The sequence below is a fragment of the Winslowiella iniecta genome (genome assembly GCF_001267535.1).
GTDB classification, from domain to species: Bacteria; Pseudomonadota; Gammaproteobacteria; order Enterobacterales; family Enterobacteriaceae; genus Erwinia; species Erwinia iniecta.
Map to the genome: position 1 here is coordinate 154,696 of NZ_JRXE01000003.1, position 57,671 is coordinate 212,366.

The following is a 57,671-nucleotide window of genomic DNA, read 5'->3' on the forward strand; positions in this document are numbered from 1 at the left end:
ATTCTGACAATCCCCAATCCTGACGGCCTGCCAGCCACACACACACGCACCTATTGCGCTGGCTGTATTGTCCTGGATTGTTGGTGATCGCCTCGCTAAGGTGCTTAGATGAAGCCTGACGGCCTATAATGATGACTTATGATGAAGGTGTCTGGACTGATCACCGTCATTGGCTGCACCCTGCGTTGATGGACGCACCCGGAAACGGCGAACCACAAACCAAACCGGACATATCAACAAATTGATCACCGAAATGACCAGCAGCCGAACCGCGAACCGCAGATCACTGAGTCGATGACACCATGCTCCACGCTGCCGGAAGGTAAAGTGATAGAAATGTGCTATCAGTAACCCGGAACGAGTCAACGGCCTGAAACTGGAAATTCGAAGCCGTGCGTCGAAAGTCCAACGAAATCCCTGAATAAGATAATTTGCCATCAAAGTGGGCGCTATCAGTTGGATCATGGTGGTAATCGTGCCTTAGTGAGTCGTCACCGGGTGGAACGCTTACACATACAAAACCACACAAACAGTGTGGTTCCGGTAACATCTATTATGTTAAATACCCCCCTAAATAGCCTGATTTAATGGGTGATTGAGTAATTTTTCCTGCTCTTAGGGTCGTCCTGCCAGGGCGCTGTGTTGATGCTCTGCCGATGCTATCAGCGGTCACTAACTGCGGGTGTGCTGCCGTAACGCTCTGCGTCTGATTTGAGCGTTGTTCACCGCTGCCGCGCTAAACTTCGTGGCGACTTAGATCTGGAAAGGAAGTATAAATTTAAGCTACTGATATTTAAGAAAGAAAACCACAAAAGGTTGAAAAAGATTATGCCCTGCCCAGCAGATTTCCACGTGAACTAATGATGCTTGTTAACCCTTCTTTAGATGTATGCCACATATGAATAATACCCATGAGGCAGCTCTAACTAATTATTAAAAAAATACGTATTAATGTAATTTTCCCTTGGCATCCAGATTGCATCCAATACACCCAAAATAGCCACTAATAACCTGAGTAGTATTACGTGAATTATTCTAAATAACGCTATCATTAAAAATAATCATATTACCACAGGAGTTATTAGCAAAAATTTGAATCAGTTGATGAAATGAATGTAATTTAGACACTATTAGGCGGCAACATTTACAATAATAAGCACCCAGTCAAAAAACATTAAGAAGATAATGTTAACGAAGCATACACTTAGCCATAAGTATGCTTCGCTATCTTAAAAAATTAATTATCAACTACTCAGCTTCTTTCTCTTTTATGATTTCAGCACCGTCCATCCGTTCAAAAAGATAAGAAATTAAACTCAAAACGTTTAGACAATCCAGCTCAGAATACCGCTCAGGCACTAATTTATCCAAAGGCATGTGGGCAGCAGGGTTTCTAAAAGACTCAATAACGCCCTGGGAAAGTGAACGTTGTCCACTTTGAATACTCATCCCTGTTTTATTTGAAGTATCACATAACTTTATAACTGGCTCCTTCGGTGAAAAAACCAAATTAACAAGTTCCGTACCATCAAGAGACAAACCAGTTATTTCACGAATAACTTCACAATATATTTTCGTTCCCTGATCCGCAGCCATTCCATATTGTTTATTCGTGTAAAATACTTTTATTCTATCTTTAATCTTATCATTCAAATATCTCCAGTGTAGCAAAGGATACTCTGGTACTAATGTATGCAGCGCTTCAATTACAGGGCTGTACTTCTCCAGCGCATCCTCTTCACCAAGAAAATCTATAATTTTTGATGCTTGTTGCCTAATATCCTCAGGCATAGTACTCATCCATTGATTAGTATCTATACCAGTTGTGACCTCAAGTTCTTTTTCCTTCTTCTCTTTCCGTTTATTTCTCCAATCATTATTAACTTGGTTGATGATTGTTGAGAGATATTCACGAAGAAGAGCCATTTCTTCATTATCCCAATCAATGGACTGCCGGTTGGTTGAGATGACATCATCATCAAGATTATCAATAAAATCTACAGATATCCATCCAGTCAAATATTGAAAGAAATGGCTCGATGTACTATTTGAAAAGAACTCAGGGTTATTAACGAGCTTCCCACGTGAAAACAGCGAAATCCCTCTTAAACCAGAATTGGGTCTAATAGGAGTTCGTGAAGTATACAATGTACCTTTCAATTTATTTTTATAAGGGCTGTCATCTTTTACCAAAGAATCAACATCCCATTCGAACTGCTGCTCAAAACCACTATACCTACGAGCATTATTTACTGATACAACATGACCATGTTGATCTTTAAGATTTATATTAAAGTTATCGTCAACGATAAATATTTTTGAAAGGCTGTTAGCAATCGCTTCAAGATCAAATGGCGACTGTCGTTTAAGTTTGGATAATTTGATCGTCGTCCCATTTGATGCATCTGTAGGTTCGTCAGATAACTCTACTTTTGGATTGTATACACCATCAGCATCAAGTAATTCATTCCAATCAAGTATAAATCTATTTCTTTTTCCATCCTTAACGGTATCAATAGTTATTTCTTTTGCGAGACCGAATAGAGCTAATTTCCCCAAACCTTTTTTGCCTGTAGCATAACGCCCAAACCGTGGTGTAGGTTTATCACCATCATGTCGACGTCTATTTCTACCTATAACTAAAAATCGTTGTTGAATATCTGTGGCACTCATCCCTGTGCCATCGTCTTTAATACTAATAAATTTGTTACTGCCTACTTCCCAAAAATCGAGAGTAACATTCCCGGAATCGGCATCATAGGCATTTGAAATCAATTCAGCAAGAGCTGGAGGAAGCGTAGAATACATTTTCACGCCGAGATGTTCTATCGTATGAGGATCAAACTTCATTTCGTAATCAGACATGTTGTTATTCCCTATTCTGTTTTCCTAATTGATCCAAATGCTCAATGATCTTAGTTGCATGTGCACAAATAAAAGCAGGTGGCAATGCGTTGCCGATCATTAGCGCAGCAAACTCTCTGCCTCTATCCAGCGAGAAAGCATAGTTTTTTGGAAATGTTTGAAGCGCGGCGGCCTCACGCAATGTGATAGATCTATCTTGTTCAGGATGCAAAAAACGTCCCTTTGAAGGATTGGTACACCCACCAGTAATAGTTGGGGAAACTTTATCCCATGACATTCGTCCATAAACATCTTTATATCCATCTGGACTTTTCAAATGGCAAGGCAGCCATAACTGTTTCGGTAAATCTGATCTCGAACCACCATTTTTAGGAATATTTCTTATCATGGCTTTAATTTTATCGGATCTATTCGGGATAAAGTCATGAAGAATATCATTACTTTCACCAGGAACAGGAAAATCAGAGATTGCATCTTTTACTGTCTTCGGGGAAGCTACTTTAATAGGCTCATCGATATAACCAAACTTAGATGCTATAAGGATCATTCTTTTTCTGCGTTGAGGAACGCCATAACAAGCGGTATCTTTAACTTGCAATGTTTTTTCGCCAATCACATATCCACGATCATGTAGTTCGTCAATGACCTTAATAATTCTCTCATCTTTAGCCAGAGCAGGAACATTCTCGATCATAACTGTTTTAGGTTCAAACGCCCTCACAAATCTCATTAAATCAAAAATAAGGTCATTCCTAATATCTTCAACAGAAGTACATTTGTTTCGAGTACGATGAGATGAGAAGCCTTGGCATGGAGGGCAACCGGCTAATAAATCTAACTCTCCAGGTTTGAACTGCAATTCCTCCATAATTTTTAGAGGGTTTAACGAGCGAATATCAGCTTCATAGAGAATATGATCGGCATGGTTAGTTTTGTAGGTTCGTGCAGCAACAGCTTCAAGCTCAACACCTGCGATAACTTTAAAGCCAGCTTCTTTTAAACCGCATGTCAACCCACCCGCACCGCAGAATAGGTCAATTGCTGTGAAATTCATTGATTTGATCCATTTGTTCATCCCTTAGTCCAATTTTGACATAGTATCAATTGATTGAAAAGTAAAGAAGAAACTCTGATTAGTATCAATAGGTTAAAAATCTTTATACATTGATCACTAACTCCATGAATCAGAGAATTAAGCTTCCATTCAGAAAAGCCGCCCCACAACTCCTTTCAGTGCAATTTTACTGGGTGAGGTATGTTTAACGCACAGTAAGTGCGGCTGCACTATCAAAAATTGCAATTTGTTAGCTCGTCCAACTCAAACCGTCTATCACATAGCAAATCGTTGATATGGGAAATATATGCAGATAGCGCTTAGTTATTCCCCCGCTCTTCTCATGACCAACTGTCTGCTGGAGATGATGAATGTTACTGACCCAGCCAGCCATTGCAGCAGAGCAAACAGAATGACGGAAGCTATGCACAAGCCGGCGTTGTCCAAAGTCGTCAAGGTACGAAATCCCAAGTTGATCTCGGACATCAGCTAAAACCTTGCCAATCTTTGGCATATTCTTACCCGCCACTGGTGAGAAGATTTTTTCCTTCCACTGACGATTAACAAAATCAAGGAAGCCCCATTCAATTAACTTGGGATGGATCACAACCTGCCTTGTAGCGTTTTCGGTTTTTCCTTGTCCCCCCTCCGCTATCAACAGATAGTGCCGCTGGCTATCTTCGTCAAATTTGACCTGTGACTTCTCCAGTTTGGCTATCTCACCTCTTCTGGCTCCAGTATATGCAAGCAGCAATGTGATCCACTTCTCCCATCCATCTGGCTGCTTGAGTGCCCAACCCACAAATTTACGCATTTCTGCCGCACTGTAAGCACCGAATCTTTCCTTTGTTGGTGCTGCTACAACTCCATCTGTTGGCGATTTTTTTAGGATGTCTTTACTGTCAGTTAGGAAAGTTTTGAACAAAGATTTGTATATTTTGAGATGTTTATGAATGGCCTCAGTTCCCACCAATTCATCCGGTGGAACATCATCACATTCGATCAACTGTTGAATGGTCATTGAACGATATGGCTGAACAACTCGCTTCGGCAGATTTTCCACAATTTCCATCACTTGCTTTATGTCCTGCTTGGTGATGCTCGCAACATCAGTTTCCCCTCCTAAGACAACAAGCAACACTTCCATAAAACGCTCGTTGGCTTGGGTGATCGCTTTAGTCCAGTTACGTTCCTTCTCACTTCTGTACATGTTCCATGCTCCAGCAAGAGTTAAAACGTCTGTTGGTTCGGCAACTTTATTTTGTTCCGCATCTACCACGGGAGCGACCGCATCTCGGCATTCATGCAGTTCTATTGACTGAGTTTGAGCATGACGGTACTCATCATTGAGAAATTGCAGAGCTACCCATTGATCAGCTTGCTGTTTCAAGCGGTTGGAGAAATTAGTAAGGCGAGCAGAAAAATGATCCGGCTGGATAGCACCGCTTTGCACCATGTGAATTACAGGAGAAGCAAACGACATTATCAAATGAGCTTGGGTGTAGCTGTCTGTTTCAAGTGACTTACGAAAATACGTATTACCCGGCAGACGAAAGCGGACGTAGTAAATGCCGTTGCGTGTGATGGTGTGACGAATAGTTTTGTGTCCCATTTGGTGAGCCTCTTTGAGATACGGCTGAACAAAACGGGACAGGAATTGATAGTAATCATTTGATTTTAATCTGAATAATTGCCATGGCTACGCTGGCATTATCCAGTTCAGGTTCAACGGGTAATTCTCAGCCGGTCTCTGATGAAGAGACGGCACCCCGAGTCATTGATCAATCACTAAATTGTCGCTGGCGCTTGCGCCAGCAGGTGATAAGGATAAAGCGCCAGTCTGCCTTTGTAAACTTATCGTCATCATTACCCGGCAAGGTGGACGCGCTAACCCGCTGTAATCCTTCAACACACATTTACCCTTGCCTGTTGAGTGTGACTGACGAAATGATAGGAAATCGGGCTGATGGAATCGGCTAACTCACTGGAGACTGTATGGCTAAGACAAAGATAATGCTTCTGGCGACACTGCTGGCAACCGCCAGCGCCAGTTTTGCCGCCCCAACCGTGGTGACACCGCCGACGGAAAATAAGTCGTATGAGATAAGCGAATTTACCGCTGATTTTACCCGCTTTACCCTCGGCGACACTGCCCCGGCGCTTTATCGCAGTGATAAATATTCGATTAAAAAATGGCAGGTGCGTAATCTGCCAGCCCCGGAGGCCGGCAGTCACTGGACTTATATGGGAACTAATTACGTGCTGATTAGCGACAGTGACGGCAAAATTCTGAAAGCGTTTGATGGCAATATTTTTTACCAGCGCTGAAATGGCTTCCGTCCTGATGGCATACAGGATGCTACCCCTTGGCACGGGCGGCGAGAACGTCGCCCGTGCCAAGGGGTACCAGAAAGGCTTAAGGCATTAGCCGTTTTCGGCACCCGTGGCATATTCCAGTCACTTTCTTACCGTGCCAGCGCCACCGCTTCACCCAATTGCCACACCGCCATCGCGTAGTGATTACTGTGATTATAACGGGTAATCACATAGAAATTCGGCAAGCCATACCAGTACTGATACGAGGTGCCCATATCAAAACGCAGCAAACTCACCTGTTGGTTATTTTGCAACGGCGCTTGTGGTCGCAGTCCGGCAGCCGCCAGCGTAGCCGGGCTGTAACGGGTTTTAAAGCCGGTTTCCAGCCCTGGTGCCTGACCGCTGGCCGGAATGGCGATTGACTGATTGCTCTGCCAGCCGTGCTGTTTAAAGTAGTTAGCCACACTACCGATGGCATCAACCGGATCCCACAGATTAATATGACCATCACCGTTAAAATCAACCGCATAGTCTTTAAAGGATGACGGCATAAACTGACCGTAGCCCATCGCACCGGCGTAAGAACCGCGCAGATCCAGCGGATCGTCTTGTTCTTTTCGCGCCATCAACAGGAACGTTTCCAGTTCACCGCTGAAGTATTCGGCACGGCGTGGATAGGCAAATGATAAGGTCGCCAGCGCATCAATAATGCGGGTTTTGCCCATGACGCGTCCCCAGCGTGTTTCGACGCCAATTATACCGACGATAATTTCTGGCGGCACGCCGTACACCTGATACGCACGCGTCAGCGCATCCTGATGCTGATGCCAGAATGCCACGCCGTTCTGCACATTATCCGGGGTAATAAATTTATTACGGTAGCGGATCCATGCGCCGTTCGGCCCGGATGGCGGCCCATAGCTCGGAGCCTGGCGATCCATCAGACGCAGCACAAAATCGAGGCGTTTGGTCTGTGCCAGCACATCATGCAGCTGCTGACGGTCAAAACCATGCTTGCTGACCATTTTATCGATAAAACGCTCGGTCGCCGGGTTACCGGCAAAATCACCGCCTAACGGATGAATGGCATGGGAAGGCTCAAGTAAAAATCCGCCGCGGGTATCGCCACGGAAAGGATTACCCGATGCTGGCGTTTCAGGCGGGGTCGGTTTGCTGCTACAGGCAGCCAGTAAGGTGATCAACGGTAATAACGTGACGAGAGAGCGCATCAAAAATCCCAATAGCCGGGCCGGACAGAGTTAAATGGTAAGCATTGTCGTGCGCCGAGTAAAAGAAAATCCAGAAATCAGTGTCGAAAGTTTACTGAAATGCGCGGCGCACGGATTGCAGCGGCAGAAAACAATTCATTTCCCTGAGCTATTATAGTGGTGAGTTTGATAAGTCGCTGCATATTCAGGAGAAAGCCGTGCATATTCGCCCTTTTACCGAAACTGACCGTCCGTTTTTACGTACCCTGTTTTTAGCCGCGCGCAAAGCCAGCTGGCACTGGCTGGACAGCAACGACTGGCGACTGGAAGATTTTGACGCTATTACGCTGGGGGAAACGATTCTGGTCGCGGAACGGGATGGCCATCGCCTCGGTTTTGCTGCACTACTGGATAACGATAATTTCCTGCACAGCTTATTTATTGATCCGCAGGCGCAGCGTCAGGGCATCGGCAGCGCGTTACTGCATGCGGTGCAACAGCGCTTTAGTTCAACCGGCGCATTAAAGTGTCTGACGGCGAATCAGGCGGCGTGCCAGTTTTATCTGCACCATGGCTGGAAGGTAATTTCGCGCGGCGAGAGTCCACAGGGAGAGTATTTGTTAATGCATTTTGTCTTGGCATAATTGCTACGGGTGGAGCATCCTCCACCCGTAGCAAACTGATCACAGCGCCCGGAAAGCAATATCCCCCGGAATCACCTCACCCTGCCAGTAGAGCTGTGCCGCTACAGCGCCCGCCAGCTGGCGATAAAGCGCGGTAAAATCACTCTCCGGTCGACGCACGACGGTCGGCACACCGCTATCCAGATCTTCACGTAAGGTGATATGTAACGGTAACTGGCTCAGCAGGCGGGTGTTATAGCGTTCCACCAGCTGCTGCGCGCCGCCGCTGCCGAATATCGCTTCATGATGGCCGCAGTTGCTGCAAATATGCATACTCATATTTTCCACCACGCCCAGCACCGGGACATGCACTTTTTCAAACATCACAATGCCTTTACGCGCATCGATCAGCGCAATATCCTGCGGTGTGGTGACGACCAGTGCGCCAGTGACCGGCACGTTTTGCGCCAGTGTCAGCTGAATATCGCCGGTACCCGGTGGCATATCCAGAATCAGGTAGTCCAGTTCCGGCCACAGCGTCTCATTCAGTAGCTGCATCAGCGCTTTGCTGGCCATCGGGCCGCGCCACACCATGGCATTATCATCCGTGACCAAATAACCAATCGAGTTGGTAGCCAGGCCGTGCGCCATAATCGGGGCCATATGCGTACCGTCAGGTGAGGTTGGCCGCTGATCTTCCGTGCCCAACATATTCGGTACCGAGGGGCCGTAGATATCCGCATCAAGAATACCGACTCTGGCTCCTTCGGCGATCAGCGCCAGCGCAAGGTTCACTGCGGTACTGGATTTGCCCACCCCGCCCTTGCCGGAGCTGACGGCAATAATATTTTTGACGCCGTTTACCCCGGCATGATTTTTCACCCGCTTCAGCGTGGCGATATCGTGGCTCAGACGCCAGTTAATCGCGCTGGCAGCGGTAATACGCAATAAATCCGCACTGCACTGCTCTTTCAGCACCTCAAAACCGCTCTGCCAGGCGAACGGCATCACCAGTTCGATATGCAGCGTGTTATCCATCAGTGCCACATGATGTAGCGCTTTCAGCCTGGTCAGATTGTGCTGTAGCGTCGGATGTTCAAATGCGGTCAACACGCCCATCACCATGGCACGCAGGGTGTCAGGTGAGTGTGGACCTTGGGATTGTGAATTCATCCCGGCTCCTTGATAGCTTGATGGTTATTGTCAGACAGACCTGTGATTAATCATACCAGATGCAAGAAAATTCAGCTTTACTGCCCGTGCGTCAAACCCCTTGTTTACGCAGGGTCGGCCTTTCGGTTAACATCAGAAGTCCTTTTCAAACCAGAAGAAAGCAAGTTCTCTTATGACTCAAGTCGCGAAAAAAATTTTGGTAACGTGCGCACTGCCGTACGCCAACGGTTCTATCCATCTCGGCCACATGCTCGAGCATATCCAGGCAGATATTTGGGTCCGTTACCAGCGAATGCGCGGCAATCAGGCATATTTCATCTGTGCAGATGACGCGCACGGCACGCCAATCATGCTGAAAGCTCAGCAGCTGGGCATTGCACCGGAACAGATGATCGCCGAAATGAGTCAGGAACATCAGACTGATTTTGCTGGCTTCAACATCAGCTATGACAACTATCACTCGACGCACAGCGACGAAAACCGCGAGCTGTCATCGTTGATCTATGGCCGTTTGAAAGAAAATGGTTTTATTAAAAATCGCACCATTTCACAGCTGTACGATCCGGAAAAAGGCATGTTCCTGCCCGATCGTTTCGTTAAAGGCACCTGCCCGAAATGTAAAGCCGCCGATCAATATGGCGATAACTGTGAAGTGTGCAGTGCGACCTACAGCCCAACCGAACTGATTGATCCGAAGTCGGTGATTTCCGGTGCCACGCCAGTAATGCGTGACTCTGAGCACTTCTTCTTTGATCTGCCAGAATTCAGTGCGATGTTGCAGGCGTGGACCCGCTCCGGTGCGCTGCAGGAGCAGGTGGCGAATAAAATGCAGGAGTGGTTCGAATCCGGCCTGCAACAGTGGGATATCTCCCGTGATGCGCCGTATTTCGGCTTTGAAATCCCGGATGCGCCGGGCAAATACTTTTACGTCTGGCTGGATGCACCTATTGGTTATATGGGTTCGTTTAAGAATCTGTGTGATAAACGTGGCGACATCGATTTTGACGCGTTCTGGAATAAAGATTCAGATGCCGATCTGTATCACTTTATCGGCAAAGATATCGTCTATTTCCACAGCCTGTTCTGGCCAGCGATGCTGGAAGGCAGCAATTTCCGCAAGCCAACCAACCTGTTTGTTCACGGCTATGTGACGGTGAATGGTGCCAAGATGTCGAAATCGCGCGGCACCTTTATCAAAGCCAGCACCTGGTTGCAGCATCTGGATGCCGACAGCCTGCGTTACTACTACGCGGCGAAACTCTCTTCGCGCATTGATGATATCGACCTGAACCTGGAAGATTTTGTCCAGCGTGTTAACGCCGATATCGTTAATAAAGTGGTTAACCTGGCCTCGCGTAATGCCGGCTTTATCAACAAACGTTTCGGCGGCAAACTGGCCGACGAACTGGCCGATCCGGCGCTGTATAAAACCTTTACCGATGCGGCAACCAGCATTGGTGAAGCGTGGAACAGCCGCGAGTTCAGCCGCGCTATCCGTGAGATTATGGCGCTGGCCGACCTGGCAAACCGTTATGTCGACGAGCAGGCACCGTGGGTGGTGGCGAAACAGGAAGGCCGCGATGCTGACCTGCAAGCGATCTGCTCCATGGGCATCAATATGTTCCGCGTACTGATGACCTGGCTGAAACCGGTTGTGCCATCGCTGGCAGAGCGTGTTGAAGCCTTCCTGAATGTCGAACTGAGCTGGGAAGGTATTCATCAGCCGCTGCTGAGCCACGATATTGCCGCGTTTAAAGCGCTGTACAGCCGTATCGAAATGGACAAAGTTAACGGCCTGATTGAAGCGTCAAAAGAGGACGCAGCGGCGGCCGCTAAACCGGCGCTGACCGGCCCACTGGCGGACGACCCGATTCAGGACACTATCACTTTTGACGATTTCGCCAAAGTGGATATGCGTATTGCGCTGATTCAGAAAGCGGAATTGGTGGACGGTTCCGACAAGCTGCTGCGTCTGTCGCTGGATTTAGGCGGTGAAACCCGTCAGGTGTTCTCCGGTATTCGCGCGGCTTATCCTGACCCAGCCGTACTGGAAGGTCGTCTGACCGTGATGGTTGCTAACCTGGCACCACGCAAAATGCGCTTTGGCATCTCGGAAGGGATGGTGATGGCAGCGGGTCCTGGCGGTAAGGATATTTTCCTGCTTAGCCCGGACAGCGGCGCACAGCCGGGTCAGCAGGTTAAGTAAGATTGCTGTATGGGCGGCGTTTATCGCCGCCCGTGCCGGATGTTTGCACTCTGCCTGTCATCAGGACGGGAGCCGAAAGCGGCTCCCCTACTGGTATTCTGCGCCGCCCGCTCAGGAGCTTGTTATGCTCAGCGTGTTATCTGTCAGCTGGCGTTATCTTCGCGCCTTTATCATTATTTATCTCTGCTTATATGCCGGTAATGGCATCTCATCCCTGCTGCCGCTGACGATTCCGGGCAGTATCATTGGCATGCTGCTGCTGTTCTCGCTGCTGGCATTGCAGATTCTGCCGGTGCATTGGGTTCAGCCCGGTAGCCATCTGCTGATTCGCTATATGGCGTTGCTGTTTGTCCCCATCAGCGTCGGCATTATGAGCTATACCGATATCCTTAGCGCCCAGTTTGGCCCGATTGTGGTTTCCTGCGTAGTCAGCACGCTGATGGTGCTGGTGATTGTCGGTGTCACCGCCCAACGGATGCACAAGGGGAACGCCGATGAGTGATATCTGGTGGTCACTGCCGCTGACGCTTGGCGTATTCTTTGCCTCACGGCTGCTGGCGGCGAAGGTTAAAATTTCCCTGCTGAACCCGCTGCTGGTCTCGATGGCGGTGATTATTCCGCTACTGTTACTGATTAATATGCCCTACGCGCGCTACTTTCAGGGCAGCGAAATACTGAATCATCTGCTGCAACCGGCGGTGGTGGCGCTGGCCGTGCCGCTGTATGAACAGATGCATCAAATCCGTGCCCGCTGGAAGTCAATCATCAGCGTCTGCTTTATCGGCAGCCTGACGGCGATGATCTCCGGCACCGCTATCGCCCTGTGGCTCGGCGCAACACCGGAAATCGCCGCGACGATTCTGCCGAAATCGGTGACTACACCAATTGCCATGGCGGTTTCCGACTCGCAGCACGGGATTCCTGCCATTAGCGCCATCTGCGTATTACTGGCGGGGGTATTAGGTGCAGTTTTCGGGCATATGCTGCTCAGGCTGCTGCGGGTGCGCAGTAAAGCCGCACGTGGACTCGCTATCGGCAACGCCTCGCATGCGCTGGGTACTGCACGCTGCGCCGAGCTTGATTTTCAGGAAGGCGCGTTCAGCTCACTGGCTCTGGTGATTTGCGGCATTATCACTTCACTGCTGGCACCCTTTATCTTCCCGATTTTGTTGCACCTGCTGCGTTAAAACTTGCGAGAGATCTCGCAATTCAGCATCAACTTTCATAGATTGCATTGATAGAGCGACATAGATCACATATAACCTCCTGATTGCACCGTAAAATCCGTTGCCAACAACGCTAATGAGAGGCACTCAATGCATCCACGTTTTCAATCCGCTTTTGCCGACCTGTCGCCCGAATTACAGTCTGCACTGAAGCCGATCCTTGATGCTGAAGATTTCAGCGCCCGTTTTAGCCCGGAACAGATTGCGGCAATCAAACAACAAACCGCACTGGATGAAGATGCGCTGGCCTTCGCGCTGCTGCCGTTAGCGGCCGCCTGTGCGCTGGCACCGCTGTCGGACTTTAATGTCGGCGCGGTGGCGCGTGGCAAAAGCGGTAGCTGGTATTTTGGTGCCAATATGGAGTTTGCTGGCGCCACCATGCAGCAAACCGTGCATGCCGAGCAAAGCGCGGTGACGCACGCCTGGCTGAGTGGCGAGCTGGCGCTGGAAGCCATCACCGTCAACTACTCGCCTTGCGGCCACTGTCGCCAGTTTATGAATGAGCTGAACAGCGGCACCGCACTGCGCATCTATTTACCTGGCCGCCAGCCGGCGACGCTGGGCGACTATCTGCCGTATGCCTTTGGTCCGCGCGATCTGGCGATTGAAACCCTGCTGCTCGATCCTGTCGATCATGGCTATCACCTCAGCGGCGACGCGCTGGAACAGCAGGCAATTAACGCCGCCAGTCACAGCCATGCGCCTTACAGCAATGCGCACAGCGGCGTGGCGCTGGAAAGTGCCAGCGGGCAGATTTATGCCGGTCGCTATGCCGAAAATGCCGCCTTCAACCCCAGCCTGCCGCCATTACAGGCCGCACTGATTCTGTTGAATATGCACGGCGAAAGCTGCACGCAGATTACGCGTGCCGTGCTGGCCGAAAGTCCCGACGGCAAACTGATTCAGCGCCAGGCGACCGAAGCCACGCTTCAGGCGTTAGGCTGCCAGCATATTCGCTGCGTTGAGTTGCAAAAACCGTAAGCATTCCCGCAATACCTCGAGAAAGATCGCAGCTTTTGTAATCTGTTATTAACAAAAGCTGTACTTCTGCGCTTTTTTTCATAGGATCGTGGGCACACAATGTCATTGAGCCAGAGGCTGTTTTTAAATGGAACTCGAGTACGAGAGTAAAAGACCGTTATATATTCCTTACGCCGGACCTATTCTGTTGGAATTTCCGCTGCTGAATAAAGGCAGCGCCTTCTCAGTTGAAGAACGTAATGATTTCAATCTCCGCGGCCTGTTACCCGAAACCGTAGAGACCATCGAAGAGCAGGCCGAACGCGCCTGGCGTCAGTTCCAGGACTTCAAAAACAATAACGATAAACACGTCTACCTGCGCAATATTCAGGACACTAACGAAACCCTGTTCTACCGGCTGCTGGATAATCATCTCGAAGAGATGATGCCGATTATCTACACCCCGACGGTCGGTGCTGCATGTGAACACTTCTCCGAAATCTATCGTCGCGCCCGCGGTCTGTTTATTTCTTATCCGAACCGCAACAATATCGAGGATATGCTGCAAAACGCCACCAAACAAAACGTAAAAGTGATTGTGGTGACGGACGGCGAACGTATTCTCGGCCTCGGCGACCAGGGGATCGGCGGCATGGGCATTCCCATTGGTAAGCTGTCGCTGTACACCGCCTGTGGCGGCATTAGCCCGGCCTACACCCTGCCGGTAGTACTGGATGTTGGTACCAATAACCAGCAGCTGCTGAATGACCCGTTGTATATGGGCTGGCGTCATCCGCGCATTACCGGCGAAGAGTACGATGCCTTCGTTAACGAATTTATCCAGGCAGTGAAAAGCCGCTGGCCAAATGTGCTGTTGCAGTTTGAAGATTTCGCCCAGAAAAATGCGATGCCATTGCTGGAGCGCTATCGCGATGAAGTCTGCTGCTTTAACGACGATATTCAGGGTACCGCTGCGGTCACGCTGGGTACGCTGATTGCCGCCAGCCGCGCGGCCGGCAGCAAACTACGCGATCAGAATGTGGTCTTCCTCGGTGCCGGTTCCGCCGGTTGTGGAATTGCCGAGCAGATTATCGCCCAGATGAAATCGGAAGGACTGAGCGACGAAGAAGCTCGCGCCCGCGTGTTTATGGTCGACCGCTTCGGTCTGTTGACCGACAAACTGCCTAACCTGCTTAATTTCCAGAGCAAGCTGGTGCAGAAAAGCGAAAACCTCAGCAAATGGGATGTCAGCACTGATTCACTGTCGCTGCTGGATGTGGTGCGCAATGCGCAGCCGGATATCCTGATTGGCGTTTCGGGTCAGCCGGGTCTGTTTAGCGAAGAGATTATTCGCGAGATGCACAAGCACTGCCCGCGCCCGATTGTGATGCCGCTGTCCAACCCAACCTCACGGGTTGAAGCCACGCCGCAGGATATTCTTGCCTGGACCGATGGCGCAGCGCTGGTCGCAACCGGTAGCCCGTTCTCGCCGGTAAGCTGGAAAGGCGTCACCTATCCGATTGCCCAGTGTAATAACTCCTATATCTTCCCTGGCATCGGCCTTGGTGTGGTCGCTTCCGGTGCAACTCGCGTCACCGACAGCATGCTGATGGCGGCAAGCCGTACGCTGGCTGAATGCTCTCCACTGGCGAATGATGGCGTCGGCGCAGTATTGCCGGAAATCAAAGATATCCAGGGCGTATCGAAACTGATCGCCATGGCGGTGGGTAAAGCCGCTCAGCTGGCTGGCGTCGCGGTAGTCACGTCAGAAGATGTGCTGTCGAAATCGATCGCTAACAACTTCTGGCTGCCGCAATACCGTAACTACCGTCGCACGTCGATTTAATCCCCTGATCCGGGCCTGACGCGCCCGGAGATGGCTAAAAATGCGGCGACTGACGCTGCTGTGCTTGCTTCACAGCAGCGGCTCAAGTAGCCTTAAATTATCCTGTTACCTGCCAGACAGAGCGCCGCTGAGCATGTTGAAACGCTTGATTTATGGTCTGATTATCATCGTTGCCCTGATGGTAGTGACCGCGCTCGGCCTCGATCGCTGGATTAGCTGGAAAACCGCCCCCTATGTCTACGACGATTTAACCTCACTGCCCCATCGTCAGGTTGGCGTGGTATTAGGCACGGCCAAGTATTACCGCACTGGCGGGGTTAATCAGTACTACCGTTACCGGATGCAGGGAGCCATCAACGCCTATAACAGTGGCAAAGTGAATTATCTGTTGTTGAGCGGCGACAATGCGCTGCAAAGCTATAACGAGCCGATGACTATGCGGCGCGACCTGATTGCCGCTGGCGTTCAGCCTGCGGATATCGTGCTGGACTATGCGGGTTTCCGCACCCTCGATTCGATTGTGCGTACGCGCAAAGTGTTTGATACCAATGATTTCATAATTATTACGCAGCGCTTCCACTGTGAACGCGCGCTGTTTATTGCCCTGCATATGGGCATTCAGGCGCAGTGTTATGCCGTGCCGTCGCCCAAAAATATGCTGACTATTCGTTTTCGTGAAGTCGGTGCGCGACTTGGCGCACTGGCGGATCTCTATCTGATGAAGCGCGAACCCCGTTTTCTCGGCCCGTTAGTGCCGATCCCGGCGATACATGAAGTGCCGGAGAATGCGCAAAGCTACCCGGCAGTCACGCCCGAGCAGTTGCTGGAATTGCAGCAGAAGCTGGAGAAGAAATAGCAGGGACACGGGGATATTGCCAGGGGCGAGGTTATTTCTGGAGCCGTTTTCGGCTCCCCTACTGATGGCATAAAGAGTGCTAACCCTCGGCAGGGGCGGCGAAAACACCGCCCCTGCCAATAGCGCAATGATTATTTTTTACGAGAATACTTCAGCGAATCCAGCGCCACGGCGAAAATAATGATGCCGCCCTTGATGATATACTGCCAGTAAGGGTTAACGCCGATGTAGGTCAGACCGTAGTTAATTACCGTAAAGATAATCACCCCGGTCACCACACCTGCCACGGTACCGACACCACCGGCAAAGGAAACGCCCCCCACCACGCAGGCAGCAATCGCATCCAGCTCATACATAAAGCCGAGGTTATTGGTGGCACTGCCGATACGCCCGGCTTCCAGCATCCCGCCGAAAGCGTAAAACACTCCCGACAGCGCATAGATCATAATCAGGTTAAGCGGCACATTCACGCCAGACACTTTCGCCGCTTCCGGGTTACCGCCGATGGCAAAAATGTTTTTACCGAAGCGGGTTTTATTCCACAAAATCCAGACGAAAATAATCGCGATAATCGCATAGAAGGTGATGTAAGAGAGCTTAAAGTCACCGAATCGCAGGAAGCCCTGAGCAAAGGTCGAGAAGCCCGAATCAAAACCAGCAATCGGTGAAGCACCAACATAATCGTAATACAGCGAGTTAACGCCATAGACGATAATCATGGTGCCCAGTGTGGTAATAAACGGCGTGACCTTCAGGTAAGCAATAATAATCCCGTTAATCAGGCCAATAAAAGCACCGATAAGACAAACGGTCAGGATAACCAACGGAATCGGAATGGTATCGATGCCCGGGAAAACCTTATTCACGTTGTCCATCGCCTGCAACATAGTGGCCGCCACCACCGCCGCAAGGCCAACCTGACGCCCTGCCGAGAGGTCAGTCCCTTGCGTAACAATCAGACCGGCAACACCCAGTGCAATAATCACGCGTACTGAAGATTGCGTCAGAATATTACTCAGGTTCATTAAACTGAGGAAAGTGGGATCCTGGAAAATAATAATTGCCAGCAGAACCAGCAAGACGACGTAGATACCGCCTTCTTTTAACCAGGTGAGCGCATTTTTCTTATTAACAGCTTTCATGGTAACAGCCCTTACATCATTAAAGGTGTAACGACGCTAAACGCAATATTTCGTTCTGCGTGGTAGTTTTGGTTTCGACAATGCCTGCAACCAGGCCATTACTCATGACCAGTATCCGGTCGGTAATCCCTAACAGCTCCGGCATTTCAGAAGAGATGATAATAATCCCCTTCTCCTTCTTCGCCAGTTCTGCGATCAGCTGGTAAATTTCAAACTTGGCCCCGACGTCAATACCCCGCGTCGGCTCATCCAGCATTAATATCTCTGGCTGGGTTAACAACCAGCGACCAATAATCACTTTTTGCTGATTCCCGCCAGACAGTGAACCGATCGAAGTATGATGCCCCGGCGTTTTTACCCGCATCGAATCGATCACCCACTGGGTATCACTTTTCATCCGGCGATTATCCAGCAGGCCAATGCTGTTTTTATATTTACGGATATTGGATATCAGCGAGTTGAAGCCGATATCCAGATAAGCATAAATACCGGTTGAGCGGCGCTCTTCGGTGACCAGTGCAAAGCCGTGGTTAATCGCTTCATTGGCGCTGTGGTTATTAATCGCTTTACCGTGCAGCTTAATGGTGCCGCCGGATTTATCGCGAATACCAAATAACGTCTCAACGATATCGGTACGTTTTGCCCCTACCAGCCCGGCGATACCAAGAATTTCGCCTTTATGCAGATCAAAAGAGATATCGCGGATTGAAGGCTGGCTGCGCGAGGTTAAATTACGCACCTCAAGAATCACTTCGCCCGGCACATTGGATTTATCCGGGAAGCGCTGATTAAGTGAACGCCCCACCATCATCGCGATGATCTTGTCCATATCCAGCCCTTCCAGCGACTGGGTAGCAATCCACTGACCATCACGCAAAATGGTAATCTCGTCGCACAGCTGGAAAATCTCTTCCATTTTGTGCGAGATATAAACAATGCCGCAGCCACGATCTTTTAATTTACGGATAATGGTAAACAGGTGGTTTACCTCTTTTTCCGTTAACGAAGAGGTCGGCTCATCCATAATGACGATTTTGGCGTTGTAAGAGAACGCTTTGGCGATTTCGATCATTTGCATCTGCGAAACAGAAAGTCCCGCCACTTTGTCACGCGGATCGATATCAATATCCAGTTCGTCGAAGATCGCTTTGGTATCGCGATACATTTTATCCTGGTCGACAAACAGCCCTTTACGCGGATAGCGGCCAAGCCACATGTTATCCATGACCGTACGCTGTAAAACCAGATTAAGTTCCTGATGCACCATTGATACGCCGTTTTCCAGCGCCTCTTTGGAGCTTTTAAAATCGATTTCCTCACCCTGAAACAGGATGCTCCCCGAATCTTTTTTATAAATGCCAAACAGGCATTTTAATAACGTCGATTTGCCCGCGCCGTTTTCTCCCATCAAAGCATGAATAGAGTGCGGCCGAACTTTTAAATTGACGTTGTCGAGTGCCTTCACGCCAGGAAATGATTTATTAATATTGCTCATTTCCAGCAGGAATTCACGCTGCGGTAGGGTTTTATCACTGGCCATAATTTACCTGGCTGAAAGAGTCATGCATGGGCGCAGAATAACTCTGCGCCCCGCTGGTTTTATTTCACGAACTGAGACAGGTTATCTTTATCAACCGCCACGTAAGGAACACGAACGATTTTGTTTTCCAGCTTATAGTTAGTGCCTTCGGCAGCCGGTTTGCCTGCTGCAAGGTTTTTCGCCATATCAAAGGTCGCTTTCGCCTGGTTATCCGCGTCATTGAGTACGGTACCGGCCATCGCCCCGGATTTCACCATTGCCAGTGCTTCGGGCAGTGCATCAACACCAAACACCGGAATCGAGGATTTGTTATGCGCTTTCAGCGCTTCTACTGCACCCATTGCCATCGCGTCGTTATTGGCAATCACCACTTCAATTTTGTTGCCGTTCGGGCCGGATAACCAGGCATCCATCTTATCTTTTGCCTGTGCGGTATCCCACATGGCGGTATCTAAGTGCAGCTGCTGGGTTTTCAGACCATCTTTATTAAGCGTGTCGATGACATACTTAGTACGTGCTTCCGCATCCGGGTGGCCCGGTTCACCTTTCAGCAGCACAAACTGAATCTGTCCGTCTTTGTTCAGATCCCAGCCTGGATTGGCTTTCCAGTGTTTCTCAATCAGCTCACCCTGCTTCACGCCAGACTCTTTGGAGTCAGTACCGACGTAATAAGCTTTGTCGTAACTGGCCAGCGCTTTTGCCGTCGGTTCTTTGTTAAAGAACACCACCGGCACATCGTTCGAGCGGGCTTTATCGATAATCACTGCCGCCGCCGCCGGATCAACCAGGTTAATGGCCAGAGCTTTAACGCCTTTCGCCATCAGTACATCAACCTGATCGTTCTGAGTAGACTGGCTGTTCTGCGAGTCATTCATTAACAGCTGAACGTCCGGGCTATTTTTCGCTTCTTTCTCAATCGCTTTACGCACGACAGACATAAAGTTATCGTCATATTTGTAGATAGTGACGCCAATGCGCGTATCTGCTGCGTGTGCCGTTGCGCCAAACATCATACTGGCCACCAGGGCGGTAAGCGTGAAAACCTTCTTATTCATATTATCTCCGGGTTTTAGCAGGGTATTTCTCAGTCCTGTTCTGTCACCGCGTGGTGATCAGAATAAGACAATCGGTAATTAACCCTCGGCAACGCGCAACTGTGAAAAACAGGTACGCAAAGCCAACGGCGTGCTGTCACAAACCTGACTTCCCTATTCGGTAATACTTCCAGGACCAGATATTCAGAACTGTTTTGCAGTGGCGAGAGGGACGCAGTAACCCGAAAGATTAACGCGTTACATTATGTTTCAGCCGCTGCATTGCGCTGTCATCATAGAGAGCACGATGTTAATTAACTGTGAATTTACTCACAGATTGAAAACGGTTACATGGGTAAATCGCTTCAATTAGTGACCGGCTCCACAGTTTGTCGCTGCGCCACCGAATGTCGACGCACCAGGGTCGGCATAAAACAGTGCTGAGCAGTATGGTCGAGCTGCCCTGCCGCACCTTTCAGCGCCAGTTCAGTGGCAAGTTTTGCCATGGAAACAATAGGATAGCGCACCGTCGTCAGTTGCGGATCGGTATAGCGCGAGATGGGAATATCATCAAAACCGACGATGGAAACCTGTTGCGGCACCAGGATACCGTTATCTTTCAATGCGGTGAGCGCACCAGCAGCCATACTGTCGTTATAGGCAAACACCGCGCTCAGATGCTGATTGCGCCCGAGCAGCTCGACCATCGCCGCTTCACCGCCCGACAAATCGGCTTCGCCGCTGGCAATCCACCCTTCCGGCGGCGCAATGCCCTGCTCGGCCAGCGCCTGCTGCCAGCCGTCGCGCCGCTGCGTCACGTCTTCAATGGGATGGCAAGAGCTGAGATAGCCAATGCGCGTATGTCCCTGCTGCTGCAACATACGCGTCGCCATCAGCGCACCGCTGACATTATCCAGACAGACGCAGCGATGGGCATAGCCCGGCACAATGCGGTTAACCAGCACCATGCCCGGCACCTGGTCCATAAAGTTGGCTAATTCCGCATCTGACAGCATTTTTGCATGCACAATTAACGCGTTACAGCGCTGACGGATCAACACTTCAATCGCATGACGCTCTTTCGCTTCCTGATGCCACGAGTTACTGATCAGTACATGCTTGTTCATCTGCTGGGCGACGGTATCGACCGCTTTGACCAGCGCGCCAAAAAAGGGGTCGGAAACGTCCATCACCACCACGCCAATGGTGTCACTGACCTGGGTCGCCAGCGCCTGGGCGTTAGCATTGGGACGATAATCTAATGATGCAGCAGCCTGTAACACGTTTTCACGCGTTTCAGCAGTGACTGCACTGTTGTTATTCAGCACGCGAGAAACCGTTGCCACGGAAACGCCCGCAAGGCGCGCCACATCACGGATTGTTATCATGAACGCCTGACCCTGAAATAGTTGATCGCATCGCTCTTTCCGACATCTGAAGTGTTTCTGTCGGCTATTTTGTCAGGCGTAAAGGGATGACAGCGTGAATCAGATCACACTGATGAAAACGGTTACATACAATTGTGTCACCTTTGTGATGACGGTCATTATCCGACGCGGGAATGGTCGGCGGGTTTTCCGGCAGCGAGACGGGTCAATTGACGCCACAACCACTCCATCGGCCCCTGACGAAACAGGCGCAGCCAGAACAGCGAGAAGAGAATATTGGCAGCCCATACCGCCGGCACCACCGCCAGCAACGCCAGGCGGTCAAGCTGCATAAACCAGCCAAAGCGATAGAACAAAGTGGTGCAGATCAGCGTTTGTAGCAGATAGTTAGTCAGCGCCATGCGTCCGACGCAGCAGATAGCCTGAGTGATTTTCAGTTTTGCCAGCCATGGCCAGTAGCCAAAGCAGAGCGCAGCATAGCCGATTGCCTGTAGCGGCGCGGCTAAATCGCGCGGTACCTGAAGCAAAAATCCGGTCCAGCGAAAATCCCAGCGCAGGGTCCACTGCAAAAAGATCCCCGGAATCTGAATCAGGAACGCGATGCCAATCAGCACCCATGCGGTGCGACGATAATGCGCAAGACTGAATTCGCCTTTCAGCCAGCCATTACGCATCAATGCGCCGCCAATCATCATTAATCCTGCCAGTTGCCAGCCATACTGCGCGCCGAGTGCCAGCAGGCTGGAAGAGAGGTGATCGAGACGGTTCTGCACCGCTTCCCAGCCACCCGCCAGCTTCCAGAATGATTCATATTGCAGATCGGCAATACCTGGCAGCCAGGAGCTGTTCGCTTTCCCGCTGGAGATCATACTGAACACAATCAACACTGCAACGCCCACCAGATACAGCAGCGCACCGGTATTAAACAGTGAACGGGTTGAAGGCACATCGCGGATCATGCGCCAGGCGATCAGGCCAACAATCGCGTAATCCAGCAGGATATCGCCTTCCCAGAAAAACACCGCGTGAATAAAGCCGAAAATAGCCAGCCATGTCAGGCGTGACTGCAACCAGCCCTTACCGCGCGGCAACAGCATCTGCAATCCGGCGCCAAACAGGATGGCAAACAGCGTCAGAAATTTGATTTGTGCCAGCAGATCGAGCGTAGCCCAGGTCCAGATCTCATGGACAGCAGGCATACCGCGCCAGGCGGGATTGAGGTAAGCGGCGGAGGGTAAACCAAAACCGCTGATATTCAGCAACAGGATACCGAGAACGGCGAGACCACGAATAAAGTCCAGCGTGATATTGCGTTGCATTCAGGCTTCCTGTGAAAAAATTAAGTCTCTCCCCCGCAGTCAGGGGGAGAGAAACTGCCTATCAGCTATGACGCACCGCGCGCAGAAACTCCTGCCGGGTATTCTGGCTGGATTTAAACAGGCCACCCAGTGAGGTGGTGGTGGTGGCGCTGGTGGCATCGCGGATACCGCGCGCTTTGACACAGTAATGCACCGCGTCAATCGACACGGCGACATTGCTGGTGCCGAGCAGGGTTTGCAGCGCCACTAAAATCTGTTGCGTCAGACGTTCCTGTACCTGCGGACGTGAAGAGAAGAACTGCACGATGCGGTTGATCTTCGATAAGCCAATCACTTTCTCTTTCGGGATATACGCCACGGTAGCTTTACCGTCGATAATCACAAAATGGTGTTCACAGGTGCTGGTCAGGGTGATATCACGCACCGTCACCATTTCGTCGACCTTCATTTTGTTTTCGATAACGGTAATCTTTGGGAAGTTGGCGTAATCCAGGCCGGAAAACACTTCATCGACATACATTTTCGCAATACGATGCGGCGTTTCCGCCAGGCTGTCATCTTCCAGATCCAGATTCAGCAACTTCATGATTTCAGTCATATGACCGGTAATCAGGTTCTTGCGCGTTTCGTCATCCATTTCACGCGCTGGCGAGCGTAATGGGGTTTCCAGCCCACGCGCGAGCAGCGCTTCATGGACCAGGGCCGCTTCCTGACTTAACGTAGCCATCTTGATGTTTTCTCCAGCAGGTGTTTCACCCGCCTGATGCAACGATTCATCAGGCGGCCAGTTTTCTGAGCGCGTATTCTGGAACACTCCGCCCGGTTTATCCAGTGAATCAATTTAAATCGCAGTGAAACAGTTTCATTTACCCTGGCGAAACACCAGTAATCCGGCAATCGCCAACCCGGTTCCTGCCACATACAGCGCCGGTTCCAGCTGGTGCGTCAGCATCGTCGAGACGGCTGACAGCATCGGTCCAACCAGCTGACCAATCGCGTAACCGGTGGTCAGTAACCCTGCCAGATAACGCGCGTGTTCGGGTGCCAGTTCGCGACCATACTGCAATGAGAGCTGAACGACACACAGGAAACCGCCGCCCACCAGCGCCGCGCCAATCACCAGCCCGCTCATGCCGGGGATCACATCAGCAGCGAAAACCCCGATTGCCTGCGCCCAGAGCGTCAGTGCCAGACGCCGGTGGGTCGATGAGTAGCGGCGGGTAATAATTCCCAAACCGATACCGATCACCGCCGCGCCGCCGAAAATCGGCCAGACAAACTGGGCAAAGGCGCTGTCTGGAAAGCGTTCAGCGGCCATTTGCGATAAAAATGTCGCCGGCAGAATATAGCCAAAGCCTGCCAGACTGTAACTCAGCACCAGCCGCTTCAGCTGCGGCGTCAGCACCAGCGGTTGCGGCGCACTCTCCGGGCGATGCAGCTGACCGCTACGCGGCAAATTTCTCGCGATCAGCGAAATCAGCACCAGTGCCAGCAGCCCATACGCGCCCCAGGCAAAAGCGGCGCTGACGTTCAGCGCATGCAGCAACACCGCCAGCATACCACTGATAAAAATCCCGGTGCCCGGCCCGGCGAACACTGCCGCCGACAACCCCGGACGACCATGATGCAGCAACTGTTCATTGCTCCACGCCGCGACCAGCACCATCGCCCAGCCGCTGGCCCAGCCAATCATAAAACGCAGTATGCCGTGCCACCATGGGCCGTCAACGCAGGCCGAGAGCAACGTCAGGATCACCGCGCCCCACACTCCGGCTTTCAGTCGCCACTCTACCCTGCGGCTGGCGCGCATGGCATCGAAAGATCCACACAGATAACCGAGATAGTTAAACGCCGCCACCAGCCCGGCGCTGGTTAATGTCAGCTGATGCTCGTTAATCATCAGCGGAACTTGCGGGGTAAAAGCAAAGCGGCCGATGCCCATTGCCACCACCAGTGATAAAAATGCGCTTAATGCGACGCGCAGTGCCATATCGGTCTCCTTAATTTTCTCGGTTTGCGCTGACCTTATTCGAATCATTTTGCGGTCAACCCATTAAAACGGTTGCCAGTATCATGCACGCTGGTTAAACTCACGGAAAGTGAATAATCATAAGCAACTTACTTACGGGATGTGAATAGATGGATTTAACCCAGTTACGCATGTTTTGTTCGGTAGCCGAAACCGGCTCGGTTGCGCGCGCGGCTGAACAACTGCATCGTGTGCCATCAAACCTGACAACACGCCTGCGCCAGCTGGAGCAGGAACTGGGTACCGATCTGTTTATCCGTGAAAAGCAGCGACTGCGCCTGTCGCCAATGGGCCATAACTTTCTCTGTTATGCCCAGCGCATTCTGGCTCTCAGTGAAGAAGCGCTCAGTATGACGCGCACCGGCGAACCGGCGGGTAATTTTTCCCTCGGTTCGATGGAAAGCACCGCCGCCACCCGCCTGCCGGCGCTACTGGCCGCCTATCATCAACGCTATCCGGCGGTAGCGCTGTCGCTGATTACCGGCACTTCCGGTGAAATTATCGAACGCGTGCGCGCCGGTACGCTGGCCGCTGCGCTGGTGGATGGCCCGGTGCCGTATGACGAGCTGAACGGCTGCATCTCATTCCGTGAGCAGATGGTGCTGATCTCCAGCCCGGAACATGCCGATATCCACAGCGCCGCCGATGCCGGTGGCGACACACTGTTTGCCTTCCGCCTCAGCTGCTCGTACCGCCTGCGCTTTGAGTCGTGGTTTCGTGAAAGCGGTGTGCAGCCCGGTAATATTATGGAGATCCAGTCTTATCACGGCATGATGGCCTGCGTCGCCAGTGGTGCCGGGCTGGCGATGATTCCCCAGTCAGTGTTGTCGCAAATGCCGGGTCAGGAGCGAGTAAAAGTACATCCGTTACCGCCCCTGTATCGCGACAGCGCCACCTGGCTTATCTGGCGGCGCGATGCCTTTACACCGAATGTGGAAGCGCTGAAGTACCTGATTATTGAACAATTTGACGACAAACCCGAGAACCCGTGAATCTGGTCCATACTTACCAGAGCACGATATTGACACAATAAGACCAGGTGCAAATCGATCGCCTGGGACAATTTTAAACAGAGGACAAATACCGTGGAAATGATTAAAACACGCGCCGCCGTTGCCTGGGCCGCTGGCGAACCACTGAAAATTGAAGAAGTGGACCTGATGCCACCGCAAAAAGGTGAAGTGCTGGTGCGCATCGTCGCCACCGGCGTTTGCCATACCGATGCTTATACCCTTTCTGGCAAAGATCCGGAAGGCGTGTTCCCGGCAATCCTCGGCCACGAAGGCGGCGGTATTGTAGAAGCCGTGGGCGAAGGCGTGACCAGCGTAGCGGTCGGCGACCATGTGATCCCGCTGTACACCCCGGAGTGTGGCGAGTGTAAATTCTGTCGCTCTGGCAAAACTAACCTGTGTCAGGCGATCCGTTCTACGCAGGGTAAAGGTCTGATGCCGGACGGCACCACCCGTTTCTTTAAAGACGGCAAGCCGATTTTCCACTATATGGGCACCTCGACCTTCTCTGAATACACCGTACTGCCGGAAATTTCACTGGCGAAAATCAGCAAAGAAGCGCCACTGGAAGAAGTGTGCCTGCTGGGCTGCGGCGTCACCACCGGTATGGGTGCGGTTATGAACACGGCGAAAGTGAAAGAAGGCGATACCGTGGCGATTTTCGGTCTTGGCGGTATCGGTCTTTCAGCGATTATCGGCGCGAAGATGGCGAAAGCGGGTCGAATTATTGGTATCGATATCAATACCAGCAAGTTCGATCTGGCGACCAAACTGGGTGCAACCGATCTGATTAACCCGAAAGATTACGATAAACCCATTCAGGACGTGATCGTTGAGCTGACCGATGGCGGCGTGGACTTCTCGTTCGAGTGTATCGGTAACGTGAATGTGATGCGTTCCGCACTGGAGTGCTGCCATAAAGGCTGGGGTGAATCAGTGATTATTGGCGTGGCAGGTGCAGGCGAAGAGATCGCTACCCGTCCATTCCAGCTGGTGACTGGTCGCGTCTGGCGCGGTTCCGCTTTTGGTGGTGTTAAAGGTCGTTCCGAGCTGCCAGGTATCGTTCAGCGTTATATCGACGGCGAATTCCAGCTTAACGACTTTATTACCCATACCATGCCGCTGGAGCAGATTAATGACGCATTTGATCTGATGCATGAAGGCAAATCGATTCGTACCGTGGTGCACTTTAATAAGTAATCAGGAGGATTAATGCCATCCACGCTGGAGTTACTGGAAGAGCATCGCATGTTTGGCGGCTGGCAGCAGCGCTACCGCCATCCGTCATCGACGCTGAACTGTGCGATGACCTTTAGCATTTTTTTGCCAGGACCGAAGCAGGAGACGCCACCGCCGGTGGTGTACCTCCTCGCCGGACTGACCTGTACTGACGAGAACTTCACCACCAAATCCGGCGCACAGCGTATCGCCGCCGAACTGGGGCTGATTCTGGTGATGCCGGATACCAGCCCGCGTGGTGAAGGGGTGCCAAATGATGATGGTTACGATCTTGGCCAGGGTGCCGGTTTCTATCTGAATGCCACTCAGGCGCCGTGGGATCAGCATTTCCGCATGTATGATTACATCAATGAAGAGCTGCCGGCGCTGATTGCGGATAACTTCAGCGTCTGCAATCGTCAGGCGATTACCGGTCACTCGATGGGCGGTCACGGTGCGATTATGCTGGCGTTACGCAATCCAGGGAAATTCACCTCGGCTTCGGCGTTCGCGCCGATTGTGAACCCATGCTACGTTCCCTGGGGGCAAAAGGCTTTCACCCATTATCTGGGTGACGACAAACTGGCGTGGCGTGAGTATGACAGCTGCTGGCTGATGCGTCAGGCACGCGGCGAACCACTGCCGATATTAATCGACCAGGGTGACAGCGATCAGTTTCTTGCCGATCAACTGCATCCGGAGCGTTTAGAGGAAGCGGCAAAAGAGGTGGGCTGGCCGTTAACCGTGCGTATTCAGCCGGGTTATGACCACAGCTATTTCTTTATCGCCAGTTTTGTTGAGGATCATCTGCGTTTCCACGCTAAGCATTTGTTTGCCTGACGGGATCGGCGGCGATTATTAATCCTGTAGGGGAGCCGTTTTCGGCTCCCGTCCTGATGGCATGCAGGGTGCTGACCCCCGGTGTGGGCGGCGAGAACGCCGCCCCTACAAAAAGGATGCCAGCAATGCTTAAGTGACCAGCATCAGCCGTTTGCGGCTCACTTTTTTTTATCAGAATGAATAGTCCATCGCGAGGAAGTAGCGGCGGCCATCTTCGTTATAACTGTAATCATCGCGGCTCAGGTCTTTATCGGTCAGGTTTAACACCCCTGCCCGCAACTTCACCGCTTTTGTCGCCTGCCAGGAAGCACCGGTATTCCACAGGACATAACCACCCGGCGTTGCGTTATCATTGTTTAGCGTGCGGCGCTCACCGGAATAATTAGCCTGAAAATAGAATGACCAGTCCTGTAACGGTGCCCAGTCCAGCGTGCTGTTAGCGGTATGCAATGGCATCTCTTTCAGCGGTTTATTGCCGCCATTACTTAAATCACGCCCGTCGGAATAGGTGTAATTCAGCGTCAATTTCCATTGCTCGTCAAACGGCACCTTCAACTCAGTCTCGATGCCGTTAATCCGCGCTTTATTGACATTATAGTAACGGAATACCGGTTTACCGTCTTTCTCACCGACGTAGTTTGCATAATCTTTCGCCAGCTCGCGATCGGCAGTGCGCGCGATATGAATCATATCGTCGACATTGTTCTGGAAAGCGGTAATGCTACCTGTAATGCCATCCAGCCAGCCTTCATCGCCCGCATAATAGAGACCCAGCTCGAAGCTTTCGCTGGTTTCCGGTTTCAGATCCGGGCTACCGACGATCGAACAGCCCCCGCGACAGGAGTTAGTCTGCCAGTCCGGACTGAGCTGTAGCAACGATGGGGCTTTGAACGCATTCGCCCAGCCGCCTTTAACCGTGATGGTGTCGGTGGCGTTGTACACCAGATAGACGCGTGGGCTCCAGTGATCGCCGTAGGTTTCATGGTCATCCATGCGCACGCCAGCGGTCATCGCCAGCGAATCCAGCATGCGCCATTCATCTTCAACAAACAGCGCATATTGGCTGGCTGAGGTTTTACTGCCGGAACCACCGGTCAGGTTTACCGGATCGCTCAATTTATCGTGACGCCATTCGCCGCCGAAGGTCAGTAACTGACTGATGTCGCCCAGCGGCAGAACCAGCTTGCCATCCAGCGAGTTATTCTCTGAAGTGATTTTGCTGGTGGTAAAATTATCCACTTTGTCACCGTAAAAGCGCAGTTCGGTATTGCCGAAATCCCAGCGGCCATTATGATCAATGGAGTAGTTCTGGCGCTCAATACGATTTTTATTCAGTGAGTCTGAATTGCGATCCTGGCGGTTAAAACCGTAGCCGAAGTTCATATCCTGATTATCCGTCGGCGTCAGGGCGAACTCGACATTGCCGTTGCGCAGCGTGTTGCCCTCAATGCGCGGTGATTCGCCACTGCTGGCGGTGTCGGAGTGTTGTTGTTTATCTTTTTCACGCCTGCCTCCGCCGCCAAATACTTTGACGCCAAGCAGGTCGTCAACCAGCGGGCCACTGGCAAATAAGTTACCGTTATAACTGTCGCCGCGGTCGCGATTTTCCTGCACGGTGGTGTCCGCACTCAGCGTACCGTGCCAGGCTTTCCCCACTTTACGGGTGATAATATTGACCACGCCGCCCAGCGCATCCGAGCCATATAACGATGACATCGGCCCGCGCACCACTTCGATGCGCTCGATGGCGTCGGCCGGAATCCAGTTAAGATCAAAATCGTTATGACGGAATACCGCATTACGCGAGTTTACGCGTTTGCCATCAATCAGAATCAGCGTATAGCTGCTGTCGAGGCCGCGCAGGCTGACGCCTTTACGGTTATCGCCTTCATCGGTCAGTTGAACACCGGGCACGTCACGCAGCACATCACGCAAATTCTGTACCGGTTTACGTTTAATCTCGTCAGCGGTGATCACACTGATACTGGCAGGCGCATCTTTGAGATTGATTTCAGTGGCGGAGGCGGTCACCACCATTGTCTCTTCAGACTGTTTTTCGCTTTCATCAGCCATCAGGGGGAAACTTAAGGCGAGCGCGGACACACAGAGGCCCCCACGGACCACTGGATTTAAACGGAACATGCTTCTCTCCATGAGATATAAACAAAAATAAAATTAAAAAATTGCCAGCGCGACAAAGGCTGCTGATTGCTCACAATAAAAGGCGAATAACTCTTCGCTTAATTCTCCGGTTATATTCCGGAATAATATTCTTAATAGCGGGAGACGTTTATTGTCTCCCGGATAATGCAGAGAATTAACGCGATGGTGCGGTTACAGTACGGGTTCCGGCTCCGCTACCAGCCCGTCAATCAGTACTTGTGGCGTGCCCTGTGAGCAGCGTTCGATGCGCCCTTTTACCCCATAGACACGCGCCAGGCTTTCCGGTGTGATCACCTCTTCCGGCTGACCATCGGCAATTAACTCACCATTCTGCAACATTAATACGTGCTCGCCATGACGCAGCGCGATATTAATATCGTGTACCACCACCACAGTAACAATATTCCGTTTCTGTGTTTCACGCCGTACCAAATCCATAACGTGGAACTGATAATTTAAATCCAGCGCGCTGAGCGGCTCATCCAGCAATAATAATTCCGGCCGACGAATCAGCGATTGCGCTAATCCCACCAGCTGTTTCTGACCACCGGAAAGTTGATCAAGATAACTGAGCGCCAGATGCGCGATACCCAGCTGTTCCAGCAGCGACATCACTTCGTTCTCGCTGGTCGCGGTGCTGCGGCCACCGGAGGCACGCTGCGCGACAATAATCGACTCCAGCACGTGCAGATGCACGCCGGCTGGCAGTGACTGCGGCAGATAAACCACTTTGTCTGCACGCCGCGCAAACGGCTGCGCCATCAGCTCTTCGCCATTCAGCCACAGTTCACCCTTGGCGCGGTTCAGCCCGGCCAGAGAACGCAGCAGCGTCGACTTACCGCAGCCGTTAGGCCCGAGCAATACGGTAATTTTGCCGCGCGGCAGTAAGGGCACATTCAGGTTTTCAATCACCTGACGTTTTGGATAACCGGTATTGAAACCGCGAATCGATAATCCCTGCATCAGACATTCCCCCGATGACGCAAAATAATACTCAGGAAGAACGGCACGCCGACCAGTGAGGTCACGATGCCGACCGGGATAATCACGCCCGGAATCAGATTTTTCGAAGCGACAGAGGCCATCGACAGCACCAGCGCACCGGTCAGCGCACTGGCCGGTAAATAGAAGCGGTGATCTTCACCAAAAATCATGCGCGCAATATGTGGTGCCACCAGACCAATAAAGCCAATCGGCCCGACAAAGGCCACTGCCAGAGCCGACAGAATACTGATACGCAGCAGCGTACCGAGGCGCAAGCGGCGCACATCGATACCAAAACTGACCGCACGATCTTCGCCGAGGCGCAACGCTGTCAGCTTCCATGAACTCATCATCGAGAACGGTACCAGGATCAGAAATGCCAGCGTCAGCACACCGAGTTTTTCCCACGAGGCACGCGCCAGGCTGCCCATGGTCCAGAACACCAGCCCCTGTAAGGTATCTTCACTGGCGATAAACTGCATCATCGAGACCAGCGCATTAAAGGTAAACACCAGCGCGATACCGAACAGCACCACACCTGACGTAGCAACCCGCGTCCAGCGCGTGACCCCATCGAGCATCAGTGCGGCAAACAGCGCAAACACAAAGGCGTTGGCCGAGATAAACCACTGATCGGGAATCCCCGGAATACCAATACCCAGCACAATCGCCAGCGCGGCACCAAATGCCGCGGCCGAGGACACACCGAGCGTAAACGGGCTGGCGAGTGGGTTATTCAGGATAGTCTGCATCTCTGCGCCGGCCAGACCGAGCGCCATTCCCACCACCACTGCCATCAGGGCGTAAGGCAGACGGATATCCCAGACGATGACCCGGGTACCGGCATCGACGGTTTCCGGATTTACCAACGCGTGCCAGAGGGTTTCCAGCGATAAACCGGCCGGGCCAAGCGTAAAATCCAGCACCAGCGACGCGAGGATCGCCAGCAGCAGCACGCCCATAATCATTAAGCGGTGGCGTAACAGTTGTTGATAGCGTCCCATTACGCTCTGAACGGGGTTTTTCTTCGCGTACGGAATGGGCTCGTGGGTGACACTCATTATTCTCTACCTGCTATTTCTGCGTTTTAATTCAGTGATAAAGCAAACTGCCCGAAATGTTATACGGAGAATTGTAAAATTTATACCCTGGTACGTAACGTCGTCCTTCGTTGGCGGCATTCCCGTTACTCAAACCCGAACCATCCTGTTCACAGCTGAAAATGTAACGGCTGTAACAATAAAGCAAATGATAATAGTTATCAATGCAATTTCCAGCAACAGTTTACGGATGCAAAAAAGGCGCGGAAACCGCGCCTTAAAAGGATTAATCAGAATGAGTTACCCTTTAAATTTGGGAAACTCCATCTCGCTGTACTTCACGAAACGGCTGCCGCGTGACAGCTTGTAGCCAAACCAGATCAGCAGGAATAACGGAATACCAATATAGGTCGCCGTGACGCCATACCAGTCAATGCGGTCTTCAAGGAACGCCTGATAGTTCTGACCCAGTGTAATAATCAGACAAAGCACAAAGGCAAAGATCGGACCCAGCGGGAAGAAACCAGAACGGTAAGGCAGATCGGCAATATCATGGCCCTGCGCCACATAGCCGCGACGGAAGCGGTAATGACTGATGGCGATACCCAACCAGGCGATAAATCCGGTCATGCCTGAAGTATTCAGCAGCCAGAGGTAAACTTCCTGATTGCCAAACATCGAGGTAAAGAAGCACAGCATCGCGACCACTGTGGTGGCATACAGCGCATTGCGCGGCACACCGCCTTTCGATAACTTGGCGAAAATACGCGGCGCTTTACCTTCGCTGGCCAGCGTGTACAGCATACGTGTGGAAGCGTACATGCCTGAATTGCCGGCAGAAAGCACCGCAGTAAGGATAACCGCATTCATGACCGCCGCCGCCGACAACAGACCCGCATGCTGGAACACCAGCGTAAACGGACTGACGCTGATATCTTTCACATCATTACGCAGCAGGCTCGGATCGGTATACGGAATGATCAGGCTAATAATCAGAATGGCAAACACATAGAACAGCAGAATACGCCAGAACACCTGACGCACCGCGCGCGGAATATTTTTCGCCGGATCTTCGGATTCACCAGCAGCAATACCGATCAGCTCAGTCCCCTGGAAAGAAAAGCCAACGATCATCGCCACACCAATCATCGCGGCAAATCCGCCGGAGAACGGCGCGTCCCCTACCTGCCAGTTGTGCCAGCCCGCCGTCTCAGCGCCGCGCATAATCCCGGTAATCATCAGTACGCCCACGGCAATAAACAGCACCACCGTGACCACTTTGATCAGCGAGAACCAGTATTCCGCTTCACCAAAACCTTTTACCGAGATGTAGTTCAGCAGGAACATCAGCGTGAGGAATAATGCACTCCAGATCCAGCCGGGGGTATCCGGGAACCAGTAGTTCATCACCAGCTGTGATGCCACCAGATCGACGGCGATGGTCACTGCCCAGTTGTACCAGTAGTTCCAGCCCAGCGCGAAGCCGAAACCTTCTTCTACGTATTTGGAGCCATAAGTGGAGAAAGAGCCGGAAACCGGCATAAATGCCGCCAGCTCGCCAAGGCTGGTCATCAGGAAATAAACCATCAGGCCAATCAGCATATAAGACAGTAGCGCGCCGCCGGGGCCCGCCTGAGAAATGGTTGCCCCGGAGGCAACAAACAGCCCGGTACCAATCGATCCGCCAATGGCGATCATCGTCAGGTGACGAGCCTTCAGTTCGCGTCTTAACGCAGGTGGTTGTGTTGTTTTTGTGTCCTGAACCATGAATTAACGCTATCCTGGGTTAAAATGAGGCGCGATTGTAGCAAATCCCCCCCGCAGGTATAGCGATACCGCGAGGTTATAAGTTAGCTTCATAATCCGCCGGGGATCATTAGTAATCGCAGGATAAAACCTTCATAAGATGCGGATTTACTCAACACAATAGCTGAGGAATCGCGACAGCGCCTTCGACACATGCTTCTGCCGGTGACGAATGCGGTACAAGGTGCGCGACAGCTTCGGCAGCGGAATCTTCACCTCCACCAGCGACCCCACTTCCAGCTGGTCGGCAATCACCCGGCGCGATAAACAGCTGATCCCCATACCGTGGCGTACCGCATGTTTAATCGCTTCCGAGTTACCCAGCTCCATTGCCAGCTCAAACTGCGGCAAATGCGATAACAGCAGATAATCGACAATTTCACGCGTACCAGAGCCGCGCTCACGCAAAATCCACTGCATTTTTGCCAGGCTGTCGAGCGTCACCGGCTGATGCAGCAAGGGCGCATCCGGCGCGGCAAACACCACCAGCTCATCCTCCAGCCAGGGTTCACTGATCAGTTCGCTCATATGGCACGGCCCTTCGATCAAGCCGACATCGACGCGGAAATCCGCCACCGCATTAATCACGTCCTGACTGTTGCCGACACTCAGCTCCAGCGGCAAATGGGGAAAATCGCGGCGATAGCCCGCAATCATGCCTGGCAGCAGATAGTTGCCGATGGTACTGCTGGCATAAATCCGGATAGCACCATTATCTTCGCGGAACAGCTGTTCGATCTCGCCGGCCTGCTCCAGCAGCCCGACCGCCCGCGGATAAAGCAAACGCCCATGTTCGTTCACCACCAGCCGCTTGCCGACGCGATCAAATAATTGCACGCCCAGCTGCCCTTCCAGATCGGCCAATGCGGCGCTGACTGCCGATTGCGAAAGCGCCAGCACCTGCGAAGCCTGGGTGGTGGAACCACTCTTCAGTACTTCAGTAAACACTTCTACCTGACGCAATGTGATATGCATCGTGATTCCTTACAACATCCAGTGAACAATGGCATACGCCAGCAATATCAGCCACAGCAGCACAATAACCAGCAGCGTGGCGCTGAGCCCCTTTCTTTTATTATCTGGTGAGGGCCCGTCGATGCGCATCGCGGCATCTGCCCTCACCTCATCCGGCAGTAATTTCAGCAGCATGCTGATACCCAGCGGCACCACTATCGCATCATCCAGCCAGCCGACCACGGGAATCACATCGGGAATGAGATCCAGCGGGCTGATCAGGTACAGCGCAACCACACCCAGTAACCCTTTGATGTACAGGGGAGTCTGCGGATTGCGACAGGCGTACCACATCATGGTCAAATTACTTTTGAATTTCACTATGCGTCTGAACATTCTGCACTCCGCCTTTAACACTTATTCCGGTTAATAATAAATATATAATCAATTTCTCTTTTAAGCCAGCGCACTCCACACTAACAGCATGGAAACAGGAGGTGTTTGATGGCTGAACTCACATTTTTTAAACCACAAACTGGCCCAGCGCCACTGGCGGCCGGGCTGCTGCTAACGGCGACAATTGCCGCGGCGACTATCTGGCTCGGCAATCAGCCGTCGGTGGCGTCGCTCGGCCTTGGTGCGCTGACACTGGCAATTGTGGCAGGCATGCTGGTGGGTAACACCCTTTATCCTCGTCTGCAACGCGCCTGCGATCCGGGCGTGATACTGGCTAAACAGCGTCTGTTAAGGCTGGGTATTGTGCTGTATGGCTTTCGCCTGACCTTTCAGCAAATTGCTGATGTCGGGCTTAGCGGTATCGTGATTGATGTGCTGACGCTCTGCTCCACCTTTGCCATCGCCTGCTGGCTGGGTCGCCAGGTATTTGGCCTCGACCGTGAAACCCGCTGGTTAATTGGTGCCGGCAGCAGTATCTGTGGCGCCGCCGCGATTCTGGCGACCCAACCGGTAATCAAAGCCGATTCGGCCAAAGTGGCGGTGGCGATTGCCACCGTGGTGATTTTCGGCACGCTGGCGATCTTTATTTATCCGCTGCTCTGGCCGCTGGTCAGCTCGCTAATACCGGGGATAACTGCCAACGAGTACGGTATTTTCACCGGTTCGACCCTGCATGAAGTGGCACAAGTGGTGGCCGCCGGACATGCCATTGGTCCGGACGCGGAAAATGCGGCAGTGATCGCGAAAATGCTGCGCGTGATGATGCTGGCACCGTTTCTGCTGTTTCTCACCCTGTTGATTCGACGCGATGCTCCGGCCGGAATGGTGCAAGGCGGCATTCAGTTCCCGTGGTTTGCCCTGTTGTTTATTGTCGTGACGCTATTTAACTCTTTACATCTGCTGCCGGTTTCCCTGGTGAACAGCCTTAATCAGCTGGATACCTTACTGCTGGCGATGGCGATGGCCGCGCTGGGCTTAACCACCCACCTGAGCGCACTGAAACGCGCTGGCGTGCGTCCGTTATTAATGGCGTTGCTGCTGTTTATCTGGCTGATCGTCGGTGGCGGGATGATCAATCTCGGCGTTCAGCATTTGATGGGCTAGTGGCTTCGGTTATCATAAGCGCTTGCAGTATCGCAGAACCCCCAACAGGAGAACGGCATGAAATATATTGGCGCCCACGTCAGCGCAGCAGGCGGCGTGGATCAGGCGGTCATTCGCGCACACCAACTGGAAGCCACAGCCTTCGCGCTGTTCACCAAAAACCAACGTCAGTGGCGTGCCGCACCGCTAAGTGCTGAAGTGATTGCCGCGTTTCGCGCGGCCTGTGAAAAATATCACTACAGCTCAGCGCAGATCCTGCCGCACGACAGCTATCTGATTAACCTCGGTCATCCGGTTGAAGAAGCGCTGGAAAAATCCCGCGACGCCTTTCTCGATGAGATGCAACGCTGTGAACAACTGGGTTTATCACTGCTGAATTTCCATCCCGGCAGCCACCTGCATCAGATTGACGAGCATGAGTGCCTGAAGCGCATTGCCGAGTCGATTAACATCGTGCTCGACAAAACCGCAGGCGTGACCGCAGTGATTGAAAACACCGCCGGACAGGGGAGCAACCTCGGTTTCCGTTTTGAGCAGCTGGCAGAAATTATCGCCGGTGTGGAAGATAAATCGCGGGTTGGCGTTTGCATCGATACCTGCCACGCCTTTGCCGGTGGCTACGATCTGCGTACTGAAGAAGAGTGTGTCAAAACCTTTGCCGAGTTTGAACGCGTGGTCGGTTTTCAGTATCTGCGCGGTATGCATCTGAATGATGCCAAAAGTGAATTTAACAGCCGGGTTGACCGCCATCACAGTCTGGGCGAAGGCAATATCGGCAAAACGGTATTTAGCTGGCTGATGAAAGACAGCCGTTTCGACGGCATTCCGATGATCCTTGAAACCGTCAATCCGGATATCTGGAAAGATGAGATTGCCTGGTTAAAATCGGAACAAAAGTCTGTCAATTAAGCCCTTCTGATGCTGGTGTTTCTACAGGGGCGGCATCTTCGCCGCCCGTATCAATGGCTGGCCTCCTGGGAGCCGAAAACGGCTCCCCTACTCCTGGCGACACCCGCTACTGACTTATCACCTCATACCTCACCGACACGCCCTGTTTTACCCAAATCTTATTACGATACTGCGACCAGATAATGCTGGACTGATTACCGGCGAGCTTTTCTCCCAGCTGAACATCGCTGAGGGCAGCGTTAACCTTGCGGGCAATATCCGCCGCGGCAGCAAAGCGGTCTTTTGCAGCGGTGGTAATATCATAATGTTGCTCACCACTGGGGCGCTGAACGGTAAAGCGGATGATTTTGCCGTTAAAATCATCCCCTTCCTTGCTGAGGAACGCCTGCTGGCTGGCACTGTTAAGCGACCACTCAGAAACGGGGGCGTGATCCAGCGCTTGCGTGGTGAGCGTGACGCGATAACCTTCGCGCACCTTATCCTCCGGCAGCCACAGCCAGTTCAGATACTGACTGGCCAGCGGAGCGCCAGGGACGATTTCAGCATCGCTGTTTTTTTGTTGTGGACCGGCCTTAAGCATGCCGTTCTGCTGGTTGATGGCATTACCGATCAGCAGCGGCCAGCTAAACTGATTGAGCAGCGACGGATCGGAGCCGTCAAACTCAAGCTTGCCGGAATCGCTGTCCACCCGGTGGTTATTCTTGTCAGTCACTTCCCAGCTGATACGCTGCGGCTGGCGGCGCTCTGTATCACTAAAAACATTGCCGTCAATATTCAGCTGCGGTAGCAGTTTTGACGCGATATCGTCCGTTGCAGGTAGCGGGTAAGCATAGACCTCCTTGTCGACGCTGATGTAAAACCGGTCATTCCAGAGAGCCGGCGTGGATATCTGTTTAAAGTTTCCTTTAATTTCCACAATATTCCGTACCTGAGCGCCGTCTGGCGAAAAGCCGAGTACCCCGACCGAAGCTTCCGGGTTGTTGCGAATATAGCTGCGGTACGCCCAGCCGGTTTGCGGGTCAGTAATCACCAGTCCGGTAAACCGATTGCCGTGGGCTGACTGCGCCGGGCTTTCTGGCAATGAAATGTGGAATAGCCCCTTACCGGTATGGCGATCCACAGCGTAAATTTCATCATCCCAGGCTTCGTAAAGCTGGCTCTGAAGGCCAAAGCTATAATATCTTGGATCGTTATTAAGTTCTTTATCCGGGTTTTGCCAGACCCACTCCGGCGCGGTTGACTGATTAAATGGATTAAACTTCACAATCTCATTCGAGATCAGGTTGCGTGGACTGTAGACATTTCCCTCTTCATCCTGAATCGTTAAGCTCGCGTTGGTAATGGATAACTGCCGCTCCCCAGCCGTTCCGGTTTCCGCATCCAGCAGATAACCACCATCCTGACCGAAACGAACCTCCGTGCCGATAAACAGCTGGTTGCGGTTAGCGTTTATGGCTGCAAAGGTGAATACGCCTTCAAGCGGAGTCGTCCAGATATATTCTCCCGGACTGTTAAACTTATTGTTAAGAGCGTAAACGTTGCGGTTTATCGGTGTTCCGCCGGAAATATTCTTGAGGGCAGAAACGTAGATATTTTTATCGTCCTTACTGAAAATTATATTATGGATATAATTGACCTTATCGTTCTTAAAAACTATATCCTTATTTGCATAATGATCTTCCGAAGAATATTTTTCGATTAAAGAAAAGCCTGTTTCATCCCCCGTGCGCATAAAGGATGTCAGATAGAGTGCGCCGTCTTTACCCAGCACGGGTTTAACGCCGGTTGATGAACCGCCAGCTTGCTGTTTTATAATGACATTTCCATTTTTATCCAGGGTATAAAACCCCATAATTTGAGGTGTGGCGGTGGCCTGTTCATAAACCGCAATGCCTGTCCCCTCCTCCGTAACCATGACGCTGGTCACCGGGGCATCCAGTGTGGTTTTCCACAGGGGGTCAGTCACGACACTATTTGCTAGTGTAATATTCGGCATGCTAATAATCAGGGGGCTGAGAATAGCCGCCAGTGACAGCATTCGTAATTTACGCATTATTTATTCCATTAAATAGAAAATGTAAGTTCTCTGACTATTTGAACAGAATTCATATGCCGCACTGATGATTTGTATTTATTATATTATTAACCACAGGTTAAATACGTCGATGACTCTTTTGGCTTTTCAAATTCTGACCAATAAGTGCGAAGGCAATGCGGTTTATATTCAGGCAAACTATCGACAATAATCGGTCAGAAACAAAAAAGGCGCGGAAATCCGCGCCTTTGATTTATCCACTTTTATCAGGCTTTCGCCAGCTCGGCTTCCGGTCGTTTCAGCACCGCATAACCCAGACCAGCTAACAGCGTACCGGCGATAATCGCGACCAGATAACCGACCACCGGGGTAATCGCACCTGGAATCAGCAGCACAAACAGACCGCCGTGAGGCGCCATCAGTTTGGCACCGACCGCCATGGAAATGGCGCCGGTCACCGCACCACCGACGATACAGCATGGCAATACACGCATCGGGTCACGGGCTGCAAACGGAATCGCACCCTCGGAGATAAAGCACAGGCCGAGAACCAGCGCGGCTTTACCGCCTTCTTGCTGACCCTTGTTAAATTTACGACGCGCAACCAGCGTTGCCACACCCATCGCCAGCGGTGGCACCATACCGGCTGCCATAATCGCCGCCATCGGTGCGTAGGTTTGCGAACTCAGCAAGCCAACGCCAAAGGCATAAGCCACTTTATTTACCGGTCCACCCATATCGGTACACATCATGCCGCCAAGAATCGCGCCCAGCAGTACCGCATTCGCCGTGCCCATATTCGCCAGCCAGCTGGTCAGTCCAGACATAATGCCGGCGACCGGTTTACCCACCACATAGATCATCAGCAAGCCGGTAATCAGGCTGGCAAACAGCGGGATAATCAGAATCGGTTTCAGCGCCTCCATACTTTGCGGCAGCTTCACTTTGCCACTGATCAGTTTGGCCGCGTAACCGGCAATAAAACCAGCGATGATACCGCCAAGGAAACCGGCATTGATGCTGGTCGCCAGCATACCGCCAATCAGACCCGGCGTCAGACCCGGACGGTCAGCAATCGAGAAAGCGATATAGCCCGCCAGCACCGGCACCATTAAGGCAAACGCGCTGCCGCCACCGATCTGCATCAGCGCTGCGGCCAGCGTGCCCTCTTCCTTAAAGGCAGTAATACCAAATGCAAAGGAGAGCGCGATACACAGACCACCGGCAACCACCATCGGCAGCATGTAAGAAACGCCGGTCAGCAGATGACGATATGCGCCTGCGCTCTCTTTTTTCTGCTCGCCCGTGGCAGCTTGTTGTCCGCCCTGTGGCTGATAAGTTCTCGCTTCAGCGACTGCTTTATCCAGTTCCTGCGCGGTTTTTTTCAGTGCCAGACTGGTTGAAGTACGGTACATCGGCTTACCGGCAAATTTTGCCAGATCGACTTCAATATCTGCTGCGACAATCACCAGATCGGCCGCCGCCACTTCTTCAGCGGTAATCGTATTACCGGCACCGACGGAGCCACGGGTTTCCACTTTCACCCACCAGCCGCGTTTCGTCGCTTCGGTCTGGATAGCTTCCGCCGCCATAAAGGTGTGCGCCACGCCGGTAGGACAGGCGGTTATCGCCACAATACGCTTCTGGCCGCCACTTTCACTCACGTCAGCCGGAGCTGCAACCGCGACCGGAGCCTGCCAGGGTTTGGCTTCTGCCTGCGCATTAGCCAGAAAACTTTCTGGCTGGCGCAGCGCCTGTTCAATATTGCCCAGCCATACAACTTTGCCATTCAGCGCACTGTCAGCGGGTACCGTATTCCCTGCTACCGCCACCAGCTCTGCTTCTGCCGGATTTTCCGTCAGGGTCAGTCCGGTTTTCGCCGCAGCGGCGGTGAGTACATTTTTTGCCAGATAGCGGGTCGCCAGTCCCAGCGAAGTATCAATTATCAGCAGCGTTTTCATTATGTCTCTCCTGCTGTCAGTTAAAAGGTTTCAGGTCGACGCGCGCCATCATTGCGGCCAACTGGGTACGATCGGTAACGCCTACATTACTTTGGCTGACGGCCATTGCCGCCACAGCCGTTGCCAGACGCAGTGTGTGCTCACTGGACTCGCGCATCAGCAGGCCATAAATCAGGCCGCCGACCATGGAGTCACCGGCACCAACGGTGCTGACCACTTCACAGGCTGGCGGTTTGGCGATCCACTCACCGGAAGCATTCACCCACAGTGCGCCTTCTGCGCCGAGGGAAATCACCACATGGGCAATGCCCTGCTCACGCAGCGCATGGGCGGCTTCGATCACATCCTGTAGGGTTGGTAATTTACGCCCGGCCCAGATTTCCAGCTCGCGACGATTAGGTTTAACCAGCCACGGTGCCGCTTTTAGTCCGGCGACCAGCGCTTCACGACTGCTGTCGAAAATGATGCAAGGGCAATGAGTACGCAGCGCGGTCATCCATTCGGTAAAGGCTTCCGGCGACACGCCTGCCGGTAAACTGCCGCTGACGCACACCATATCGAACTGGCCAAGCCAGCTCAGGGAATCGGCGCTAAAGCGCTCCCAGTCCTGCCCGCTGACGTCAAAGCCGGAGAAATTCAGGTCAGTCACATCACCGTCTTTCTCTGTCAGCTTGACGTTAATACGAGTACGGCCCGGCACCACCTGAAAGCGGTTGGCAATCCCCAACTCGCTGAACAGCTGCTGAAAACCATCCTGATTCTCTTTACCGAGGAAGCCACCGACGGTGACGTCGATACCTAAATCTTTCAGCACTTTGGCAACGTTAATCCCTTTACCCGCCGCATGCAGGCCGGTGGTTTTCACCAGATTAACTTCGCCACGCTCGACTTCCGGGCAGTAACCCACCAGGTCATACGCGGGATTGAGAGTAATCGTTGCGACACGTCTGCTCATGCTGCCCCCTCGCCCAGTCCGGAAGTAATAGCTTGTTCGATGGCATCCAGCGCTTGCTGCGCATCTTCACCGCTGGCGGTAAAGCGCAGGCGGTGACCTTTTTTCACCCCTAATGCCACCACTTTCATCAGGCTGCGTCCGTTAGCCGGTTTCCCGCTGCCATCAAGGTTAGTCACGGTGATATCACTGTTAAATTGCTTGATTACGCTGACCAGCGCCGTACCCGGACGCGCATGCAAGCCATGCTCATTGCGGATAGTAAACTCTGCGGTCAGCACTTCAGCCTGCTCGTCGACGACGCGGGTTAACAGCGCTAACACGCCCGGACCATCGGCCTTTAACAGGCGTTCCGCTTTCTGATCAATCAGCAGATCGCTTAAATAGTTCAGCACCTTCAGCGGCTGTTCGTCGTTAACCGCGACGGTGATCAGCATTGCCGCTTTCTCGCCTGCCACCTCAAAGGCATTGGCGCTACGGCTGACCGCCACTGCACTGCCGAGATTGCCGACGGTACTGTCATTCAGCCAGATGCCCTGACCGAGGTTAAGTGGCTTAGCGGAGATCACGCTGCTGACAAAGCTGGCATCCACCGCGCCTGCGTGCTGCAAGCGACCGGCATTCAGTGCCTGTAACGTCATCAGGTCGCTGGCGGCGACATCAAGCGCAATTAATGAGGTATCAAACTTGAATTCGGCACCCTGCTTCTCGCCCATCAGGATGCTGCGCAACTCTTCGGCGGAAGGGGTGGTTTTCAGCTGTTCAGCCACGCTGTCGTCGCTCAGCACATGGGTAAGCTGGCGTAATAGCGCCAAATGCTCATCAGAACGCGCAGCTATGCCAATAGCGACATACGCCGTCTGATCCTCACCCCAGCTAATCCCCTGTGGGAACTGGAAAACCTGCACCCCGGTTTTCAGCACCAGATCGCGGGTGTCCGTGGTGCCGTGCGGGATCGCAATGCCATTGCCAAGAAAGGTTGAGGTCTGTTTTTCGCGCGCAAGCATGCCATCAACATAAGCATCGCCAACATTGCCTGCCGCAGTGAGCGCGGCAGCAACCTGACGGATAGCGTCTTCTTTGTCGCTGGCACTGGCGCCGGTGTGAATAGCGTTAACATCTAGCTGGAACATAATTCTCCTCTCCCGCCGAAATTGAATCGTTTCAGCTCTATTGAGAAAAAAAGCGTTATCTGCTGACTAATAAACTGATGAGACAACGCTGAAACGTTTCAAGGAGTGTGGTACAGCATGCTCCTTACTGGCAAGTTTTACCGGAAGTGATATAGCAGATTTTTGACCTTACGCACATTTCGTTGGAATTTTTCAGAAAAAGCCAACAGTGCATCTGCCATTTTGCTGAAGTGGACAGAATGTAAGGCAGACTGGCTTCAGCGCTATCAGCAAACTTCAGCTGACAGGAGTTGCCCGTGCCTTTTGCAAAAAATGCCGGATCGCTTTCTTAACAAATGAAACGCCTTTTTAAAAAATCATCAGAGGCGTAGAATTGCCCGCTCATTTCATAAGGCAATTCATCTTTCATGCAAACTCCTGGTGCGGCCACCCGTCGCCTGCCCGATATCAGCTCGGCAGCCTTTCTGGTGGTGGCTTTTCTGACCGGTATTGCCGGCGCATTACAGACTCCGACGCTCAGCCTGTTTCTGTCGACTGAAGTGCATGCACGCCCCTTTATGGTCGGGCTATTTTTCACTGGCAGTGCGGTAATCGGTATCGCAGTCAGTCAGCTGCTGGCGGCGCGATCCGACCGTAAAGGCGATCGCCGGACGTTGATCTTTCAGTGTTGTCTGCTGGGTGCTCTCGCTTCGATACTGTTTGCCTGGAACCGTAACTACTTTGTGCTGCTGTTTATCGGCGTGCTGCTTTCCAGCTTTGGTTCCACCGCCAACCCGCAAATGTTTGCGCTGGCGCGGGAGCATGCCGATCGCACCGGCCGCGAAGCCGTGATGTTCACCACGATTATGCGCGCCCAGATCTCGCTGGCATGGGTGATCGGGCCACCGATTGCCTTCGCACTGGCGCTGGGTTTTGGTTTTAAGGTGATGTACGCCTGCGCTGCCCTCGCTTTTGTCTGCTGTGCGCTGATCGTCAGATTTCTGCTGCCATCGATGCAAAGAACCGCGGTAAAAACCACCGCGACGCTGCAAGCACCGATTGGTCACCGCCGCGATACGCTGCTGCTGTTTATTGGCTGCACCCTGATGTGGGCCTGCACCGGCATTTACCTGATTAATATGCCCCTGTATCTGGTACACGAGCTGAATCTGCCGGAAAAACTGGCGGGACAACTGATGGGACTGGCTGCTGGCCTGGAGATTCCGGTGATGCTGATTGCCGGATATTGCGCCCGACGCTTCAGCAAACGCGCACTGATGCGCTGCGCGGGGCTTTCAGGATTCCTGTTTTTTGTCGGATTATTGTGGGTAGACAGCGCAATCCCGCTGCTGCTGTTACAGGCGCTGAACGCCATCTTTATTGGCATTCTGGCGGGCATCGGCATGCTCTATTTTCAGGATCTGATGCCAGGCCAGGCAGGCGCGGCGACGACGCTGTTCAGTAATTCCACCCGCGTCGGCTGGATTCTGGCGGGTTCACTGACCGGGGTGGTGGCGGAATTCTGGGGTTATCACGCGGTATTTTACTGCACGTTACTGATGATGCTCGGCACACTTTACTGTATGTGGCGGATTAACGACGCCTGAGGCGGTTCAGGCAGAGGTGTCGGCCTCCAGCTGCAACAGCCATACCATCGCCTGCTGACGGCTGTTGCCGCACATATCCGCCGCCGGCTGTAATCCGGCACAAACTTTCGGCCGCAGCGGCGAGGCAAAGATTTTGCAACGTTGCTGCGCATCCAGCTGAATGCATGGAGTATTGGCGGGCTTACCGTTGGGCATTCCGGGGATTGGCGAAGAGATAGAAGGCGCGGTGCAGCAGGCACCACAATCAGGACGACACTGCATCAGCACACTCAGGATCAAAGCAAAGCGCGACAATAGCAGTCGCCAATAATGAAAGCTATGACAACCGTTACAATTTACCTTTCGTCTTCTCCCGCAAATTTCACTTTCTGCGCTGCGCAGATCTTGCCTGAATGCCCCGCCGCGAGTAACTTGTCGCGATAAATTCAGCGCACCGCTTTTATGAGACTATCCGATGGCAAGAGCAAACGAAATTAAGCGCGGCATGGCCGTTAGCGTCAACGGCAAATTATTGCTGGTGAAAGATATTGAAGTCCAGAGCCCAAGCGCCCGCGGCGCATCAACCCTGTATAAAATGCGCTTCACTGATATCCGTAGCGGAATGAAGGTCGAAGAGCGCTTTAAGGGTGACGACATCATTGACACCATCTCCCTGAGCCGTCGTCAGGTCACCTTCTCTTATATTGATGGTGATGAGTATGTGTTTATGGATGACGAAGACTACACGCCGTACAACTTTAAACAGGATCAGATCGCCGAAGAGTTGCTGTTTATTCCTGAGGGCGGCATGCCAGGAATCCAGGTATTAACCATGGATGGCCAGATTCTGGCGCTGGAACTGCCACAAACGGTGGATATGGAAATCGTTGAAACCACGCCGGGAATTAAAGGCGCTTCCGCCAGCGCACGTACTAAACCGGCCGCCATGGCGACCGGTTTAGTGATTCAGGTACCTGAGTATCTTAGTAACGGCGATAAAATTCGCATTCATATTGCGGAGCGCCGCTATATGGGCCGTAGCGAGTAACCGTTTTGCTATCGGCGATGACAGCGTGCATCGCCGGTATTGCTATGTTATAACAATTCATATTGCGCAGCGGATACCGCTCAGACGTATCGGTCTGTCAGTTGTAACTTACAGTAAGTACGGCCATTTTTTTGCTGTGATCGATCCAGCGGAACTGCGTGGTTCCCCGGTTAAATGGCAGCTCATGCTGCTGCGAAACATTAAGTGGAGCAGTGTTGGTGCTGGTCTTACCCTTTTGAGAGCACGACATTTTCAGTTGAAAATCTGTTTGTGGATTGATATCACAGCCACCATCAACAATGGCACCGTGGAAGTGGATAACACCTGAGTCTGAAGCTGCGCCATTGCCGGCAACTGCACTGCTCGTCCATGAGGCAAAAAGCATTATCAGGATGGCTGACTGAATGCTGTTCATTTTGACCTCACACATTGACTAACCTCACTTGTAACTGTAGCTGGTTTCTTTCCCTGATTAGTTAAACGGCAGCCGCATTCGACACTTTAATTTATTATTCAGAATTTCCCTGTGTGAGGAGCAAGATGTGACAAACGTGAACCTGATTACTGGCTTTCTGGGCAGTGGAAAAACCACCACGTTGTTGCATCTTCTGGCGCAAAAACCGCCGAATGAAAAATGGGCCGTACTGGTTAACGAATTCGGTGAAATTGGTATTGATGGCGCGCTGCTGGCGGAGAGCGGTGCAGTACTGAAAGAGATTCCAGGCGGCTGTATGTGTTGCGTCAATGGGTTACCGATGCAGGTAGGTCTGAATATGCTGTTAAAGCAGGCGAAACCCGATCGCTTGCTGATAGAGCCTACCGGGCTGGGGCATCCTAAGCAGATGATTGCCATGCTGACCGATGCGGTCTATCAGCCGTGGCTGACGCTTAACGCCACCCTGACGCTGCTCGATCCCCGTCAGCTCAGTGATACCAGAGTCACTGACAACGAAAACTTCCGCGATCAGCTGGCGGCGGCAGACATTGTTATCGCCAATAAACAGGATCGCTGGCAGCCCGCTGACCAGACTGCACTGGCTGAGTGGCAGCAACAATACCTCGGGGATCGCCAGTTAGTCCGTGCTGAATATGGCAACATCGATCCCGCCTTACTCGATACGCCGCGTCGCAATCTGCGACAATTGCCTGATGCGCGGCATCATCATGCCCCCAGCCAGACTAAAAGCGGCCTTGCGGCGCTGCGCCTCGATCATAATGCGCGCTGGCGTCGGGCGCTGAATCAGGGCCAGGGCTATTATGCCTGCGGCTGGATCTTCGATCAGGATACGGTGTTTGACACCATTGGCCTGCTGGAATGGGCTCGACTTGCGCCAGTGACGCGGGTTAAAGGCGTGCTGCGCATTGCTGAAGGGTTAGTGAGTATTAACCGTCAGGGTCAGGATTTGCAGATCGAAACGCGCGCTTCCGCGCCGCCCGATAGCCGTATTGAACTGATTCACGAAAATGATGTTGAATGGAATAATTTGCAAACCAGCTTGTTGAAGCTTCGTTTAGAAACGCTGGCTTAGTCTACGCTGTTATTTTTAACCTATATCGAATCACTATGAATGCTAAACGCTTGGTAGCGATCCTTGGTCTGAATGCCCTGGGTATCGCACTGTTTTTATCCTGGTATCTGCTTCCCGGCCACGGTTTTTGGTTTCCCATCGATAAATCGATCTTCTTCTGGTTTAACGATCATATGGCGACCAACAAGCCGCTGGTATGGTTGATCGCGATTACGAATTTCCGTGGTTTTGACGCGGTTTCATTGCTGGCGATGGGTTTGCTGTATCTGAAATTCTGGCTGCGCGAAACGCCGCCAGGCCGTCGTCGCCTGATTGCTATTGGTATCACCATGCTGCTGACGGCGGTAGTGTTGAATCAGCTGGGGCATTTGTTACCGGTTAAACACTCCAGCCCGACCCTGTACTTTGAAAATGTGCATCGCGTCAGTGAAATCACCGGTATTCCGGCCAAAGATGCTTCCCGCGACAGCTTCCCTGGCGATCACGGCATGATGCTGATTATTTTCGCCTGCTTTATGCTGCGCTATTTCAGCAAAGGGGCATTTCTGACCGGCGTGCTGATCGTTGTGGTCTTCAGCCTGCCGCGAGTGATGGCGGGTGCGCACTGGTTTACTGATATCGCCGTGGGTTCGCTCTCGGTGGTGCTGGTTGGCCTGAGCTGGTGGCTGATGACTCCCGCCAGCGACATGTTAGTCAACTGGCTTAACCGCATATTACCCGGCAAATATAAGCCCGCAGGTTAAATGCTGTTTCGCGGCTGAGGGTAAAGAATTAACTTCCTCAGTCGCGAATAACCGTCCGGCGTATTTATTGTTAGCTTGCTAATCAATTTTCCGCATCAGGAAATTGCGCCGATATGGCGCAGAAAAATGGGCGTCACGCAGCCTCCGTCCAGCGGATTACTCTTATTTACTTTTGCCGTGCCCGTTTGCCCCATAATTTTGTCTTAAGCAGGCCCATTATTAACTGACCGTTGTTGATAATTTAACCTGATTATTACTCTATTGTTTCTCATCAAAAAAACTCATAAAAAAGTCGATAAAACCCCTCGCCACGGGGCTTTTAATCGGGTAATCTCATTTCGGATTAGGCAAAAACAGTGTTTTTTTTCCTTTTTTTACAAATAAAGTGTGCTCATTCACACATTTTAGTCATTCAGGATTTGTCTTACGCGGTTGGCCTAATTAATCTCATTTCGTTTCGCAACTTGCTAACGGCCTGTGTCGTTAAGGACTTCAAGGGATAACAAACATAATGGTCAAGTCTCAACCTATTCTGAGATATATCCTGCGGGCCATTCCCGCGGTCGCACTCGCGACACTGCTTTCGGCATGTACGACCAGTAACGGTCACAACGCACAAACTGAGACCCATGCAGTTAAAAACCAGAACGGTTTTTTACTTCAAGCGTCTCAGGATGAATTCGAACAGATGGTTCAGAACGTGGATATCAAATCACGTATTCTTGAACAATATGCTGACTGGAAAGGCGTTCGTTATCGTCTTGGCGGCACCAACAAACGTGGCATCGACTGCTCCGCTTTTGTTCAGGTGACCTTCCGTGAACAGTTTGGTCTGGATCTGCCTCGCTCGACCTCAGAGCAGCAGGGCAGCGGTAAAAGTATTCAGCGCAGTAAGCTGCGTCCCGGAGATCTGGTGCTGTTCCGCGCCGGTTCAACAGGACGACACGTTGGCATCTACTTAGGTAATGACAACTTTGTTCATGCATCGACCAGCAGCGGTGTAATGATCTCCAATCTGAATGATTCATATTGGAAAAATCGTTACCGCGATGGGCGACGTGTTCTGAGCCGAACGCATAGCTGATTTTACCCCTGAAGTCTGCGAAATGAGATTGATAAAAGCGCTGCTACGGCAGCGTTTTTTTATGGGCGTCATTCTTCGCCCGCGCGCCCAATAGTTGTGCGCTTTCAACAGCATCTACCAATATTCCCCCCAAAAATAGTTTTGCTAATCATAATAATATCGAGACTTCCCCCCCACGGCGTTATATCCTGCTGAGCATATTCCCGGAGAATGGCAGTGTCATAATTCCAATAAATAAAACCGGCTAAAGCGGGAGATAAAACGCAATGCCACTATCAACACTGGTTACGCACCCTGTGACAAATACGCGTAAAATTGCGTGGATCAGTGCTGCAGTTGGTTTTACTTTTTTCCTGCTTTTTATCACCATCACGCTGAGTATCACTTTCCAGAAACGCGCACAGAGCCACGACCAGCTGGCATGGCGCACGCAATACACTATTCTCAGCCTGTTCAGCGAAATGAAAACCCTGCTGGAACCGCTGAACGCCTTAACGCCCGGCCCCTGTCAACCGGTGAACAGCGAGCTAACTTCACGTGCCGCCTTTGCCAATAATGTGCGCGCCATTCTGCTGGTGCGTAACGGTGTCGCTTACTGCTCTTCGGCTACCGGCGCGTTTTCCCTTGCGGTCAGCACTTTCACCCCGCTAACCGACCTGGATAAAGATCTCGACCTGACGCTGATAGCAGGCACGCCAAGAGTGCCGGAGAGACCTGCGCTGGTACTCTGGCTTAAGCGGCCAGGCTCTGACCGTAGTGGCGTAATGACTACGCTGAATATCGATCTCGCCCCCTGGCTGTTGCTGGCTTCACAGCAGCAGGAATTGAAAGGTATGGCGCTGGTGGTCGGTGACAACGCGTTAGCCAGCTGGAACCCGCAGCTGATTAGCACCGCTGAGTTACCGAAAAAATCGCTGCGCACCCTTACGCTGCCGGGCTACCCACTGACTTTCCATCTGTACGGCAACACGTTACCACGACGCGATATTCATACTATTTTGCTGGCGGGGCTGTTACTGGCAGTACTGGTCAGCAGCAGCAGCTTTGTGTTACTGACGCTGCGCCAGCGACCGGGTAAAGAGATCCTGCTGGGGATTAAACGCGGTGAGTTTCATGTGGAGTACCAACCGCTTATAGAAGCGGCGACCGGCGAGTCCTGTGGCCTTGAGGCTCTGATGCGCTGGACCCATCCCACTGAAGGTAATATCCCGCCGGATGCCTTTATCAGCTATGCCGAAGCGCAGAATCTGATTATTCCCCTGACCCACCATCTGTTTCAATTGGTGGCACGGGATGCGCACCAGCTGCGCCAGATGGTGCCGGCTGGCACCAAAATGGGAATTAATATCTCGCCTAATCATCTCACCTCCGCAAGCTTTCGTGATGATGTCAGCAACTGGATCAACGCCATGCCAGCCGATCATTTCAGTTATGTTTTTGAAATTACTGAACGCACCATGGTTTCCGAGCGCAACGCCAGTGAGATCTTTGACTGGATCCATCAACAAGGGATCAAGATCGCGATTGACGACTTTGGCACCGGACACAGCGCATTGATCTATCTCGAGAAGTTTACATTTGACTATCTGAAAATCGATCGCGGTTTTGTGCAAAGCATCGGTATGGAAACCGTCACTTCGCCGGTGCTGGATGCGGTGTTAACCCTGGCGAAGAAGCTGAATCTCTGTACCGTTGCCGAGGGTGTAGAGACCGATGAACAGGCCAGCTGGCTGCTTAAGCGTGGCGTAACCCATATGCAGGGTTATCTGTTTGGGCGACCGATGACCGTTTCGCAGCTGATTGCATATTTTCAAACGCGACAAACCGCTTTATCCTGATAGCCGGCTAATAAATAACAAAAGTAGCATCACCCGGCTCAAACCACGGGTTAGTGAGTTAATGCTGCTACGCTAAATAAATTCTGTTTTACTTTTCGCTGCGGGAGCTGACCAACACGATGTTATTACGCCTGGTTATACTTGTTACGCTTAGTGCTGTCGGTCTGTCAGCACAGGCAGCAAATATCCTCGAGAGCTACGCCTTCTCCGAGCTGGGCGAACCCAAATACGCCACCAATTTTACCCATTACGACTACGTCAATCCTGCCGCGCCAAAGGGCGGAAAAATGACGTTATCGGCAATCGGCACTTACGATAACTTCAACCGCTACGCCTCGCGGGGTAACCCCGGTATCGGTACGGAAGGCCTGTACGACACGCTGTTTACCCCTTCAGAGGATGAAATCGGCAGCTACTATCCGCTGATTGCAGAATCAGCACGATATCCTGATGATTTCAGTTGGGCCGAAGTCAGCATTAATCCTCATGCCCGCTTCCAGGATGGTTCGCCAATAACCGCTGCTGATGTCGCCTTTACTTTCGATAAGTTTATGACGGAAGGCGTGCCGCAGTTCCGCGTGGTGTACAAAGGTGCCAAAGCAAAGGCGATCTCGCGCCTGACGGTGCGTATCGAGCTGGCGAAGCCGGACAGAGATTTGATTCTGGGCTTTTTAAGCCTGCCGGTGTTGCCGGAAAAATTCTGGAAACATCATAAATTTAATGAGCCTATCGGTTATCCGCCGCTTTCCAGCGGCCCGTACCGTATTACGTCTTATAAAGTCGGGCAGTACATTACTTATTCACGGGTAAAAGATTACTGGGCGGCGGATCTGCCGGTTAACCGCGGTCGCAACAATCTTGATACCAAACGCTACGACTACTACCTCGACGATAATGTCGCCTTTGAGGCATTTAAAGCCGGTGCCTTCGATTTTCGCGCGGAAACTTCTGCCAAAAAATGGGCCACCCAGTATCGCGGCAGCAACTTCACCAATAACCACATCGTTAAGGATGTACGGCCAAATATCGTCACCACCGATGCGACCTGGCTGGCATTTAATAATCAGAAAGCGCTGTTCAGCGATCGCCGGGTGCGTGAAGCGCTGGGACTGGCGTTTGACTTCGAATGGATGAATAAAGCGCTGTTTTATCATGCTTATAAGCGTACAGACAGTTACTTCCAGAATACTGAGTATGCCGCTAAAGGGTATCCGGACGCCGCCCAGCTGGAACTGCTGGCTCCGCTGAAAGGCAAAATACCGGATGAAGTGTTCACTTCCGTTTACCAGCCGCCGGTTTCCGACGGCAGCGGCTACGATCGTAAAAATTTGCTAAAAGCACTGGCGTTGCTGAAACAGGCCGGTTGGGAACTGAAAAATAAGCAACTGATCAATGTCGTCAGCGGTAAGCCGTTCAGCTTCGAGTTGTTATTGCGCAGCGGCAGCAATATCGAATGGGTGTTGCCATTCCAGCACAACCTTGAACGGCTGGGTATTCGGGTGAATATCCGCCAGGTCGACAGCTCGCAATACCTGCGCCGCTTTCGTACCGGTGATTACGATATGATTCCTACCGTCTATAACGCAGTGCCCTCCCCCGGCAGCGCGCTACAGACCCGATGGGTGTCACAATATATCGACTCCAGCTGGAACAGACCGCGGGTGCAAAGCCCGGTGATTGATGGTCTGGTCGCGCAGATTATGCAGCATCAGGGTGATAAAGCCGCGCTGCTTCCTCTCGGCCAGGCGCTGGATCGGGTATTGCTGTGGAACTACTTCATGATTCCGATGTGGTACAGCGCCGACGACCGTTATGCTTACTGGAATAAGTTTTCCATGCCTGCCATCACCCCCACCTATTCCGTTGGCCTGGACAACTGGTGGTACGATGTTAACAAAGCCGCACAGTTGCCGGCCCAACGCCGTTAAGGAGTAGAGTTTGGGCGCTTATCTTATTCGTCGACTTTTACTGGTGATCCCAACTTTGTGGGCGATTATCACGATTAACTTTTTTATTGTGCAAATTGCGCCTGGCGGCCCGGTCGACCAGGCGATAGCCAATATTCAGTTTGGCCAGACTACCGGATTGCCGGGGGCAGATTCAGCCGGCAGCAGCGGACGCGCGGCGTTAAATGCCAGCAATCCCGGTGACAATCAGTATCGCGGCTCTCGTGGGCTGGATCCTGAAGTGATTGCGGAAATTACCCAACGCTACGGCTTTGATAAGCCACTGCACGAACGGTATTTTAAAATGTTGTGGGATTATGCTCGCTTTGATTTTGGCGACAGCTTGTTCCGCAGTTCCTCCGTGATCCAGCTGATTAAAGACAGTCTGCCGGTTTCGGTGACGCTCGGCCTGTGGAGCACGCTGATTATCTATCTGGTGTCGATCCCGCTCGGTATCAGAAAAGCGGTGCATAACGGTAGCGCTTTTGATATCTGGAGCAGCACCCTGATTATCGTCGGCTACGCCATTCCCTCTTTCCTGTTTGGTATTATGCTGATCGTGGTGTTTGCCGGTGGCAGTTATCTTGACTGGTTCCCGCTACGCGGCCTGACTTCACCGCAATTTGATAACCTGCCGTGGTACGGCAAAATCACCGATTATCTCTGGCATATCACCCTGCCAATACTGGCGACAGTGATTGGCGGCTTTGCCACACTCACCATGCTGACAAAAAACTCGTTTCTCGATGAGATTCGTAAACAGTATGTGGTCACCGCTCGCGCCAAAGGGCTGGATGAGAAGAATATCCTTTATCGTCACGTGTTTCGCAATGCGATGCTGCTGGTGATTGCCGGTTTCCCCGCCACCTTTATCAGCATGTTTTTTACCGGCTCGTTACTGATTGAAGTGATGTTTTCATTAAATGGTCTTGGCCTGCTGGGTTATGACGCCACTATCCAGCGCGATTATCCGGTGATGTTTGGCACCCTGTACATTTTCACCCTGATAGGTTTATTGCTGAATATTCTCAGTGATATCACCTATACGCTGGTCGACCCACGCATCGATTTTGAGGGACGCCAATGAGCCGCTTATCGCCGATTAACCAGGCTCGCTGGGGCCGTTTTCGTCACAACCGCCGTGGCTACTGGTCACTGTGGATTTTTGCCATCCTGTTTGTTCTCTGCCTGTTTGCGGAACTGCTGGCTAACGATAAACCGTTAGTGGTGCATTATCAGGAGCGCTGGTATGCGCCGGTGCTGTTTGACTACAGCGAAGCGGATTTCGGCGGGCCGCTGGCAACTGCGGCCGATTATCAGGATCCGTGGCTGAAGCAGCGGCTGGAGCAGCAAGGTTGGGCGCTCTGGGCACCGATTCGCTTTGGCGACAGCACGATTAACTTCAGCACTGATGTCCCCTTCCCTTCGCCGCCCTCCAGCCAGAACTGGCTCGGCACTGATGCTAACGGCGGTGATGTGCTGGCGCGTATTCTCTACGGCACCCGTATCTCCTTACTGTTTGGCCTGATGCTGACGCTGGTTTCCAGCGTGATTGGCATTGCGGTTGGTGCTACCCAGGGTTACTTCGGTGGCAAGATCGATCTGATTGGTCAGCGTTTTATTGAAGTCTGGTCCGGCATGCCGACGCTGTTCCTGATTATTCTGCTCTCCAGCGTCGTACAGCCGGGCTTCTGGTGGCTGCTGGCGATTACCGTGATCTTTGGCTGGATGAGCCTGGTCGGTGTGGTGCGCGCCGAGTTTCTGCGCGCGCGTAACTTTGATTATATCCGTGCTGCGCAGGCGCTGGGCGTCAGCGACAGCCGCATTATGTTGCGCCATATTTTGCCGAATGCGATGGTCGCCACCCTGACCTTTCTGCCGTTTATTCTGTGCGGTTCGATCACCACCCTGACGTCGCTGGATTTCCTTGGTTTCGGTCTACCGCTCGGCTCGCCTTCATTAGGTGAACTGTTGTTACAGGGGAAAAATAATTTGCAGGCGCCGTGGCTCGGTCTGGCCGGTTTCTTCTCACTGGCGATTTTGCTGTCGCTACTGATTTTTATTGGCGAAGCAGTGCGTGACGCCTTCGATCCGAGCAAGGTGCATTGATATGAGTACGCCACTTCTTTCTATTCAGGATCTTAGCATCGCCTTTCGTCAGGGTAATAGCCAACAGCAGGTTGTCAGTCATTTATCGCTGTCGGTTGAGGCCGGTGAGACCCGGGCGCTGGTCGGCGAATCCGGATCCGGCAAAAGCGTGACCGCCTTATCAGTGATGCGCCTGCTTCCCACACCGCCAACCCTCTACCCGAGCGGTGAAATTATTTTCGACGGCCACAATGTGTTGCAGGCAGATGACCGCACTTTGCGGAGTCTGCGCGGCAACCGCATGGCGATGATTTTTCAGGAGCCGATGGTCTCGCTGAATCCACTGCACAATATTGAACAGCAACTGTATGAAGTGCTGTCGCTACATCGCGGCATGCGACGTGAAGCAGCACGGGCTGAAATGCTGAGCTGCCTCGATCGGGTTGGCATTCGTCAGGCGAAAAGCCGCCTGAATGATTTCCCACATCAGCTGTCCGGCGGTGAACGCCAGCGCGTGATGATTGCCATGGCGCTGCTGACCCAGCCGGAACTGTTGATTGCCGATGAGCCGACGACCGCGCTGGACGTCACGGTGCAGGCGCAGATCCTCAGACTGCTGCAAGAGCTGAAACAAGAGCTGAACATGGGGTTGCTGTTTATTACCCATAACCTGAATATCGTGCGGCAGCTGGCCGACAACGTCACCGTGATGCAAAACGGACAGGCGGTGGAACATAACGCCACCCGCCAGCTGTTTGCCGCGCCGCAGCATGCCTACACACGTCAATTGCTTGATGCCGAACCGGACGGGCGGCCTGCGCCTGCCGACCGCGACAAAGCCCCGCTGCTGCGCGTTGATAAGTTGCAGGTTTCTTTTCCGATTAAACGCGGGCTGTTGCGTCGGGTAGTCGATCATCATCACGCGTTGAAAGCGCTGAGCTTTGAACTGCATCCGGGCGAAAGCCTTGGGCTGGTGGGTGAATCCGGCTCCGGCAAAAGCACCACCGGGCTGGCATTACTGCGCCTGATTCAGTCACAAGGGGATATCTGGTTTGATGGTCAACCCCTTCACCGCTGGGATCGTAAGCAGATGCTCTCTGTCCGTCCACGCATTCAGGTAGTATTTCAGGATCCTAACTCATCACTCAATCCGCGACTGAATATCACACAAATTATCGCTGAAGGGTTGCAGGTTCATCGCCCGCAACTGACGCCACAGCAGCGTGAACAGCAGGTGATCCAGGCGATGCAGGAGGTCGGGCTGGATCCGGCGACGCGCCATCGCTATCCGGCTGAATTCTCAGGCGGACAGCGCCAGCGCATCGCTATTGCCCGCGCGCTGATCCTCCAGCCGGAACTGATTATTCTGGATGAGCCCACCTCTTCGCTCGATCGTTCGGTACAGAAGCAGATTCTTACCCTGCTGAAAAAATTACAGCAGCAGTACCGTCTGGCCTACGTATTTATCAGCCATGACCTGCAGGTGGTGCGGTCACTGTGTCATCAGGTGGTGGTACTGCGTCAGGGTGAAGTGGTTGAGCAAGGTGAGTGCGAACAGATTTTTACTGCGCCGCAACAGGAATATACCCGCCAGCTGCTGGCGCTGTCATAAGATCATACCAGCAGAGCGGGATCAGAAAGGATTGGTGGCCGAAAAGGTTTCGGCAATCGCCACACCCTGATTTTTCAGGCGACAGTTGGTGGCACTTTCATCGTCACGATGAACAAACAGGCAGGGTTCGCCCTGCCACTCGACGACCGAGCACTCCACCTGAATATCGACCAGTGACGCTTTTAGCATATGCATAATATCCCATGCCAGTTCACCATCATGGCTTAATAACTTCAGGCCAATCAGATCGTTATCATGGGCTAAAGCGCTGATTTCCAGCGGCTCTACCGAGCCACCTGCCAGCCCGGCACACCAGCGATAACTTTGCGGCAGGCGATGAACAACCGAAAGCTGTAACGTATTCAAATCAAATCCCCAGAGCAATGAGCAAAATCCACGACTGTTTCGGCTACAGACAAACAGCGACCGTATCTTCCCTGGGTCAAAACCTGCCATTAGCGTCAATGCAAGCCGTCGCGTTTTTAAAACAAATCTGTATTACGACGTTATATTTGAGAGTTAGCTCTCGTTTTGTTGTTATATGTACCGCGTTAATGGCGCGAAAACAACCATTTTTGCTGCAATTTCGTTACTTTTTTATGCGCCTAATTTTACATTAAATCAACATAAATAAAGGGGATTAGCTCAGCCGATGGCGTAATGGTGTCGCTGCGCGACCAAAATGCCGTGATAAGTATTGAGAAACGGGCGGCGAGAACGCCACCGCTACGATTTAACGTTACGTGAGTTGTAGGGGAGCCGTTATCGGCTCCCGTCCAGAGCGAGAGCTTCAGGCAATTTTACGCGGACGGCTGGCGTAGAGGTAGAACAGAATCGAGGCAGTGGCGCAGAACGCGATCGCCCACAC

At 52.1% G+C, this 57,671-nt stretch carries 49 protein-coding genes and 1 riboswitch (1 of these 50 running past the window's edge); of the genes, 23 read left to right on the forward strand and 26 right to left on the reverse strand.

The genetic code is table 11. The features are described 5' to 3' along the window. Window positions 1-1,248: 1,248 nt before the first annotated feature. The 3 genes from NG42_RS02965 to NG42_RS02975 form a co-directional block, all read right to left on the reverse strand. On the reverse strand, window positions 1,249-2,865 hold the full coding sequence (locus tag NG42_RS02965) for a TIGR02391 family protein (protein WP_052897674.1): 1,617 nt from the start codon (window positions 2,863-2,865) through the stop codon (window positions 1,249-1,251). A gap of 4 nt (window positions 2,866-2,869) precedes the next feature. Then, entirely contained in the window at window positions 2,870-3,940 is a 1,071-nt protein-coding gene (locus NG42_RS02970) for a DNA cytosine methyltransferase (RefSeq protein WP_052897677.1), read from the reverse strand. A 229-nt stretch (window positions 3,941-4,169) separates the two neighbouring features. Continuing rightward, window positions 4,170-5,531, reverse strand: coding sequence for a tyrosine-type recombinase/integrase (locus NG42_RS02975; RefSeq protein WP_052897680.1), 1,362 nt, complete (start codon window positions 5,529-5,531; stop codon window positions 4,170-4,172). Between the two features lie 67 nt (window positions 5,532-5,598). Next, window positions 5,599-5,701, reverse strand: a riboswitch (TPP riboswitch). 213 nt (window positions 5,702-5,914) lie between these two features. Here NG42_RS02975 and NG42_RS02980 point away from each other — a divergent pair. After that, window positions 5,915-6,247, forward strand: a complete 333-nt coding sequence (locus NG42_RS02980) for an RcnB family protein (RefSeq protein WP_052897683.1) — start codon at window positions 5,915-5,917, stop codon at window positions 6,245-6,247. Between the two features lie 137 nt (window positions 6,248-6,384). Here the strand turns inward: NG42_RS02980 and mltB are convergent, their stop codons facing one another. Beyond that, window positions 6,385-7,464 (reverse strand): lytic murein transglycosylase B, encoded by a 1,080-nt coding sequence (gene mltB / locus NG42_RS02985; RefSeq protein WP_052897685.1) that lies wholly within the window; start codon window positions 7,462-7,464, stop codon window positions 6,385-6,387. A gap of 197 nt (window positions 7,465-7,661) precedes the next feature. On the opposite strand from mltB, the gene NG42_RS02990 reads away from it, so the two are divergent. Next, window positions 7,662-8,087 (forward strand): GNAT family N-acetyltransferase, encoded by a 426-nt coding sequence (locus NG42_RS02990; RefSeq protein ID WP_052897688.1) that lies wholly within the window; start codon window positions 7,662-7,664, stop codon window positions 8,085-8,087. A 39-nt stretch (window positions 8,088-8,126) separates the two neighbouring features. Here NG42_RS02990 and apbC read toward each other — a convergent pair whose 3' ends face one another. Further along, window positions 8,127-9,239 carry an iron-sulfur cluster carrier protein ApbC gene (gene apbC, locus NG42_RS02995; protein ID WP_052897691.1) on the reverse strand — a complete coding sequence of 371 codons (1,113 nt, stop codon included), beginning with the start codon at window positions 9,237-9,239 and terminating at the stop codon, window positions 8,127-8,129. A gap of 172 nt (window positions 9,240-9,411) precedes the next feature. Between apbC and metG the strand changes: the two genes are divergently transcribed. From metG to sanA, 6 genes are all read left to right on the forward strand, one after another. Further along, complete coding sequence (gene metG / locus NG42_RS03000) at window positions 9,412-11,445, forward strand: methionine--tRNA ligase (RefSeq protein WP_052897694.1); 2,034 nt, start codon at window positions 9,412-9,414, stop codon at window positions 11,443-11,445. 124 nt (window positions 11,446-11,569) lie between these two features. After that, window positions 11,570-11,947 carry a CidA/LrgA family protein gene (locus NG42_RS03005; RefSeq protein ID WP_052897697.1) on the forward strand — a complete coding sequence of 126 codons (378 nt, stop codon included), beginning with the start codon at window positions 11,570-11,572 and terminating at the stop codon, window positions 11,945-11,947. After that, window positions 11,940-12,632, forward strand: a complete 693-nt coding sequence (locus NG42_RS03010; RefSeq protein ID WP_052897700.1) for a CidB/LrgB family autolysis modulator — start codon at window positions 11,940-11,942, stop codon at window positions 12,630-12,632. Before NG42_RS03005 ends, NG42_RS03010 begins: the two co-directional genes overlap by 8 nt. A gap of 129 nt (window positions 12,633-12,761) precedes the next feature. Continuing rightward, entirely contained in the window at window positions 12,762-13,652 is an 891-nt protein-coding gene (cdd, locus tag NG42_RS03015) for a cytidine deaminase (RefSeq protein ID WP_052897703.1), read from the forward strand. A 127-nt stretch (window positions 13,653-13,779) separates the two neighbouring features. Further along, window positions 13,780-15,477: an NAD-dependent malic enzyme gene (locus NG42_RS03020; RefSeq protein WP_052897705.1), complete on the forward strand. Its 1,698-nt coding sequence runs from the start codon at window positions 13,780-13,782 to the stop codon at window positions 15,475-15,477. Between the two features lie 133 nt (window positions 15,478-15,610). Further along, entirely contained in the window at window positions 15,611-16,333 is a 723-nt protein-coding gene (gene sanA, locus NG42_RS03025; RefSeq protein ID WP_052897800.1) for an outer membrane permeability protein SanA, read from the forward strand. 131 nt (window positions 16,334-16,464) lie between these two features. On the opposite strand, the gene mglC is transcribed toward sanA, so the two are convergent. From mglC to NG42_RS03060, 7 genes are all read right to left on the reverse strand, one after another. After that, on the reverse strand, window positions 16,465-17,475 hold the full coding sequence (mglC, locus tag NG42_RS03030; protein WP_052897708.1) for a galactose/methyl galactoside ABC transporter permease MglC: 1,011 nt from the start codon (window positions 17,473-17,475) through the stop codon (window positions 16,465-16,467). Between the two features lie 19 nt (window positions 17,476-17,494). Further along, window positions 17,495-19,015, reverse strand: a complete 1,521-nt coding sequence (gene mglA / locus NG42_RS03035; RefSeq protein ID WP_052897711.1) for a galactose/methyl galactoside ABC transporter ATP-binding protein MglA — start codon at window positions 19,013-19,015, stop codon at window positions 17,495-17,497. Between the two features lie 59 nt (window positions 19,016-19,074). Continuing rightward, on the reverse strand, window positions 19,075-20,070 hold the full coding sequence (gene mglB / locus NG42_RS03040; RefSeq protein WP_052897714.1) for a galactose/glucose ABC transporter substrate-binding protein MglB: 996 nt from the start codon (window positions 20,068-20,070) through the stop codon (window positions 19,075-19,077). A gap of 344 nt (window positions 20,071-20,414) precedes the next feature. Then, window positions 20,415-21,437, reverse strand: coding sequence for an HTH-type transcriptional regulator GalS (gene galS / locus NG42_RS03045; RefSeq protein ID WP_052897716.1), 1,023 nt, complete (start codon window positions 21,435-21,437; stop codon window positions 20,415-20,417). Between the two features lie 158 nt (window positions 21,438-21,595). Beyond that, window positions 21,596-22,756, reverse strand: coding sequence for a DUF418 domain-containing protein YeiB (yeiB, locus tag NG42_RS03050; protein ID WP_052897718.1), 1,161 nt, complete (start codon window positions 22,754-22,756; stop codon window positions 21,596-21,598). Between the two features lie 61 nt (window positions 22,757-22,817). Further along, on the reverse strand, window positions 22,818-23,483 hold the full coding sequence (folE, locus tag NG42_RS03055) for a GTP cyclohydrolase I FolE (protein WP_052897802.1): 666 nt from the start codon (window positions 23,481-23,483) through the stop codon (window positions 22,818-22,820). A 135-nt stretch (window positions 23,484-23,618) separates the two neighbouring features. Beyond that, a complete protein-coding gene (locus tag NG42_RS03060; RefSeq protein ID WP_052897720.1) occupies window positions 23,619-24,746 on the reverse strand; it encodes a YbfB/YjiJ family MFS transporter in 1,128 nt (375 codons plus the stop codon). A gap of 149 nt (window positions 24,747-24,895) precedes the next feature. Here NG42_RS03060 and ptrR point away from each other — a divergent pair, with 149 nt between their 5' ends. The 3 genes from ptrR to fghA all read left to right on the forward strand — a co-directional run bounded on the left by ptrR (window position 24,896) and on the right by fghA (window position 27,853). After that, window positions 24,896-25,777 carry a putrescine utilization regulator PtrR gene (gene ptrR / locus NG42_RS03065; protein ID WP_052897722.1) on the forward strand — a complete coding sequence of 294 codons (882 nt, stop codon included), beginning with the start codon at window positions 24,896-24,898 and terminating at the stop codon, window positions 25,775-25,777. A gap of 93 nt (window positions 25,778-25,870) precedes the next feature. Beyond that, a complete protein-coding gene (locus NG42_RS03070; protein ID WP_052897724.1) occupies window positions 25,871-26,995 on the forward strand; it encodes an S-(hydroxymethyl)glutathione dehydrogenase/class III alcohol dehydrogenase in 1,125 nt (374 codons plus the stop codon). A 12-nt stretch (window positions 26,996-27,007) separates the two neighbouring features. Next, window positions 27,008-27,853 (forward strand): S-formylglutathione hydrolase, encoded by an 846-nt coding sequence (gene fghA / locus NG42_RS03075; RefSeq protein WP_052897726.1) that lies wholly within the window; start codon window positions 27,008-27,010, stop codon window positions 27,851-27,853. A 171-nt stretch (window positions 27,854-28,024) separates the two neighbouring features. Here fghA and cirA read toward each other — a convergent pair whose 3' ends face one another. The 6 genes from cirA to NG42_RS03105 form a co-directional block, all read right to left on the reverse strand. Beyond that, window positions 28,025-29,995, reverse strand: coding sequence for a catecholate siderophore receptor CirA (cirA, locus tag NG42_RS03080; RefSeq protein WP_052897728.1), 1,971 nt, complete (start codon window positions 29,993-29,995; stop codon window positions 28,025-28,027). 192 nt (window positions 29,996-30,187) lie between these two features. Continuing rightward, window positions 30,188-30,979 (reverse strand): ABC transporter ATP-binding protein, encoded by a 792-nt coding sequence (locus NG42_RS03085; RefSeq protein WP_052897730.1) that lies wholly within the window; start codon window positions 30,977-30,979, stop codon window positions 30,188-30,190. Next, window positions 30,979-32,061, reverse strand: a complete 1,083-nt coding sequence (locus NG42_RS03090; protein WP_052897732.1) for a FecCD family ABC transporter permease — start codon at window positions 32,059-32,061, stop codon at window positions 30,979-30,981. The genes NG42_RS03085 and NG42_RS03090 overlap by 1 nt, the downstream gene beginning before the upstream one ends. Window positions 32,062-32,340: 279 nt before the next feature. After that, the gene (locus NG42_RS03095; protein WP_052897734.1) at window positions 32,341-33,807 is read right to left on the reverse strand and encodes an amino acid permease; all 1,467 of its coding nucleotides are present in this window, start codon (window positions 33,805-33,807) and stop codon (window positions 32,341-32,343) included. A gap of 147 nt (window positions 33,808-33,954) precedes the next feature. Then, window positions 33,955-34,821, reverse strand: a complete 867-nt coding sequence (gene yieE / locus NG42_RS03100; protein WP_052897736.1) for a DNA-binding transcriptional regulator YeiE — start codon at window positions 34,819-34,821, stop codon at window positions 33,955-33,957. A 9-nt stretch (window positions 34,822-34,830) separates the two neighbouring features. Then, window positions 34,831-35,196 carry a YkvA family protein gene (locus NG42_RS03105; protein WP_052897738.1) on the reverse strand — a complete coding sequence of 122 codons (366 nt, stop codon included), beginning with the start codon at window positions 35,194-35,196 and terminating at the stop codon, window positions 34,831-34,833. 108 nt (window positions 35,197-35,304) lie between these two features. On the opposite strand from NG42_RS03105, the gene NG42_RS03110 reads away from it, so the two are divergent. Further along, window positions 35,305-36,360: a YeiH family putative sulfate export transporter gene (locus tag NG42_RS03110; RefSeq protein WP_052897740.1), complete on the forward strand. Its 1,056-nt coding sequence runs from the start codon at window positions 35,305-35,307 to the stop codon at window positions 36,358-36,360. A gap of 57 nt (window positions 36,361-36,417) precedes the next feature. After that, the gene (nfo, locus tag NG42_RS03115; protein ID WP_052897742.1) at window positions 36,418-37,269 is read left to right on the forward strand and encodes a deoxyribonuclease IV; all 852 of its coding nucleotides are present in this window, start codon (window positions 36,418-36,420) and stop codon (window positions 37,267-37,269) included. A 106-nt stretch (window positions 37,270-37,375) separates the two neighbouring features. On the opposite strand, the gene NG42_RS03120 is transcribed toward nfo, so the two are convergent. The 4 genes from NG42_RS03120 to fruB all read right to left on the reverse strand — a co-directional run bounded on the left by NG42_RS03120 (window position 37,376) and on the right by fruB (window position 43,350). Further along, window positions 37,376-39,322, reverse strand: a complete 1,947-nt coding sequence (locus NG42_RS03120) for a hypothetical protein (protein ID WP_052897744.1) — start codon at window positions 39,320-39,322, stop codon at window positions 37,376-37,378. 248 nt (window positions 39,323-39,570) lie between these two features. After that, complete coding sequence (fruA, locus tag NG42_RS03125; protein ID WP_052897746.1) at window positions 39,571-41,265, reverse strand: PTS fructose transporter subunit IIBC; 1,695 nt, start codon at window positions 41,263-41,265, stop codon at window positions 39,571-39,573. A 16-nt stretch (window positions 41,266-41,281) separates the two neighbouring features. Further along, window positions 41,282-42,220, reverse strand: coding sequence for a 1-phosphofructokinase (fruK, locus tag NG42_RS03130; RefSeq protein WP_052897748.1), 939 nt, complete (start codon window positions 42,218-42,220; stop codon window positions 41,282-41,284). Further along, on the reverse strand, window positions 42,217-43,350 hold the full coding sequence (gene fruB, locus NG42_RS03135; RefSeq protein ID WP_052897750.1) for a fused PTS fructose transporter subunit IIA/HPr protein: 1,134 nt from the start codon (window positions 43,348-43,350) through the stop codon (window positions 42,217-42,219). Before fruB ends, fruK begins: the two co-directional genes overlap by 4 nt. 407 nt (window positions 43,351-43,757) lie before the next feature. On the opposite strand from fruB, the gene NG42_RS03140 reads away from it, so the two are divergent. Next, entirely contained in the window at window positions 43,758-44,936 is a 1,179-nt protein-coding gene (locus NG42_RS03140) for a sugar efflux transporter (protein ID WP_052897752.1), read from the forward strand. Between the two features lie 6 nt (window positions 44,937-44,942). Here the strand turns inward: NG42_RS03140 and NG42_RS03145 are convergent, their stop codons facing one another. Continuing rightward, window positions 44,943-45,197, reverse strand: a complete 255-nt coding sequence (locus NG42_RS03145; RefSeq protein ID WP_072133282.1) for a YkgJ family cysteine cluster protein — start codon at window positions 45,195-45,197, stop codon at window positions 44,943-44,945. Between the two features lie 193 nt (window positions 45,198-45,390). Here NG42_RS03145 and yeiP point away from each other — a divergent pair, with 193 nt between their 5' ends. Further along, window positions 45,391-45,963: an elongation factor P-like protein YeiP gene (yeiP, locus tag NG42_RS03150; RefSeq protein WP_052897756.1), complete on the forward strand. Its 573-nt coding sequence runs from the start codon at window positions 45,391-45,393 to the stop codon at window positions 45,961-45,963. Window positions 45,964-46,060: 97 nt separating this feature from the next. Here the strand turns inward: yeiP and NG42_RS03155 are convergent, their stop codons facing one another. Then, complete coding sequence (locus NG42_RS03155; RefSeq protein WP_156322226.1) at window positions 46,061-46,378, reverse strand: hypothetical protein; 318 nt, start codon at window positions 46,376-46,378, stop codon at window positions 46,061-46,063. A 127-nt stretch (window positions 46,379-46,505) separates the two neighbouring features. On the opposite strand from NG42_RS03155, the gene NG42_RS03160 reads away from it, so the two are divergent. The 8 genes from NG42_RS03160 to yejF all read left to right on the forward strand — a co-directional run bounded on the left by NG42_RS03160 (window position 46,506) and on the right by yejF (window position 56,803). Beyond that, window positions 46,506-47,492, forward strand: coding sequence for a CobW family GTP-binding protein (locus NG42_RS03160; RefSeq protein ID WP_052897758.1), 987 nt, complete (start codon window positions 46,506-46,508; stop codon window positions 47,490-47,492). A gap of 35 nt (window positions 47,493-47,527) precedes the next feature. Then, a complete protein-coding gene (locus tag NG42_RS03165; RefSeq protein WP_052897760.1) occupies window positions 47,528-48,235 on the forward strand; it encodes a phosphatase PAP2 family protein in 708 nt (235 codons plus the stop codon). A 511-nt stretch (window positions 48,236-48,746) separates the two neighbouring features. Beyond that, a complete protein-coding gene (gene mepS / locus NG42_RS03170; protein ID WP_052897762.1) occupies window positions 48,747-49,319 on the forward strand; it encodes a bifunctional murein DD-endopeptidase/murein LD-carboxypeptidase in 573 nt (190 codons plus the stop codon). 296 nt (window positions 49,320-49,615) lie between these two features. Beyond that, window positions 49,616-51,157: a cyclic di-GMP phosphodiesterase gene (locus NG42_RS03175; RefSeq protein WP_338152340.1), complete on the forward strand. Its 1,542-nt coding sequence runs from the start codon at window positions 49,616-49,618 to the stop codon at window positions 51,155-51,157. Window positions 51,158-51,276: 119 nt separating this feature from the next. Next, window positions 51,277-53,085 (forward strand): extracellular solute-binding protein, encoded by a 1,809-nt coding sequence (locus NG42_RS03180; protein WP_052897766.1) that lies wholly within the window; start codon window positions 51,277-51,279, stop codon window positions 53,083-53,085. A gap of 10 nt (window positions 53,086-53,095) precedes the next feature. Continuing rightward, window positions 53,096-54,190 carry a microcin C ABC transporter permease YejB gene (locus NG42_RS03185; protein WP_052897768.1) on the forward strand — a complete coding sequence of 365 codons (1,095 nt, stop codon included), beginning with the start codon at window positions 53,096-53,098 and terminating at the stop codon, window positions 54,188-54,190. After that, window positions 54,187-55,212, forward strand: coding sequence for a microcin C ABC transporter permease (locus tag NG42_RS03190; protein WP_052897770.1), 1,026 nt, complete (start codon window positions 54,187-54,189; stop codon window positions 55,210-55,212). Before NG42_RS03185 ends, NG42_RS03190 begins: the two co-directional genes overlap by 4 nt. 1 nt (window position 55,213) lies before the next feature. Then, entirely contained in the window at window positions 55,214-56,803 is a 1,590-nt protein-coding gene (gene yejF / locus NG42_RS03195; RefSeq protein ID WP_052897772.1) for a microcin C ABC transporter ATP-binding protein YejF, read from the forward strand. A gap of 21 nt (window positions 56,804-56,824) precedes the next feature. Here the strand turns inward: yejF and NG42_RS03200 are convergent, their stop codons facing one another. Both NG42_RS03200 and NG42_RS03205 read right to left on the reverse strand, forming a co-directional pair. Beyond that, complete coding sequence (locus NG42_RS03200) at window positions 56,825-57,169, reverse strand: YejG family protein (RefSeq protein WP_052897774.1); 345 nt, start codon at window positions 57,167-57,169, stop codon at window positions 56,825-56,827. Between the two features lie 424 nt (window positions 57,170-57,593). Beyond that, window positions 57,594-57,671 carry the end of a Bcr/CflA family multidrug efflux MFS transporter gene (locus NG42_RS03205; protein WP_052897776.1) on the reverse strand. It continues 1,116 nt past the right edge of the window, so the window shows 78 of its 1,194 coding nt (coding positions 1,117-1,194); its start codon lies beyond the right edge, outside the window; it ends in the stop codon at window positions 57,594-57,596.

Excerpts from the sequence above, each read along its gene's own strand:
- NG42_RS02965 (WP_052897674.1), bottom strand. The coding sequence starts at position 2,865 with ATGTCTGATTACGAAATGAAGTTTGATCCTCATACGATAGAACATCTC.
- NG42_RS02970 (WP_052897677.1), bottom strand. The coding sequence starts at position 3,940 with ATGAACAAATGGATCAAATCAATGAATTTCACAGCAATTGACCTATTC.
- NG42_RS02975 (WP_052897680.1), bottom strand. The coding sequence starts at position 5,531 with ATGGGACACAAAACTATTCGTCACACCATCACACGCAACGGCATTTAC.
- NG42_RS02980 (WP_052897683.1), top strand. The coding sequence starts at position 5,915 with ATGGCTAAGACAAAGATAATGCTTCTGGCGACACTGCTGGCAACCGCC.
- mltB (WP_052897685.1), bottom strand. The coding sequence starts at position 7,464 with ATGCGCTCTCTCGTCACGTTATTACCGTTGATCACCTTACTGGCTGCC.
- apbC (WP_052897691.1), bottom strand. The coding sequence starts at position 9,239 with ATGAATTCACAATCCCAAGGTCCACACTCACCTGACACCCTGCGTGCC.
- metG (WP_052897694.1), top strand. The coding sequence starts at position 9,412 with ATGACTCAAGTCGCGAAAAAAATTTTGGTAACGTGCGCACTGCCGTAC.
- NG42_RS03005 (WP_052897697.1), top strand. The coding sequence starts at position 11,570 with ATGCTCAGCGTGTTATCTGTCAGCTGGCGTTATCTTCGCGCCTTTATC.
- NG42_RS03010 (WP_052897700.1), top strand. The coding sequence starts at position 11,940 with ATGAGTGATATCTGGTGGTCACTGCCGCTGACGCTTGGCGTATTCTTT.
- cdd (WP_052897703.1), top strand. The coding sequence starts at position 12,762 with ATGCATCCACGTTTTCAATCCGCTTTTGCCGACCTGTCGCCCGAATTA.
- NG42_RS03020 (WP_052897705.1), top strand. The coding sequence starts at position 13,780 with ATGGAACTCGAGTACGAGAGTAAAAGACCGTTATATATTCCTTACGCC.
- sanA (WP_052897800.1), top strand. The coding sequence starts at position 15,611 with ATGTTGAAACGCTTGATTTATGGTCTGATTATCATCGTTGCCCTGATG.
- mglC (WP_052897708.1), bottom strand. The coding sequence starts at position 17,475 with ATGAAAGCTGTTAATAAGAAAAATGCGCTCACCTGGTTAAAAGAAGGC.
- mglA (WP_052897711.1), bottom strand. The coding sequence starts at position 19,015 with ATGGCCAGTGATAAAACCCTACCGCAGCGTGAATTCCTGCTGGAAATG.
- mglB (WP_052897714.1), bottom strand. The coding sequence starts at position 20,070 with ATGAATAAGAAGGTTTTCACGCTTACCGCCCTGGTGGCCAGTATGATG.
- galS (WP_052897716.1), bottom strand. The coding sequence starts at position 21,437 with ATGATAACAATCCGTGATGTGGCGCGCCTTGCGGGCGTTTCCGTGGCA.
- yeiB (WP_052897718.1), bottom strand. The coding sequence starts at position 22,756 with ATGCAACGCAATATCACGCTGGACTTTATTCGTGGTCTCGCCGTTCTC.
- folE (WP_052897802.1), bottom strand. The coding sequence starts at position 23,483 with ATGGCTACGTTAAGTCAGGAAGCGGCCCTGGTCCATGAAGCGCTGCTC.
- NG42_RS03060 (WP_052897720.1), bottom strand. The coding sequence starts at position 24,746 with ATGGCACTGCGCGTCGCATTAAGCGCATTTTTATCACTGGTGGTGGCA.
- ptrR (WP_052897722.1), top strand. The coding sequence starts at position 24,896 with ATGGATTTAACCCAGTTACGCATGTTTTGTTCGGTAGCCGAAACCGGC.
- fghA (WP_052897726.1), top strand. The coding sequence starts at position 27,008 with ATGCCATCCACGCTGGAGTTACTGGAAGAGCATCGCATGTTTGGCGGC.
- cirA (WP_052897728.1), bottom strand. The coding sequence starts at position 29,995 with ATGTTCCGTTTAAATCCAGTGGTCCGTGGGGGCCTCTGTGTGTCCGCG.
- NG42_RS03085 (WP_052897730.1), bottom strand. The coding sequence starts at position 30,979 with ATGCAGGGATTATCGATTCGCGGTTTCAATACCGGTTATCCAAAACGT.
- NG42_RS03090 (WP_052897732.1), bottom strand. The coding sequence starts at position 32,061 with ATGAGTGTCACCCACGAGCCCATTCCGTACGCGAAGAAAAACCCCGTT.
- NG42_RS03095 (WP_052897734.1), bottom strand. The coding sequence starts at position 33,807 with ATGGTTCAGGACACAAAAACAACACAACCACCTGCGTTAAGACGCGAA.
- yieE (WP_052897736.1), bottom strand. The coding sequence starts at position 34,821 with ATGCATATCACATTGCGTCAGGTAGAAGTGTTTACTGAAGTACTGAAG.
- NG42_RS03105 (WP_052897738.1), bottom strand. The coding sequence starts at position 35,196 with ATGTTCAGACGCATAGTGAAATTCAAAAGTAATTTGACCATGATGTGG.
- NG42_RS03110 (WP_052897740.1), top strand. The coding sequence starts at position 35,305 with ATGGCTGAACTCACATTTTTTAAACCACAAACTGGCCCAGCGCCACTG.
- nfo (WP_052897742.1), top strand. The coding sequence starts at position 36,418 with ATGAAATATATTGGCGCCCACGTCAGCGCAGCAGGCGGCGTGGATCAG.
- NG42_RS03120 (WP_052897744.1), bottom strand. The coding sequence starts at position 39,322 with ATGCGTAAATTACGAATGCTGTCACTGGCGGCTATTCTCAGCCCCCTG.
- fruA (WP_052897746.1), bottom strand. The coding sequence starts at position 41,265 with ATGAAAACGCTGCTGATAATTGATACTTCGCTGGGACTGGCGACCCGC.
- fruK (WP_052897748.1), bottom strand. The coding sequence starts at position 42,220 with ATGAGCAGACGTGTCGCAACGATTACTCTCAATCCCGCGTATGACCTG.
- fruB (WP_052897750.1), bottom strand. The coding sequence starts at position 43,350 with ATGTTCCAGCTAGATGTTAACGCTATTCACACCGGCGCCAGTGCCAGC.
- NG42_RS03140 (WP_052897752.1), top strand. The coding sequence starts at position 43,758 with ATGCAAACTCCTGGTGCGGCCACCCGTCGCCTGCCCGATATCAGCTCG.
- NG42_RS03145 (WP_072133282.1), bottom strand. The coding sequence starts at position 45,197 with ATGCAGTGTCGTCCTGATTGTGGTGCCTGCTGCACCGCGCCTTCTATC.
- yeiP (WP_052897756.1), top strand. The coding sequence starts at position 45,391 with ATGGCAAGAGCAAACGAAATTAAGCGCGGCATGGCCGTTAGCGTCAAC.
- NG42_RS03155 (WP_156322226.1), bottom strand. The coding sequence starts at position 46,378 with ATGAACAGCATTCAGTCAGCCATCCTGATAATGCTTTTTGCCTCATGG.
- NG42_RS03165 (WP_052897760.1), top strand. The coding sequence starts at position 47,528 with ATGAATGCTAAACGCTTGGTAGCGATCCTTGGTCTGAATGCCCTGGGT.
- mepS (WP_052897762.1), top strand. The coding sequence starts at position 48,747 with ATGGTCAAGTCTCAACCTATTCTGAGATATATCCTGCGGGCCATTCCC.
- NG42_RS03180 (WP_052897766.1), top strand. The coding sequence starts at position 51,277 with ATGTTATTACGCCTGGTTATACTTGTTACGCTTAGTGCTGTCGGTCTG.
- NG42_RS03190 (WP_052897770.1), top strand. The coding sequence starts at position 54,187 with ATGAGCCGCTTATCGCCGATTAACCAGGCTCGCTGGGGCCGTTTTCGT.
- yejF (WP_052897772.1), top strand. The coding sequence starts at position 55,214 with ATGAGTACGCCACTTCTTTCTATTCAGGATCTTAGCATCGCCTTTCGT.